Source organism: Campylobacter taeniopygiae, assembly GCF_005406225.1.
Lineage (GTDB): Bacteria > Campylobacterota > Campylobacteria > Campylobacterales > Campylobacteraceae > Campylobacter_D > Campylobacter_D taeniopygiae.
Map to the genome: position 1 here is coordinate 1 of NZ_NXLY01000001.1, position 57,671 is coordinate 57,671.

Below are 57,671 nucleotides of genomic sequence, written 5' to 3' on the forward strand. Positions count from 1 at the left end.
CCACTCTATTGGAGGTATAAGATGATTAAAATTATATTCTTTATCAATTTCTATGTTTTCTTCGACTAAACTTTCAAAGTCAATGTCTTCATTGTGATAGTTTCCCTCTGGAGAGACAAGAAAGAAAGCAATAATATCACTATTGTCTATTTTTATCGCTTTATTATCCCAAATTGCAACATTAGTATAATATTCACGTTATTATTTGTAATTATCGTTTCATTATCGATTTTAAAATCTATGCTATTTATATTAATAAATTGATTTAAAAAAGCCATTTCTTTTGTAAGAATTTGCGTTTTACTTTGTATTATAATGCTTGAATATGTTTTTATGCATTGATTCCAATTTTGCGGAATGTTAAAATTTTCCTTCCTGTCTTCTTTATTATTCCAGCTATGAAAAGCCAATAAAGTATAATGATTTAACAAATCGGGAAATTTTAGCTTTGTGATATTATTTATTCTGTAAATTTTTTCATCATATACGGAGTTGTTAATATGAATTAACTTTAAATTACCTTCAATTAATTTCATATCTACCGGAGTGCAAATTTTAAATTTAGGATTATCGTTTTTACAGTCTATAAATTTCGATAGTTGAAAATAATCAATATTTTTTATAATATTTATTCCAAGATTTCTCATGATGAATCCAAATGAATGCCCGCCGCCATCATATCTTTTTCCAAATTCTTCTAAATTTTTAATATTATAATAATTTTGAATATCTATAATGTTAAAACCATACTTAATTTGCAAATTTTTTATGTAGATTGTTGATTAAAATATGAATATTTCGATTTTTTACACAGTATTCCGGAAAGATAATAATTAAAACTCTTTTTTTTAGAGCAAAAAGCTCTTTGTAAAACCAACTTAATTGTCTATAAATTAATTTCAGACTTAATTTTTCTGGAGTTAAACCATGATTGTGGATTTCATTAACATTGGATTCCGTAATTATTAAATTTGCACTATTGACAATTTCTTTATGTCTAATTATTTCGTAAAGATTTTGAATAGCTGTACAGCCTCCAATAACGAAATTATAAAATTTTAAATCTTTTTTGTGATTGTTAATTTCATTAATACCTTCTCTTAAGCCTCCTTGCAGACCATTTATCATTACAGAATTGCTTCCGCCAAGCAAAACTACATTTTCCATAGAAATTCCTTGAATTTTTTGTTATAATTTTAAAAAACTTATTTTATCAAAAAAACAAAATTACAAATTTAAACTTTATAAAAAATTTTTAACCAAATAACCAACGTTGAATTAATAAATAAATTAGTTCTACACTAGAAAAATTTATAGCTTAGTTAAAAACAATTAATTTAATAACTTACTCCAGAGCTAAGTTCCCATATAGGCAGAAAAATACCAAGGGCTAGCAATAAAACAAGTATTGCCACAAATAAAGTCATTAAAGGTTCAAGTAAAACTAAAAATCTATCCATAAGATTTTGCATTTTGTTTTCATAATATTTTGAAATTTCCTCAGTTAAAAATTCAAGTTTAGAACTTTTCATCGCAATATTTAACATAGAAAGCACCAAAGGATCAAATGTACCTATTTTCTTAAAAGCATGAGTAATTTCAAGTCCAGAATCCATAAAAGATAAAAGTTTTTTATATTTTAAAATAATTAGCTTATTTTCAAGTCCCAAAATCGCTAAATTAAAAGCCTTAGAAAGTGAAATTCCATTTTTTAAAAGTAAAGAAAAAACCATAAAAAAATAATAATTTTGACTATAAATAATGAAATTTGAAAATAAAGGTATTTTTAAAAAGATAAAATCGCAAATATAAGCAAAAAAATAAGATTTTTTATACATAAAATAAACAAAGATAAAAACAAACACCGATAAAAAGGTAAATATCGCGATATAATTTTGTAAAAAATCATAAATTTGAAGCATGATGGTAGTTATGAAAGGCAAGTTAATATTTAAATTTTCAAATAAATCTTTAAAATTAGGTATCACATAAAGCATCAAAAAAATAAAAGCCACGCAAACACTAACAAAAACAAACAAAGGATATCTCATAGCTTTTTTAAATCTCTTTTTATTTTCTAAGCTTTTTTCTCTAAGCGTAGCAATTTGCAAAAAATTTTCACTCAATTTTCCAGTGTTTTGTGCTGCTTTTATTAGGGCTAATTCTGCATAATTTAACCCAAAATTAGCGTTTTCAAAAGCAAGATTTAAATTTTGCCCTAAAAGCAAATTATCAAGAACTTTGCTTATACCTTTAAAAGAATGAATTTTTACAAGCTCTTTAAAGGCTTCTTGTATGCTTAATCCAGCTTCGCAAAGCAAGGCTAATTCTTTAAAAAAGAGTATGAAATATTCACTATTTATTTTTTTTAAATGGCTATTTTGTTTTTCTTTAATGCTGATAATTTTCCAATTTTTATCCAAAGCTTTAGCTTGTGCAGTGTTTAAATTTTCAGCTCTGATGAGTTTTTTATACTTTTTTTGCGCCTTAATGATTTCAAGCTCATAAAGTTTCATTTAAAACCCTTAAAAGCTCATCTATACTCGTAATACCTTCTCTTGCTTTTTGCAAACCCTGCTCAAACATGCTTTGAAAGCCTTTATTTTTCGCAAGTGCCAAAATTTCACTCTTGCTTTTGTTTTCTCTAATAGCTTGAGAAATTTCATCATCCACCCTTAAACACTCACCAACCAATTCTCTACCTATAAATCCACTTTGATGACAATACTCACAACCCCTAGCCTCAAAAAAATTTCCTTGAAATTGCTTGTATTTAGTGCTTTTTTGTTTGCATCTTGGACAAAGCTTTCTGACTAAACGTTGTGCGATAATTAAACTAAGTGCAGAAGCGATTAAATAAGGTTTTGCTTTCATATCTAAAAGTCTATCTATCGTAGAAAGCGCATCGTTTGTATGCAAAGTGCTTAAAAGCAAATGTCCGGTTAAAGAAGCTTTTAAAGCTATATCGAGGCTTTCTTCATCTCTAATCTCGCCTATCATAATAATATCGGGATCTTGCCTTAAAATCGCCCTTAAAGCATTATTAAATTCAAATCCTGCTTTAGGATTGAGTAAAATTTGCTGAATTAAAGGCATTTTATATTCTATAGGATCTTCTGCCGTGATGATTTTCTTTTCTATACTCTTTAATGCATTTAAACAAGCGTATAAAGTAGTACTTTTACCACTTCCTGTTGGACCTGTAAGTAAAATCATCCCATGAGGAGATTTTAAAGCTTTTTTTAAAATCTCAATATTTTTCTTTCCTAAATTTAACTTTTCAAGCTCTAAAATTTCTTTATTGTGCTTTAAAATCCTTATAACCACACTCTCACCGTTTGATAAAGGCAAAGATGAAATTCTAAAATCGTATTTTTCTTCTTTAAATTTAAACTCAAAACTACCATCTTGAGCTTTTCTTGATTCTGCTACATTCAAATGGGCTAAAAATTTAATATGAAAAATCAAAGCTTCATAAATATCTTTTTCAAGATCAACAAATTTCTTTAAAATACCATCCACCCTAAATCTTATCAAAGCATCATTAATCCTAGATTCTATATGAATGTCACTCGTATTTATTTTAAGCGCTTCTTCAAGGATAAAATAAAAAATTTGACTGATACAAGTTTGGTTTTCTTTTACGCCCTCTTGCCATTCAAGTTTAAGTTTGATACTTAATTTTTTTAACTCATCTTTAATACGAAGAATGTTTAAAAATTTTAAAATTTTAAACTCATCAGCAAGTGCAATTTCTATTTTTTCAATATTTGTAAAAATTTTTATTTGTTCTAAAAGCTCCAAAGAACAAGGTTTTGCACTGACTACATATAAAATATTCTCATTTTTTATCGGCAAAACTTGAAATTTTAAAAGCATATTAAAAGGAAAATTTTCACAAAATTTTTCATCAAATTCATTTAACTCAATAAATTTCATATTTAAAAAAGAGGCTAATTTCTTTAAAAAATCTTCACTTTGTATGTTAAAATTTTGATAAATTTGATCAAGATTTATTTTTTGATTTAAATAATCCTCAAATAAATTTTGATCAATCATTCTTTAACTCTTTATCAAATTCAATAAATCCATAAGAATCCAAATAAGCATCTAAAGCTTTTTTAGCTTCATCTTTATGACCTAAGGCTATTTTAGCCTTAGCAAATATCAACCAAGAATCCTCAGCTTTTTTATCTATGTCATTAGCTTTTAACGCCCAAAAAATAGATTTGTTATAATCTTTCATCTTATAATACTCACGAGATAAAATTAAAGCCTTTTCATAGCTAGGATTTTTATAAAAATTATTTTTTAATTTAGCAATATTAAATACTTTAGAATCAATTTGTATCTTAGAGATGGTATGATTATTTTCTTGTATGAGTTTTTCTCTTATTATTTTATTTTTTTCCTGCAAGATCTTAGCTTTTATGATGTTTTGTTCCAACTCTTTTTTATAATTTAAAGCTTCTAAAGATATTGATTTTTGTTTATAATGATTTTGCACAATGAAAAAAATAATGCCAATTAGCAAACCGATAAAAAGAAGATAAAATAAATTTTTAAAAAATTTTTTCAGCAAATATTTTTTATAGGCACTTTCAAGATCACGCACTCTTTCTTGCAAATTCATTTTAAAAATCCATTCTCTAAAGCACAAAGTTTTAGTACATAATCTTGACTTTTTGTGTTTTTAAAATAAAGATTGAGTTCGCAAAAACTTTTAAGCATTTTATCAACATATCTTAAATTTCCTTTGTAAAATTTCATTATTATTTTCATTGCTTTATGGGAAAAATCAATATTGAATTTTAATTGAATATATTGATGAAGCTCTTTAATATTAAGCTTTTCAAGCCAAAAAATTGTCTCGAAGCGACTTTTAAAATAATCTTTTTCAAAAAGATCTATTTTTTTATGAGAACTCAATATAAAACTCATTTGATCACTATAAATTCGAATAAGTTCTAATATTTTTTCCTCATACATACCCACTTCATCGAGTATCAAAACATCCTTTTTTCTTTTTTTAACGATGTCTTTAAATTCTTTCTCATCTGAAAAAATTTCATCGATATAATCAATGTCATGATATTTTGCTAATCTTTGCAGTAAAACACTTTTGCCACTCCCACTTAAACCACAAATTAAAATCAAGGTTTTATGTTTTAAACTCTCATTTATCTTTGAAAAAATTTCTCTCCTTAAATCCACAATTTTATTCATAATGTTTAAATCCTAACTCCCTAAGACTTGGAAAATTAGCATTATCAACTATGGTAGGTGTTATGATAAAAACAATTTCTGTTACATCCGATATCTCCTCATCAGATTTAAATAAAGCTCCTATTAAGGGGATATTGGATAAAAAATTAACAGAATGCTTATTTTCACCATTATTTCTTGAAATAAGCCCACCCAAAATAAGAGTTTGATTGTTTTCAACCTGAACAACGCTTGATAGCTTTTTTTGGATTGTATCTGGAGCGATAGTGCGTGGCTCTTTTTGTCTTTTCTTATCTTCTGGATATTTAAAATCACTTAAACTTGGGTTGATTCTAAGCATTATTTTACCATCATCAGAAATTTCTGGCAAAATATTAAGCAAAATTCCTATAAAAATAGAATAATTACTATAACTTTCACTCACCGTTGTTCCATTTTCTGTTCCTTTGGAACTTTCTTTAACTTGATAATTAATCGTATCCCCAACTGAAATAATAGCTTGTTGATTATTTAAAGCCATGAGTTTAGGATTGGAAAGTACATAAGTTTTTCCATTTTGAGAAAGAAAGTTGATAATAGAATCAAAATTTAAATTTGCCCTAAAACCTAAATTTTTCACAAAACTTTGTCCATTTTGAAAATGAATAAAAGAATTTTCACCACTTTTTGTTTTGGAATTAAAATCCAAATTAAAATTTTGCCAATTAATGCCGCTAGAATGGCTTTTACTTAGATTTACAGCGATAATACTAACATCAATAATCACTTGCTTTTTTAAACGATTTTCAAGTTTTTGCAAATATTCTCTAACGCGTTCTAATTGAGAATGAGTGCCTGCAACTATTATAATTCCAGCATTTGAATTGACTATGGGTGCTTTTATTTCATAGCTTTCATGAGAAGAATTAAGCAACATAGTGATTTCTTTTTCTATATTTTGCCAAAAATCAAATTTTTCCATGCTTTTAATCATATTATCTTCATTATCTTCAGATGAAGTTTTAAATTCGCTTTGCCTTGGTTTTGCATCCACTGAAGCTTTAGTGATACTTTGACCTTCTCTAACTGAAGTGATATAACTTATTTTAAAAATCTTTGTTTTTAAGGCTGAAATTTTCAAAACCTTGCCGTTAAATTCATAAAATAAATCATGCTCTTTGATAAAAAGATTAAAAATCTCATCTAAACTCATTTGATGTATATTAATATCATTTTGAATGGTTTTTAATTTTTCTTTAGCGATCTTATCTTTTACGATAATACTAAATGAACAATAATTTGCAAGTTCTCTAAGACTTTCTTCCAAACTTGTATTTTCATGGATATTGATATCAAATAAACGTTTTTGGCAATCTAAAGCATAAAGAATTTGAGTAAAAAATAAGATCTTAATAAATATTAATCTTAGCATTGGTTTTAAAATTGATTTTAAAATTTAAATTATCGTATTGTAATACTATATCTTTTTTATTGACTTCAACAATCAAAGCACCGTCAATTCTATCACCTTTTTTATACCAATGATTATTGATTTTTACCTGATCTAGCATGATAGCTGCTATATTAAGTTTTTTGATTTTCTCAAGGGTAGGATTTAAGAAAGGATTTTGAAGATTTTCAAGATCTACATCGCATTTAGAATTTAAAGATCTGAAATATTCTTCAAAATCATCTTGTGCCATTAAAAAAGTAAAAAACAAACAAATGGCACAAAAAAATCTTTGCATTGCAAATTTTAGTTTTCTAACTCGTTACTAAAATCAGCCATAGCAATACGTTTTAATTGTCTATAACGACGTTGCGCATCTTTTTTGTTTCTTTCAAACAATTCTTTTGCATGATCTGGGTTTGATTTTTTCAAAGCATTGTAACGAACTTCATTCATTAAAAAGCTTTCATAAAGATCCCATTCAGGCTCTTTACCAGCTAAGGTTAATGGATTTTTTCCTTGCTCTTCTAAACGAGGATCAAAAGTATAAAGTGGCCAATAACCGCATTTTGTAGCAAGCTCACTTTGCTCCCCAGAATAACCAAGACCACCTTTGATACCATGTGCTATACAAGGAGAATAACAAATAACCAAAGAAGGACCATCATAAGCTTCAGCTGCAACCAGTGCTTTAACCAAATGACTATAATTTGCAGCAGAATTAACTTGAGCTACATAAATATAACCATAAGTCATTGCAATTTGACCTAAATCTTTTTTCTGAATAGGCTTACCTGCAGCAGCAAATTGTGCTACAGCACCAGTACGAGATGATTTAGAGCTTTGACCTCCAGTATTAGAATAAACTTCAGTATCAAGTACTAAGATATTTACATTCTCACCACTTGCTAAAACATGATCAAGGCCACCATATCCAATATCATAAGCCCAACCGTCACCACCAAAGATCCAATGAGATTTTTTGCTTAAATATTGTTTTAAATCTAGAATTTCTTGAACTGCTTTAATATCTTTATTTTGCTCTAAAATTGGAACTAATTTATTTCTAATTTCAACTGAAGCAGTACTATCATTTTTATTTGCAATCCAATCTTTAAAAAGCGCTGCTAAAGCATTAGGCACTTGTTGCATATTTTCATTCATAATGGCTTCAATGCGGTGTCTTGTATTTTCAGTAGCAACCTTCATCCCTAAACCAAATTCTGCATTGTCTTCAAATAAAGAGTTACCCCAAGCAGGACCATGTCCATTTTTAACACTTTTTCTATAAGGAGTAGAAGGAGCTGAAGCACCATAAATTGAGCTACAACCTGTTGCATTAGCAATAATCATTCTTTCCCCGAATAATCTTGTGATCAAGGTAATATAAGGAGTTTCACCACAACCTGGGCATGCACCATGGAATTCAAACAATGGCTGTGCAAATTGTGCGCCTTTTGTGCTTTCTTTATTTAAAATTTCATCTTTGTAAGTGATTTCTTTAAATAAATAATCAGCATTTTCTTGCTCTCCAAAATCCATTTCTTCTTGAAGTGGAACCATAACTAATGATTTTTCTTTAGTTGGGCACTCATGAACACAAAGCTCACAACCTGTACAATCAAGAGGAGAAACTTGAATTTTAAAGCTTAGTTTTTCACCTTTAGTTCCTTTAGCCTCTAAAGCGTGTTCTTTCACTCCCCGTGGAGCTTTCGCCATTTCTTCATCATTAATTAAGAATGGTCTAATAACCGCATGTGGGCATACAGAAGCACATTGATTACATTGGATACAATTTGCCTCAATCCATCTTGGAACCATAACACCTACACCACGTTTTTCATACTCGGTAGTACCGTGTTCAAAACTTCCATCTTCGTGACCTAAAAACGCTGAAACCGGTAAATCGTCACCTTTAGCGGCATTCATAGGTTTAACGATTTTTTCAACAAATTCAGTACCTTTGTAAGCATTAGTTTGTTCTTTTTCTTTGATTTCTAGATTTTTCCAGCTAGGATCTACTTCTACTTTTACAAGTCCATCTGCACCTACATCAATAGCTTTGTAATTCATTTCTACAATAGCATCGCCTTTTTTACTATAAGATTTATAAGCAAATTCTTTCATATATTTTTGCGCATCTTCATAAGGAATGATTTTTGCAAGTTTAAAGAATGCTGATTGCATAATAGTATTTGTACGATTACCAAGTCCTATATCACGTGCTAATTTTGTTGCATTGATGATGTAGAAATTAATTTCTTTCTCCGCTAAAGTCTTTTTAACAGAATCAGGAATTTGTCTGATGGTTTCTTCAGCACTCCAAATACTATTTAAAAGGAAAGTTCCACCTTTTCTAATTCCTGCTAATACATCATAAAGTTCGAGATAGGCTGCTACTGAACAGGCTATGAAGTGAGGTGTTGATACAAGATAGGTTGAGCGAATTGGTTTTTTAGAGAAACGCAAATGACTTCTTGTATAACCCCCTGATTTTTTAGAATCATACGCAAAATAAGCTTGTGCATAAAAATCAGTTTTATCCCCGATAATTTTAATAGAGTTTTTATTAGCACCTACTGTTCCATCGGCACCTAAACCATAGAATAAACATTCTATTGTACTTTCGTCTCCAAGAGAAATTTTTTCACCGGTTGGTAAAGATGTATGAGTTACATCATCGACAATACCTACTGTGAAACCATTTTTAGGGTTATCAAGTTTTAAATTTTCAAATACAGCGATCATTTGTGCAGGATCGACATCTTTAGAAGAAAGTCCGTATCTTCCACCTACAATAATTGGTGCATTTTCTCTTCCATAGAAAGCTGATTTTACATCAAGATAAAGTGGTTCTCCTAAGCTACCTGGCTCTTTAGTTCTATCAAGCACTGCGATTTTTTTAACTGATTTTGGCATTACATCAAAGAAATATTTTAAGCTAAATGGTCTATAAAGATAAACTTTGAAAACACCAACTTTTTCACCTTTCGCATTTAAATAATCCACAACTTCTTCAAGAGCTTGAGTTACAGAACCCATAGCAATAATAATGCGATCTGGCTCTTTGTGTCCATAATAAGTAAATGGTTTATATTCTCTACCAGTAATTTTTGAAATTTCTTGCATGTATTCATTAACAACATCTGGCAAAGCATCATAAAAACGATTTGCTAATTCTCTAGTTTGGAAATATATGTCATCATTTTGCGCTGTTCCGCGTGTTTTTGGATGCTCTGGATTTAAAGCACCATTTCTAAATTCAAGTAGAGCTTTTCTATCTAACAATCTATCAAAATGTTCATAATCCATCACTTCGACTTTTTGAATTTCATGACTTGTTCTAAAACCATCAAAGAAATGTAAAAATGGAACTCTACCTTTAATCGCAGCTAAATGCGCTACTCCGGCTAAATCCATAGTTTCTTGAACAGAATGAGAACAAAGCATCGCAAAACCAATTTGTCTTGCTGCATAAATATCTTGATGATCCCCAAAAATCGATAAAGCTTGAGATGCTAAAGAACGTGCTGCAACGTGTATAACACAAGGTAAAAGTTGTCCTGCAATTTTATACATATTTGGAATTTTCAATAATAAACCTTGAGATGCAGTATAAGTTGTTGTCAAAGCACCTGCTTGTAACGATCCGTGAACACTACCTGCCGCACCTGCTTCACTTTGCATTTCTACAATTTTTACAGGCACTCCAAATAAATTTTTCTTTCCTGCAGCAGCCCATATATCGGTATAGTCTGCCATAGGGGAACTTGGAGTGATAGGGTAAATACCAGCTACCTCTGTAAAAGCATACGCTGCGTAAGCAGCAGCTTCATTTCCATCCATAGTTTTCATTACTTTACTCATTAAGACCTTCCTTAATCAATATTTTTTATCAGCAAGACTATACTACGAATTCTCTTAAAAGGTGTTTAACAAAAACTTCAAATTTGTTTAATATTTAGTATATGGCAAATTGCTTCGTACGCATTTGGAAAAATTTGAGAATATCTCTTTAATTCATTCTCATCGCCATAACCACAACTTAAAGCGATAGGAGTGATATTAGCCGCTAAAGATGCTTGTACATCCAAAATAGTATCGCCAATCATATAAGCATTTTCTTGAGTTTTGTTTAATTTGTCCAATGCTAAAAGTATAGGTTCTGCATCTGGCTTTGGATTTTTAACATCATCAAGAGTAATTAAAGTTTTAAAAAATTTTTTAATTCCTAAAGATTCAAGCAAAATAGGAGTAAAAGTTCCACCCTTAGTTGTCACTATACCCAAATCAGCAAAATCATAAGCAAGATGTAAAGCTTGATCAGCTTTTGGAAGTAAAGTTGTTTGTTCTAAATAAATTTTAGAATAACATTCACGATAAATTTTAGCAAATTCATCGATCAAATTAAAACAATGAGGATAGAGCATCGCAAACATATTTTTTAACGGATGGCCTATAAGATCTTTAATTTTTTCATCTTCTTTTACATCCAAATTAAGAAATCTTAAGGCATCCTTGAATGAATTTAAGATGGCATTTGTAGAATCTATCAAAGTGCCATCTAAATCAAATAAAATAGTATATTTCATTGTTTTTGCTTGAGTATAAATTTAGCCTCTACTCTTCTATTATCAGCTCTTCCTTCTTTAGTTGCATTACTAGATCTTGGGTGCTCTTCACCATATCCTATGGTCTTAATACGATTTTTATCAACTCCATATTTTTCAAGCTCTTTAGCAACACTTTGCGCACGTTTTTGTGAAAGTTTTTTATTGTAAGCTTTTGAACCTATATTATCAGTATGTCCTTCGAGTATAGTATTATAATTTTTATTTTCATCTAGGATTTTAGCAATTTTCTTAATTTTTTGGCTAAAAACTGGATTGATATTAGTTTTATTAAACCCAAAATGTCCCTCTAAGGAAATTACTTTTTGTTTGCCACTTTCATCAAGTACATATGTTTCTGCTTGTGTATTTTCTTCAATTTGTCTAGTTTTGGATTCATTTTTTACACTTTGTTTTTTTTCTCCACCAAAACCAAAACTAATACCTAAGGTTGTAACCCAATTATGATTAGCATCATTAAAATTAATTTGATCCCTTGTTTCAAGTCTTAAAGCTAAAGAATCACTTAAACTAAATTTAATTCCTGCTCCATATTGTCCAAATCCGCCGCTTTTATTATCATAGGCAGCATTAGAAAAATTCTCATAACCACCTCCAGCTAGACCATAAAAATAAAATCTTTTATTTAAATCAAATCCTTTGATCGCATTTAAATAAGTTCTAGATATATCTGTAGTTTCATGAGTATTAGCATATTTTACATTAGAATAATACTCAAAACCTAATTCCACTTGATCTAGCCAAAAATTATCAAAATGATAGCCAAGTCGAATTCCAGGGGCATAACGATTTTTCATATCCAAATTACCTTCAAAATAATTATAATTGAAAGTTGGAGTCACTTCAAATTTAATATTTTGATCGGCACCAAATAAAGTACTTACTAAACCTAAACCCAATAATAACCTTTTCATAAAAAATCCTTCAATTGATAATAAATTTTAAATGTAAAGATTATAACATAAAAATAGAAAAAGAGAGAAATAATTAAAGTATAAAAATAAGCAGCGAGAAAATTCTCGCTGTAAAGATTAACGTTTAGAAAATTGTGGGCTTCTTCTTGCTTTGCGACGACCGTATTTTTTACGTTCTACAGTTCTGCTATCTCTTGTTAGAAGTCCTTTTGGTTTTAATAAGGCTCTAAAATCTGCATCCATAGCCGCTAAAGCTCTTGCAATACCATGTCTTAAAGCTTCAGCTTGTGCACTATAACCACCACCTAGAGTAGTCGCTTTAATATCCATAGAAGTTTCTTGCTTAGTCGCAAGTAAAGGTTGAACCACTTTAAGCTTAATAGCTTCATGTCCGCCAAGCCAAGTATTTAAATCAACACCATTAACGCTGATTTTACCACTACCTGGTTTTACCCAAACTTTTGCAATAGCGGTTTTTCTTTTACCTGTTGCATATGTTGTTGCCATATTATTTTCCTTCTTTAGCAATTTGTGCTGTATGTGGATGCTCACTGCCAGCATATATTTTTAGTTTTTTAAGCATTGCTCTACCCAAATTTGTTTTAGGAAGCATACCTCTAACTGCTAATTTATATAATTTAGCAGGATTTTTTTGAAGTAAATCTCCAAATTTTTCACTTTTTACACTTCCAAAATATCCAGAATGTCTATGATAAAGCTTATCTTCAGCCTTATTAGCACCTGTAAATATAGCTTTTGATGCATTGATAATGATTACATAATCTCCACAATCAACATTAGGTGTAAAACAAGGTTTATTTTTACCTCTTAAAATTGTCGCTACTTCGGTTAAAAGACGACCAAATCTTTTTCCTTCTGCGTCTAAAACAATCCATTCTCGCTTTACTTCGTTTGGCTTTGTTATCTTTGTCATATTTTTTACCTTTGCCAAAAATTTAAAATGTGATTGTATAAAAAATAATCTTAATATTTACTTAATTTAAGTTTAAATAAAGAAATAATAAAATTATGCTAAATGTTTATTTTTTATACAATTTAAACCTTATATAAAAAAATAATTTTAATAAACCCGCAATATTATTGCAAAATAAGATATAAATTTAATTCACCTCAATAAAAAACTAGGAAATTAATTCTTTAATTTCCTATTAAATATCTTATAAATCAATATTGTTTATTGTTTTGTTTTCGTTTTATACCACTTTGATGGATTATACTTTAAAGGACATTCTAAAAACGCATTTTTACATTCTTTTAAATTTGCAAGCTCCCAATTATCCAAACATTGATCAAAACAAATAGCTTTTCGAAAAGTTTCTTCCATAGAAATTACTTTGCTTACATTCCAAGTACTTATATCATGATTAAAATAAATTGCCTCTTTAAAACAAGAATTAAAATTTGTTACCTTACTTACATCCCAGGTTTCTATCCCGCTGTAATCTTTACGATAAGAACGCTCAAAAACTTTAGATAAGTCTTTTAGTTTGCTTACATCCAAAAGCCCTAAATTAATCTCATCAATCTTGACAAGCATTTTAAGTAAATTTTTATCATCTATTTTGACCTTTTGATTATTTTTAATCTTTTCTGCAATATCGATGAATTTTAAAAGTAAAATAAAATAATCTTTTTTACTCTCATACATTTCTACAAGATCTACGTATTGAACTAAATACTGAGTAAAATCCAAATTCACAAAGCGTTTATCATAATCATTATCTGGGCTTTTTATATTTTTGTGTCTGCCTAAAAATATCATATATTCTAGCAAAGTTTTATTTAAATAAAGATCGCTCGTATAGTGATCCAATCTTATTAACTCAACTAATGCAAATATCGAAGGTATAGGTTTTTTTCATACATGGAATTTTCTACAGTTAAAAAGGTTTCTTCAAATTTAAAATAATTTTTCGTTAAAATATTTTTTGCAATATCCACATGAGCAAAAAATAAATGCTTAAAATCTGCACCATTTTGTATATACAATTTCAGTATATCACATCTTTCTTCTTCACGTTTTTCCAATATATCAAAATCTATTTCTTTACCCATAAAATAAAAATCAAAACGCATAGATTCTGCCCAATATATACCCAAAAATCGTGCGCTTTTGACAAGTTCTTTGTAATTCGCTCCATAACTTATTAAAAGCTTCCCAATATCTGCACGACCATTTGATAATGCCCATTTAAGACAATCTTCAACTTCTTTAGATTCTAAGAGAAAATTTGTATTTTCAGCAAGTTTAACGATATTTTCTATAATTTCAAAAGGTACAATACAAATACATTCACAACTACAACGTATATAAAGATCATGAATACTATGGTACGATAAATGCATTATCTCATTATATATTTTAGCAAGCTCCATATCGTTCATTTTTTTCTGTGCGTTTGTATTTTGAAAAACTTTTAATGCTTTGCATAATCATAATCTTTCTTTTTGCGTACTAAAAGATTTAAAATATTCCTTATGATCTTTATCTCTATTATCTTCTATAAGATTTAAAATCGCTAATATTCCGGTATCTGCATTGATCGCTTCATTGAATTCTTTCAACCAAATCGGAGGATTTTTTTCCAAAGGACATCCTTTGAAAATATTTTTATTTTTTCTTAAGATTTCGGTTGAGATTTTCCAAGCATCAAGATTTTGGTTAAATTCCTTACAGTTACAAAACATATTATCCATATCTCTAACCTTACCCATATTCCATGAGCTTATATCGCAATTAAAATTATTACATCCAGAAAACATTCTATCAAAATCTTGACCTTTTCCTACATCCCATTTGCTTAAATCAACATTCATATTTTCACAATGATAAAAACAATCAGAGAAATTTTTAATATGCGAAACATCCCAAGATTCTATCCCGTCAAATCTTTCTCTGTACATAAAAGCACTTTCAAGTGAGTTAAGATATATTAAATTAATACAATCTAGGGCTACTTTAGCGATAAGATAATCTTCTTTATCTTGCGCATATTCTACTAAAAATATAAGTTCTATATTATTCATTGGACAATAAAGTTGATTTTGTATAGCTGGTTTTTTACCAAAAAGTACTTTGGAAAAATTGGAACTTTTAAGCGCCTCTTCTGCATTTTTACCATTTAGTATAGACTTTAATAACTCTTTTAACCTTGCAATACTACAAGTATTTACAGCTTTTTGCAGCAGCTATATCTGACTCGAGAGTTTCCCTTATTCTAATCAATGCAATTCGATAAAAAGATTTTGGAGCCTTATATTTATCATCAAAAAATTCTTTATAAAATAAATTTAAAAACTTTTCACAAGCTTGTATAGCATCTTTAGTGATTGCAATATTTGGATTTTCATTTATCAAACGCACCGCTTCAAGTGCTCTAGCATTTTTTATAGCCTCCAAAAGCCTTTTATCGCTTATTTTGCTAAATTTTCCAAAGCTTTATCTAAATCTTTAGCCCCTAAAAGCGATCGAAGAATTTTGCAAATCTCACTTAAATCTTCAAAGCAAAGTACATTTGCAATAAACCACTCATCAAATTCTTCCTCAGTAGCATCATGATAAGATATTCCTGTTTCTTCTTCAAAAGCTACTTCGTATTCTTCTGGATCGATATGATCATACGCATCACTTAAAAAACCCTCTAAATGAGAATTAATAGCCTGTAAAACTTCTTTGCTAGGTTTTGTTTTTAAGAATTCTTTAAAATTCTCAAGATTGTCTAAAATTTCAACATCAAATTCCATAATATCTCCTTTTTATTATTTTTTTATCTTTCTTCTTTCTTCATACATTTTAATTTGTTCTGGTCTCTCTAAACTCGTATCAATATTGTATTCTTTAACCAATTGTTCCCAAGTCTTAGCACCTGCTTTTTTTAAGATTGTTTTATTTTTATTTATCCCAAAAGAAATAGCTCTATCTAATGGAGTATCAGGTTCAAAATAATTGATTTTATCATCTTTAGTTTTATTGATAGTGCAATTAGCAGCATTGACATCAGCTCCATATTTGATCAAAATTTCCAAACAAGTTCCAACAGGTTTTTTCTTAGATCTTGCAGCTATATGTAAAAGGGTTTTTCCTGCATCGATATAACTGTGTTCATGTTCTGTTTCAATCCTTCTCATATTTACATCAGCACCAAATTGTAAAGCCACTTCTAAAGAATTTACAGACTCAGGATCGCCAAGCAATATCCAAGAATGCAAAGGGGTGGCACCTTCTTCATCATAAACTTCAAATTTACATCCTTTTTTAAAAAAATAATCAATCATTTTTTTATTTTTTCCACCCACTCCAATATAATCAGTAAGGGCATTATTTCCTAAACACTCATCATCAGCTTTAAGTCCTAAACTCTCAAAATACTCCATCATTTCAAAACTTTGACTCTTATCATAAGCAATCCCTGCCCAAGCTAAAGTAGAACTAGGGCTAAAAAAAGGTATAGGATGATCACACCAATATGTCTTACAACATTTCTCTAAAAATACTTCAGGCACGGGATAATCTTTTAAAAACTCTTTCACCTCTTTAAGTTTATTATCTTTAATAAGATCAAAAAACTCCCAACCTATCTCCGTTGCCGTTTTTTCATCCATAGCTTGAATTTCTTCTAAAGTTTTCATTTGTTTTTCCTTTTTTGCATTTTTAAAATGTTACTTTCTATTTCTTAAAAAAAGATGTAACTTTATCCAAAAATGATAATTGCTTGTTTTCTTGTAATGTAAATACATTATCAATCCAAACAACATCGCAATCTTGATGTGCGCTACTAAAAGACACTTCAAATTCTTTATAATTTTCATCATAAAAAAAATGTTTAAAAGCATTATTTTGCTCTATAAATTCGAAAATCTTTTTATTTCTTATTTCATGATCTTGATAACTAAGCTCCAAATCTTCCAATTCCTCCACTTCTTCTAAGCCCGCAAATTTTACAAATTCGCCTTCGTTGTCGAGGCTAGAATAAGATTGAGATTTGAATTTAGATTCGCTAGTTTTACGAAATTTGATAACCATATTCAAACTACCCGCTATATATTCATCTTCAAGGAAAGTTCTAAATACTTTCTCAAAACGAAAGCTAATATAACCTCTTTTTGATTCATCATGAATACTTATATCTATCTCAAATTCTGTATATTCCTTATCTTCTTCTTTTAAAAATTGCATAGGGGTTAAATAAATTTTCTTAAATTCTTCATAAAATTTTAAAGCATTTAATCCATCAAAAGGTTTTAAATTATCATACAAATTTTTAGCCAATTTTGCACTTTCTAAAGAAATAAAATTTTCAGATTCAAATTCATTTTTATTAATCTTTAATTTTTCTATTTGAAGCTCTTCTTGTATATAAGACGTTTTTAAACCGCAAAATGTATAAGGACTAGAATAAGATTTAAATTCCTGTGTGCAAAATGGAAAATATTTTCTTATGACTTTATCGATATATTTAAAATCATATTCTAAGCTAGAATTAGTATATATCTTTTTATCTTTGCAAAACATAATATAAAGCACATCATCCTTTTCATGAACAAAAAGACTACTGCAAAAATTTGTATAAAAATCAATATAAGATGGAAATTTTTCATCAAAATAACATTTAAATTCTTCATATTCTTTTTCATCATATTTTTCTTCATATTCTTCTCCATCGTATTCATATTTTTCGCTTAGCTCTCTAACCATATAACCAACAACGATTTTTTTCAAATCACTTCTTAAATATTTTGAAAAATAATCCTCGCAAAAAGAAAAAATATGACCTATATATCTGTCGATTTCTATAAATTCATCTTTATATTTTAGAGTATAACGACCCTGATAAAAACAAGAATTTAAAGCCATTGCCCCATCTATTTCAACATATAAATTGGCCATAAATGGAAGGGCATTTTTATTAAATTTTTTCTCTTTTATAAATTTCAATATTCCAATTTCTTCAACACTAGCACCAATCAATAAAGCTGTTTTTAAATTTTTGTTTTGCTCATTTTCTATAACAAAAACTTGTAGCTCTGTGTCTGTATTTTTGAGACAAAAATTAAAATTTATCTTAAATCTTAATATTCTAAAAACTTTACTTAGATAATAAAAAATTTCATTACTATCACGGATAAAAACGATATTAAATATTTCTTCTTTCTTTAAAAATTCATCTAAACTTTGATAAAAATTCGTATTTGCATGAAATTGAGGACTTTTTATTATCTTAACATCTAAAATATTATCAAATTCAGATTCTTGCACCATATTTAAATAATCTAAAATCATAATGAGAGCAAATTCTGCTTCATTTTGTGAAAATCCTTCAAATAATTCTACCGCTTGCTCTTCTATTTCTTGCTCATTACAATCTATTTGAGTATGAGCAAGCAAACGGATCTCCGATTTTGGTTTTCGGTTTTCTTTTTTGCTATTGATAAATCGCATGCTATTGTTATATTTTGTTTCTACTTTGTCATAAATAAAAATTTCATTATTTTCATATTCCCAATTCTTAAAATCATAATTTTGTAAAAATTCTTCTTTTTGTGATGAATTTAAGTCTTTTATTTGAGTTAGAATTTCTAAAATTTGTTCTAACATTACAAAGCGTGGATGGCTTTGTAAAAAATCTTCCAAATCATCTATTTTTCTTAAATCATTTAAACAAATAAGGCCGCCTTTTCTTGTGGTGCATTTTTGTCCTTTATGAACGTGCAAATATTCATTAAAGAATTTAACATTTAATTTATGCAATAAAGCAAAAAGATCCTTTGCTTCTTTTAATTGCTTTAAATGTTTTTCTGTAATAACCACACCACATTTTAATAAAGTTTTAAAAGAATCTTGATTCAATTTAAAGGCAATGCGTTTGTCTTCAACTTCCAATGTGTAATATCTTTCATCTTCTTTTGTTTTGAAAACAGGCATAAAAGTAAGGATATTGATCTTTTTAAAAGTATTTTTACTCACACTTTTTCCCATTACAAATTCAAAAATTTGATCATGGATTAAATTATACATAGTGTCATCATCTAAAATACTATTCGCCAATGAACTCTCGCCGCACAATCTTTCAAATATATCAGAAAAGATTTTATTTATAATCTTTTGGTGGAAACTTTCAATATTTTTACTTTCATCTAAATTCAAAATTTCTCTTATATTTTTTTGTTCTTCAAGACTTAAAGGAATGAATTTAATATCATCGTTTTCATCTTTGGAATCTGGATTTTGATTATCTTCATTGTCTAAATTTATATCTTCATTATCTTTAAGCGGATCTGAATCGCTTTCTTCTTGAAAACGTTCGCTTAAAAAAGTTTCTATTGTATCAAAATTAAATTGCTCTCCAAATTGCTTAACTTGTTCCTTAAAAATATCGATTTTTTGGTTTAGTTCTTCTTCGCTTAAATTTAAATCATATACATCATAGGCTATAAGTTTTCTTCCATTTTTATTATCTGTTATAAAAACTTCTATATATTCTTCTTTGTCCCAATCTTCATATAAATCTTCAATATCATCAAGCATTAAAATACGATTTTTACCTCGTGTTACCCGACAGCCTTGCAAAGCCAAATTAACTTTATTTAAAATTTTATAATTAGGCAAAGAGGAGCAAAAATCTTCAATTAATTGATTATTAAATACTAAAGCTTTCTTTTTTTCATTGTATTTCTCACAAAGCTCTCTTTGTAAAAAATAATAAATATGTGATACTGTTGCAATCCTTTCAGAATCTCCAGCATATACAAATGCGCCAGCTTTTAAAAGATCAAAAAAATACTCTTTAATGTTTTTTGTAATGGGATTTTTAGATTTTATGAAATTTGTTTTAATGTTTAATTCTTGCATTAAAGGTTTTACTTTAAACACTGTCAAATTAGCATCATCTATCTTGCAAATATCAAAATGCTTTAAAACATCCTCTTGCAAAGCTTCATCGATATAGTCTTGCACTCTTTTAAAATCTTTTGAAGAAAGTTTGATAAATTCCTCTTGAGTAAGACTTAAAGCACCTATTAAAGCATTGTGTTTATAATTTTCTAGATAATTTCTTAAAGATTTTTCCTTAGGATCCATTTCTTCATTTTGTTCAAATTCATCTTGATAATAATTCATCATCTCATCCATTTGTCTTGCAAGCTTAAACATGTCCTTTAAGTCAATGCTATGTAAATGAGTGGGCCCATGAAATTCTTTGAAATTATCAACATCACTGTAATTTTCATTTTCTTCATTATCTTGTTCATCATGTATTTTATTTTCTTCTTCGAAAATTATTTTGTAATTTTCCAAAGCAAACTCGATTGTACCTTTAGCAAAAAGTGATGACTCTGCCATAATGATATTCTTTTTATTTTCATAAAGCCAAGTAATTTCAACGGAATTGATTGTTAGTGTATTTTCTCCTTCTTTATGCACATTAAATACACTTTTTTCACTCATAAGTTCCAAAAAATCTTCAAATAGATTATCCCCTTCTATCTCGAAATAAAGCTTACCATTTTTTTCATGCATAGTATAAAAATCCATATTCATCCTTTTATATTAAACCATTAAGCCATTGATACAAAGCTTTTTATTTTATCATCTTTTTATAATATTTTGACAAGTTTAAAATTATTTTTCTGTTTATATTTCAATAGTGCTTAACTTATTAAATAATATAGTAAGAAAATGATTGATTTTTAAATAATATTTTTAAACTCTTAGAAAAATGCGGCTTTAGAATACTTTTAATTTTTCAATCAATTTTAAAATATGGATATTTTAGTTTTTAGCAAACTCTTTAATTAAGATTTTATCTTTTAAACAATAAACAACAAAAGCTCTTGAATTTTTTTTCAAGATTTCATCCACGGCAAGTTTATATTCAAAAATTTGCTCTTTGTGTTTATCCTCCATTGCAAGGCTTGTTTTATAATCTATAATTATCGCTTCCTTATCATCTAAAGCAAGCAAATCTAGTCGCTTGATTTCTCCTTGAAAACTCAATGTTTGTTCTTTGAAAAGTTTTTTATTTTCAAGGAGGTTTTGAAATTCTTTACTATTGAGTAAATTTTTAATTCTTATAAGCAATGTTTCAAATTCTTCATCATCCAAAAAATACCTAAATTTACTCTTAGTGTTTTGATAAGCTAATTCGATATTTTCTCCATATGGCAGTTTTAAATTTTGCATAAAAAAATGAAAAGCGTTTCCAAAATAAATTTCTTTAGAATCTAATTTTTCATCATGATCAATTTCTTGCAAACCAACCTTTTCAAATTCTTTCAAATCAGGAGGCAAAATTTCCTCTTTTTGCTCATATAAATTTTGAAATTCTAATGTTCCAATTTCTTGCTCATTGATTTCAAGCATTGAATTTAAATAACTAGGATAACTCCCATGCTTAAATTCACTATTTCTTTTAATAACAATCAAAGAATCTCTAGCTCTGGTAAAAGCCACATAAAGCTTATTCATATCGTCTTCATAATCAGCCTTGGTTATATTGTCTATAAAAGCTTGATAATTATGCTCTTTAGTTAATTTGCGTATATTATCTCTTATATGAAGTTGCCAACCTTGATTGATATCATATTCTAGCATGATATTATCGCTATTTGTATTATTTTTTGAAAGACTGTCTATCAAAATAACGTGCTTAAATTCCAAACCTTTGGATTTATGCACAGTCATAATGCTTATCCCCATATTTTGTTCATTGATAATTTTTAAAGGACAAGGTTCAAATAAAAGTTTTAAAAAATCCTCTTTTTCTCTAGCATATTCTATAAATTGGATTAAAGCAATATCACTAAGATCAAGTCTTAAATTTTTAATCAAATAAAGTAAATTTTCTATAGCACTTCTTGCTAAATCAAGATTTAATCTCAAAGGTTCAAATCCTAAAAATTCTTTTAAAAAATGCAAATAAAACTCATCTCCAAAAATACAATATTTTGCATATTCTAAAACAACCCTCACACTAGCTTTATTTTCAAGCAAAATATTGCTTTGTGTAAATGCTTGAATTTTGTGTTCTTGTAAAAATTCTAAAATCATATCTGCATCATTATTTTTCCAACATAAAATACAAATATCATCTAAAGAAATATTTCTATCTTTTAAAAAATAAATTTGCTCTAGCAAAGTTTCAAATACTTTTTCTTTTATTTCTTGAAACTGATCTTTGGCTTTAGTTTCTTTTGTTTCAACAATGCGTACAAAGCCTCCTTTTTTATCCTCCAAAGAAAGCTGTGGCGTATAATTTTTTATTTTATTTTTAAACACTTCATTGACAAAATAAACCAAATTTTCTTTAGAACGATAATTGACTTTAAGTTGATCTTTTTTGATTTGCTTAAAATCAAGCTGTAATAAATCAAAAAGCTCTTTCTTGCCTTTTCTAAAACGATAAATACTTTGTTTTTTATCTCCAACATAAAAAAAAGTTCTATTTTTTTTCACGCCCTCGCCTGAAACTAATTCAGCGATTAAAGGATATAAAATCTTATATTGTATAACGCTTGTATCTTGAAACTCATCGATAAGCAAATGAGAAATATATCCATCCAAGCGAAAATAAATCATATCCTTAAAATCACTTGTGATTAAATCAAAAACTCTTCGACTAATATCACTAAAACTTAAAACATTTTTTTCTTTTTGTATAGAATTTTTTGCCTTACTATAATAATTTAAAAGATTCATTAAATTAGCAATTTTATATTGCTCAAGCTCAATAGCATAGCCATTTAAAGCATTGATAAATTCTTCTCTTTTTAATTTAAAATTTGTATCCTCATCATTTAATTTTTGCAAATATTCCGTTTCATCAAATTTTGACATAAAACTTGTTTTGATAAATTCATTTAAATCCAAAGTTTCATTTTTAAAATTTTGTATTAAATTTGTATATCTTTTAACATGGGTTAAACTTAAACAATACGTTCTTAAATCATTGTAAGCTTTGTTTATTTTTGCTTTTGATGGATTTGGAATTTTTACACAATCTTTATGGTAAGCGTTTTCATAAAATCTTTCTAATTCATTATAAAAATCTTGATTTTCTTCTATATTGACCAAATAATAAGCTAAATCTTTTAATTCTTCTCTATTTAAAAGCCTTAAAAAAACAGCCTTGATATCGAGTTTTTCTTCGCTAATATTAAAATCGCTACTAAGTCCCAAATTTAAAGCAAAAGCTCTAACAATCTTGCTAAAAAAAGCATCAAAGGTGCTGATTTTTAACTCTTGTCTTAAAAATTCTTTTCTTTTAGCGTCTCTTAAAGCTATAAGTTCTTTTTTTTCCACATCTAAAAGTCGGCATAATTCTTGAGATTCACTCTGTTTTTCTTCACTTTCTAAATTTAAAAAAGTATCAATGATTCTTTTTTGCATTTCATTAGCAGCTTTTTTAGTAAAGGTTAAAGCTAAAATTTCATTTATTTTTGCGTTTTTTAAAATAAGTGCTATAAAACGAACACTTAAAGCAAAGGTTTTACCACTACCAGCACTTGCTTCTAAAGCTAAAAAAGGCTCAAAAGTCATTTCACTTCCTTTTTATAAATCAACCTATAAGGGCAATATTCATCCTTTTTGTTTTCAAACTCCATTTCTTCTTTACTTTCATCTAGTAAATTTTTTAAACTTTCCTTCAAATCAATCAAACTTTTAGCTTTTTCTTTTGTAAATTTCATACGTTTTAAATCATAAAAAAAAGCTTGAGCATTCTCATCATAAAGAGCTTGATAAAAAGCCAACTGATAAGAATCTGTAGGAATTTTTCCACTTTTATAATCGATAATAAAATTTTCACCCGCACAATGATCAATTCTATCAATAACTCCTATTAATTTTATAAATTCTTGTTTAAAATTTAAAACTTTAGAAATAGACAATTCTAGTTTATCAACCTTATATCCTTCATCAAAATGCTTTTGTTCATTTTTGTAAAAATTTTCAAATCGTATTTTTAAAATTTCGAGTTCCAAATCGCCGATGCCATATTTTGAACTTTCCCTTTGTAATAATTTATTAAAAATACCACAATCAAAATAATTTTTTGAATTTTCTTTATAGTAAATTTCTAAAATCTTATGGATAAAATTACCCTCATTTTTAAAATTGCTTTCATAACTTAAGGCTCTAGCTTCCTTTAAATTTAAAATATAACGATAATAATAAGTTCTTTTTTGATTTAGGAGTAAGTTAAAGCGAGTAAAAGATAAAGGTTTTTCAAATGGATCATGCTTTAAAACAGGAGCCTTAATAGGCTCTAAATTTAATCTTGCACTCTGATAATCAAGCTTTAATGCATCTAAATAAGTTTTAGAATTTGGTTTTTCATAAAAATATTTTATATCAAGATCATCTAAAAAACGTGATTTTCTCTGCTCTTCATTTTCAACATAAGAAATGCTTACTTTTTTAGCGTTTTTGATTAAATTTTCATAATAAAATCTTTGCAAATTCTCTCTTCGTTCATAGCTGATTAACCCTGCTTTTTTGCGAATTTCATTATTTAAAAAAAGCTCATTAATACTTCTTTTAGGAATCACATCTTCATTAAAATCAACAATTACAACTCCATCAAAATGAAGTCCTCTGCTTTCTAAAAGCCCCATAACAGTAATTTTTCCACCGCCAACATAACTTAAATTTAAATTTGAAATGTGTATAAAAAAAAGCTGGAGTAATTCTTTAAATTTCAAAGACTGATTTTTTAACAAATCCTTGATAAAATACAATTCTTTTTGGATAATGCTGACAAGTTCTTGTTTTTCATTTTCTAAAAATTGAATTATTAAATTTTCAAACTGCTCAAAATTAAATTGTTGATCAAATTGACTCTTAAAATTTTCAAAATCAAGATTTAAATAATGCAAAAAAGTATTATGATAATCAAAAATTGTATCTTCATTTAAAAAATAATCTTCTTGCTTTTGATAATAAAATGATTCAGAATTTGCAGAATCATAAAGTATTTTTAGTTTTTGATAAAATAAACTCTCTTTGATATTAATACCACTAGCGAAATTAAACATATTGTTTTTATCAAACAATCTTAAAAGATCACAAAAACTTTCATCTGGTGTTATAATAACTATATTTTCAGGCTTTAATCCTTCCCTTAAAAAATGAGAAACTTCATCCATTGCAAAGGCACATTGCAAACTTCTAATTTCAAAGGATTTGACTTTAACTTGTGAGTTTTGAGTATAAATTTTCTCTTTTTTAAGAATTTTTCCTTCATTTAAACTTACTTCATAATAAAATTCTATTTCAAGATCTATTTCTTTTAAAAAATCAAATTTGGAAAAATACTCATAATTAAACCGACTTACCCTAAAACATAAAATCACTTCTTTATAATCAGCAATTTGCAAAAACAAATCTTCTTCAAATTTACTTAAAAAACCCTCTAAATTATAAATAATAACATCATATTCATCTATAAAATCAAAATTAATCGAATAATCTTTCACCAAAGATAAATCATCATGAAGATGATTCTTTTTAAGCAAGGCAAGATAATGATCAAATACTTCTTTTAAAATTTCTAAATGTTCATTATAACTTGCATAATAATCATTATTTTTAAGATCATCAATACTTTTTTTCTCTAAGCTTAATTCTTTGAAAAAAGAGAATAAATATTCATTATTTTTTAAAAAAGTAAAAAAATCAGCACTAATTCCTAATTCTTTCTCTAAATTTTTACTTTTTAAACACGCTTCTTGCATTAAAAGCAAACTCTCATAAGAACTCGCCTTATGAGAATTAACTAAACATACTCTCTCTAGAAAATCTTGTATGCTTATAGCATTATCAAGCAAAGCATTTAAAGCTTTGCTTTGATCGTAATATTCTTTGATCTTCCTTGTAGAACCAAATATTCTAAGCTTCATTTAGCATATAATTCATAGCTAAAAAAGCCTATTGTTTGAGGATTTGCAATCAGCTTAAATTTTAATTGCCATCTACCTTCTTCGATTTTAGAAGGAAAGGTGATACTTAAAATTCCTTGTTTTATTTGTCCTTGTAATTTTTGATCATCTTTTTTTGTATGAGGTCTAGTAAGTAAAATTTCATACTTTAAATTTTGAATATCTGCTTTTCCTAAAGATTCTATTTTGAAATTAGCTACATAAGAATTAGAATCAATATTATAAACAGGAATTTTCCTAGCACCTAGCAATTGTAAATTTTTATTTTCAAAATCAACCTTAAAAAGTTTATTAAAATTTTCTTGCTGCTTTTGAATTTCATTATAGTTATTTTCTACATTTTGATAAGAATCAAAATAAAAATCATCTTCATATACAGGATAATCGCTTGAAATGACAACGGTTGCAACAGAAGCCCCTATAATCAATAAAAAAGCAATCAATAAACCATAAGGCCAAAAAGTTTTTTTCTTATCCATTTCTTTTCCTCTTCATTCTTCTTTGTGTATAATAAAGTAATGCAAAACAAACAAAACCGTAGATTAAAATTCTTAAAATATTTATTGTATCACGATTTGTATTACCTATAGAAGAATTTAATGTAATCCCTCTAGCTTGGGTTATGCGATCGACTATATCAGCATAGCCATTTAAAATAGCAGCATTATAAATATCGCCTTTTTGTGTTGCTAAAATTGGCAAAATCGAACCTGTTCCTGGATAAGGACTTAATATAGCTTCTTTATCAATCAAATTAAGAACACCCTTAGAACCAACTATATCAACTCTATGCGATTTTTTAGATAAAATGAGAAGAATGTAAGACTTTGGCAGTGTTTTTTGCATATTAAACAAAGTTTCAAAATCCATATTATCGCCTATAGCTACTCCTGCAAAAATTTGACTCTTTTCTTCAAGTTCTTTGCCTATTAAATTAATTTCTTGAACAACTTTTGGACTCAATACGCCTTCATTAAAAACCACATAATCAAGAGCAAAAACCCTCAAAGGAAAAAATAAAAAGATAGCTAAAAATAAGCTATCTCGTAATATTTTTTTCATCCTATGTGCAAGTGATTAGCAGTTAATACCGACCAAGCAGTAATTACCGCAGTAGTGATAAGTCCAATAACAATTAAATACTCTAATGCTTTACTCATTGTGCATCCTTTATAATTCTATGATCTTGCTCTTTTGAACCTAACATTTTTACACTTTGAATATCTTTAAGACTATAAGGTTTTTGCATCACTTCTCGTTGAGCTTTAATTCCAAAAATAGTTAGCACTACTAAAATAGCAATCAATAACACAGTTGCAATAAGCATTCCTGTAATACCTGAAAAAGAAAATACGCATCTATTTGTGTTTTCCATTATTTACCCCTTGAAAGAGAAATTACATACTCGCCAACAGCTTCTTTTTGCACGTTATTTAAAGTAGAAAATGCTGGCATAGTTCCTATAAAACCTTTTTTACCTCTATTTAAAACATCGACTACAAATTCTGCTGAACCATATTTTGTAAGATCAGGAAACATTCCACCCTCTCCTCCTTTTCCATCAGCTCCATGACAAGCAGCACAAGTTTCATAAACTTCTTTTCCTCTAGCTACTAACTTTTCATTTTTAGTTTTTTTAATCGCTGAGATTTCTTGTGCAACATAAGCAGCAACTGCTGGAATGTCTTCTTTTGCTATGCCTAAAACAGATGCATCTGGCATTTCTCCGCCTTCATAATTCATCCCTTTAGAACCATGTACAATTGTATTAATAATTCCTTCTTCGCTACCCCAAATATTTAAATTTTGAGCTTTACCATTGATTCCATCAGCAGTAATGCCATGACAAGCAGAACATTGAACTAAAAAAATATTTTCGCCCATATCTTTTTTATCATCAGCAGATAAATTTTTAAATTTTTTCTCAAATTTAGAATTATAGGCTTGCACTTCTTCATTGTATTGACCTATACTTGAAAAAGATTTCAAAGGATATCCCCACAAGAAATACCAAATTGCCCAAACAATAGTAAGACAAAAGACAATAGCCCAGCCTAAAGGAATAGGATTTTTATACTCTCCTATTCCATCCCATTCATGTTCACTAAGCTCAGCTTCACCTTTTTTTTCTTTCATTTTTCTAAACATTCTGCTTACAATTATAAGCGTGATTAGAACAATAAGAACAGCTCCAATCAAAGACAATAAATTAGTATTATCTTTTAAATTTAACCATTGCATCAAGCACTCCTTTTATTTTCTAAAACACTATCATTGATACTATCATCTAAAACAAGGTTTGCATATTTTTCATAATTTCTTTCGCCATTTTTCTCCGCTCTATAAAGATGATACAAATATGAATACAAAACCAATGACAAAAAAACAACAAGCAGGAAAAATCCATAAGCTTGGAAAATTCTCCACTCGTGTTGATTAATTTCACTCAAATTAAGAGTAGTTAATTTTTTAATTACATCTAATAAAATTAATAAATGTTCCATCATCTTACTTTAAACTATTTAAATAAGCGATCAAAGCAACAATTTCTTTAATTTCGCCTTTGGCAAAAGCTTTTTTCACTTCTTCATTTTTCATCTCATCAACTATAGTTTGCGCTTCCGCTTTTACTTCTTCTTGAGCATCTTTCCAAGAACCAAGTTTTACGCCGCCTGGTACATCATAAGGTACATTGAAAACTTTTTTTACAGTTAAAGCTTCAGCATAAGCTGTTTCTATATCAGCATCATTTTTAAACATATGCTTATAAGCTGGCATAATAGAATGTGGAACTACCGAAGTAGGCTCCCACATATGATTTTCATGCCAATCAGTTGTTCTGTAACTTCCTACACGCATTAAATCAGGACCTGTTCTTTTTGAACCCCATAAAAATGGTCTATCATAAGCAAATTCGCCACTAACTGAATACATTCCATAACGATCAGTTTCAGATTTAAATGGACGTATAAGCTGAGAATGGCAAGCATTGCAACTTTCTTTTATATAAATTTGACGCCCTGCAAGCTGTAAAACAGTATAAGGTTTTTTTCCTTCAATAGGTCTTGCATTTTCAGTAAAATTAGGCAAAACTTCAACAATACCAGCATAAGCAATTACAACAAAAACAGCCACAGCAAAAAAGAATGGATTTTTTTCTAACCAACTAAACATTTTTCCTCCTTTTTACACTGCCATAGGTGAAGCACTTTTTGGCTCTTTATCTAGCACTCTTCCACAAGCAATTGTTTTATAAATATTGTAAGTAAATATAAAGAAACCAATAAGGTACAATAAACCACCAATAGCTCTAATCCAATAATAAGGTATTATAGCCACAACTGTATCGATAAATGAATAAAGAAGATTACCGTATTTATCAACTGCACGCCACATCATACCTTGTGTGATACCTGCAATCCACATTGAACTGAAATAAAGCACTACGCCTGTAGTTTGGATCCAAAATTGAATTTCCATTAAAGATTTGCTATAAAGTTCTCTTTTAAACAATCTAGGTGTCATATGATAAAGTGCGGCCATAGTCATAAAGCCTACCCAACCTAAAGTTCCATCATGAACATGTCCTGGAATCCAATCAGTAAAATGTGCTAAAGCATTAACAGATTTTATAGAAAGAATAGGTCCTTCCAATGTCGAGAACATATAAAAAGTTGATGCTAAAATCATAAATTTAATCAATGGACTTTCTCTAAGCTGACTCCACTCACCTTTCATTGTAAGCATGATATTGATCGCTGATCCCCAAGAAGGTAAAATAAGCACTATTGAAAATACAGAACCCATAGTTTGCATCCAATCAGGAACAGTTGAATAAATCAAATGGTGTCCACCTGCCCAAAGATATACAAACATCAAGCCCCAAAACGCAAATAAAGAAAGTTTATAAGAAAAAATTGGCTGACCGCTTTCTTTTGGTAAAAAGTAATAAATTTGAGCAATAATACCAACAGTGAAAACAAAAGCAACCGCATTGTGTCCATACCACCATTGAACTAAAGCATCATTAGTTCCCGCATACATTGATACACTATGCCACCATTTTCCCATACCGGCAACAAAATAAGTTGGAACTTCCATATTGTTGAAAAGATAAAGCATAGCAATACCTAAAAAAGTTGCTATATAATACCAAAGAGAGATATAAAGAGTTTTTTCACGTCTGATTCCAATAAGACCAAAAATACTCATACCCCACAATACCCAAACAATAACAACCAAAATATCTAAAGGCCATTCAAGCTCTGCATATTCTTTAGAAGTTGTAATTCCTAAAAATAAAGAAATAACAGCAACAATCATCGTAAACATATAAAGCCAAAAATGAAGCTTTCCTACCGCCATTAAAAATTTTGATTCAGCCATGCTTACCTTAAGAACACGTTGTCCTATATAGTACCAAGTGGCCCAAATTCCAGAAAGCATAAAACCAAAAATAACCCCTGAGGTGTGAAGAGGTCTTAATCTTGAAAAGGTTGCATACTCTCCTGCCAAATAATTCAAATCAGGATATGCCATTTGAAAAGCTATCAAAGTTCCTATGGCCATACCAATAATACCAAACAATACAGTTGCAAACATAAAACATTTAGCAACTGTATAGTCGTAACTTAATGCATTACCTGGATGCATAGTTTTTTCTCCTTAAAATTTTATTCATTGATAACATTATAAACTATTAATTATACATTTTTTCTTAAAAAAAATAATTTTGTTTTATTTATTACATCTTAAAATTAAGAATTTATCGATATTTTCAGCATTTTGTTTTAAAAAAATAAAATAAAATTTACTAATCAAATTAAAAAATATAAATAAAATTATTTTATAAAAGTAATAAAACCTATATAACTAATATGCAATCCATAGATAATAATAATAATATAAGCCATATAATTAAAAATCATTTTTAAAAATTCATTTAAAATTTGAGATAATCTAGCAAAAAATAACATAGCAGGAAGTGTTGAGATGCCAAAAATAAGCATAATAAGCATACTTTCTAAAATATTTTCTCTTTTAAGAGCATCTGTTAAAAAAAAATAAACCAAACCACAAGGAACAAAGCCATTTGCAAATCCTAACATCAATGCAGATTTAACGCCTTTAAACTTCATCGATTTTTGCATTACAAATTTAAACAAAGAGTGAATTATTATATTATTTTCAAAAAAAGCTAAAAGACTACCTCTAAAAATTAAAGCACAGCCTAAAATAACCATAAAAATACCGATGATAAAAAATGAAAAACTTTGAATTTTAGCATTAATCGCTAAAATATTTCCAAAAATCCCACAAAGTATTCCTAAAAAAATATAAGCTAAAATTCTTGATAGTTGATACAAAAAAGTTAGTAAAAATAAATGTTTGTGTGAAGAATTCAACCTCATAAAGGCTAAGGTAAAACCTCCGCACATAGCATAGCAGTGTCCAAAGCTTGATAAAAAAGCAACACTGAAAATAACAAAAAAATCAATATTTAGCAAAATCACATCAAATCGATAAATTCTTTAAAAATATATTTACTCTCATGAGGACCAGAAGAACTTTCTGGATGATGCTGTACCGATATAATAGGATAATCTTTATATTTAACACCCTCTACATTATCTCCAAAAAGATTTCGATGGGTAATATAAGCAACTTCACAAAGCTCTTCAGGAACATTATAATTATGATTTTGTGCTGTAATTTCAACGCTTTTATTATTTAAATTAATAACAGGATGATTTGCGCCATGCTGACCAAATTTCATTTTATAAGTTTCATAACCAAAAGCATTGCTTAAAAGCTGGTGTCCTAGGCAAATTCCTAATATAGGAATTTTTGCTTTAGCCATTTTTTCAATTTCTGCAATTTCTTGTTTTAAAATTTTTGGCTCTCCAGGACCATTAGAAAGAAATATTCCTTGAATTTCACCTTTTTTATAAAGATCTATAAGTTCTTGCGCTTTAACATTATAAGGATAAACCTCTACTTCCAAACCTGCTTCAACAAGTTCATTTAAGATATTGATCTTAACTCCATAGTCGATAACAGCAACTTTTTTTGCACTTCTTTTAGCTTCATTATAACTTTGAGTTGTATGATTCCAAACACCTTGTTTATGGACATAAGATTGTTTTGTGCTGACTTCTTTAACAAAATTAACTTCATCGATTTTTGCTGATTTTTCTAAAGCACTTTTTAGTTCTTCTTTGTTTGAAATTTCAGTCGATACAACAGCTCTTAAATTTCCAAAATCTCGAATTGTTTTCACTAAAAATCTTGTATCAAGATCATATATTCCTATTTTTCCATGTCTTTTTAAATATTCATCCAAACTTTGTTTAGCACGGAAATTAGAAAAAGTAGAACTTAATTCTCGTATTAAAATACCACTAGCAAAAACTTCTTTGCTTTCATTATCATAATCATTAGTTCCCACTATACCGATCTCTGGCATAGAAAAAACGATAAATTGTCCCGCATAAGAAGGATCTGAAATGATCTCTTGATATCCAGTTAAAGAAGTATTGAAAACTAACTCCCCAAAAAAAGTTCCATTTTTACCAAAAGCTTTAGCTGTTAAAAAAATATCATTTTCTAAATAAACATAAGCTTTCATAATTTAAAACATTCCTCTTTTTCTAAGTTCTTCTTGATAAAGTTTTTCAAAGATTAATTCATATTCTTCGCTACCTGGAATTGGCTTGGTCTTATAATTGCTTATTTTCTCATACACTTCATCTTCTAGATTTTCATAAATTTTAAGATAATTATCAATGCTAGAAAAAATTAAATTTTTTACTCTATTTTCACTCACGATAAAATTAATAAAATCATTTTCTATGAGCTCTTCTAAAATCCTATGTGCCAAACGATTATGGCGATCTTCTAAATTTAAAATAACATCAAATTGAGGTGCAAGTTTTTTCTTCACAAGCCAAAACATATTTTTTCTATCAACTTGCATAAGCTCCATTTCATCTTCTTGTTCTTCTAAAAGTTCTTTAGTTTTTTCATCTAGTTTTCTTTCACTTAAGACATCATTTTCTAAAATCTTTGCAACACAAGGATTAAGTTCTTCCATACTGCTTTTAATTTCAACAAAAGAAGAATTGGCTAAATCTAATACTATTTTATTTGTGATGTAAGGTATATGTGGTAATTTTATACGCATTTTCAAACCTTTAAATTATAATTTAAAATAATAATATATTTATGTTAAAAAACAAATTTAATGAGTCTTATTATTATCTAAATTTTTTAACAACAAGGTTAATTCACTTGCTTTTTTAGGATCCATTTTAGAAAGAACTCCTGAAATTTTACGAGAATCAAGCGAAAACATGATTTTGCTAGCATCTTCAGCATCCATTTGACTTAACACATCAGCTATAGCCGTATCTTTCATCTGAGAATAAATTTCTTTGACTCTACCTTCTGTTTTTTTATTGATGGAATTTAGAATTTTTTGCTGCTCTTCTAAAAGTTTAGCATTTTGATCTTTTAAGGATTGAATTTGTGCTAAAGTAGCATTCACTTCTGCTTCTTTTTTTACTAAAGCATCCATTCTTTCTTTTTGTAAAGCTTCAAAAGAAGCCTTATAAGCCTCTAAAGATTGCCTAGCTTCATCAAATTCTTTTGTTTGTAATTCTAGTTGTGCCTTTTTAGATTCAAAATATTCTTCACAATTTTGATCAGCTCCAAAAAGTGCAGTCAAGCAAAAAATTAAAAAAATACATTTTTTAGTCATTTTTATCCTTTTTAAAAAAGCGGCTGATTGCAATTTCATCGAGAAATTTTTCTTCAATTTTAGCAAGTTCTTTTTTCTTCTGTTTGATTTCTTCAGCCTCTAAGACCTTCATTTTTTCATAATCTAAATGAGCTTTTTTATATAAAAACTGATAATGCATCATTTCTTTTTTAGAAAGCTCTACTCTTTCTTTAGCTCTAGATATTGCTTCTCTGCTAATTTGTCTCATTGATAAATTAGATCTTAATTCATTTACAGAACCTGATTTTGGCAAAACGCTTAAATTTTCACATTCTTTTCTTGAAAGCTCTAAAAGTCTTTCATTTTCAAGCTGTCTTTGTTTGGCTTGATTTAAATTAGATTCGGCTTTATCAAGTTGCTGTTTTTTTACCTTGACAACAGAATTATATTTGCTTTTCATAAAACAATCGTATCTTCTCTTTCTGGACTTGTAGAAATAAATTTCACTTTAACCCCGCAAAGCTCTTCTAATCTAGCGATATATTTTTTGGCATTTTCTGGCAATAAATCATAATCCCTGATTCCAAAAACCTTATCCCAACCATCCATTTCTTCATAAATAGGTTTAGCATTTTCTAAATCACTTGGCATATAATCAATTTCCATTCCATTATACTCATAAGCACGGCAAATTTTTACTTTTTCAAAACCATCCAAAACATCAAGTTTCATTAAAGATAAAACATCTAAACCATTTAATCTTGCCGTATATCTTACTGCTACAGCATCAAACCATCCACAGCGTCTTTTACGTCCAGTGCTTACGCCGATTTCTTTTCCAATACGTGCAATTTTTTCTCCATCTTCACCTTTATCTTCAGTAGGAAAAGCCCCATTGCCCACTCTAGTTGTATAGGCTTTTACTATGCCTATAATATTTCCTATTTCTTTAGGGTTTAAACCAAGTCCGATTAAAGCACCACCTGAAATTGTACTTGAGCTTGTCACATAAGGATAAGTTCCATGATCAATATCAAGCATGGAGCCTTGAGCTCCTTCTAAAAGGACTTTTTTATCCTCATCCAAAGCTTTCCAAAGCATTCTAGTTGTATCTGTAATATAAGGGGTTAAAATTTCACTAAATCTCTTGAGATCATTTAATAAATCATCACTATCAGGAATTTCAACACCCAAAAATTCTAAATAACTTTTATTTAATTCAAAATCTTTCATTAAAGCATTATGAAGTCTTTGGGGATCTAAAAGCTCTCCGACTCTATGTCCTGTGCGATTGATTTTATCTGCATAAGAAGGGCCTATTCCCTTTCCTGTTGTTCCTATAGCATCCTTGCCTTTGAGTTTTTCTTTTGCAATATCTATCAAAGAATGATGCTTTAAATTAAGATGTGCTCTATCGCTAATATATAATCTGCCCTTTAAATTTTCAAATTGTGCCATTTCTGCAATTAAAACTTCAGGAGAAACGACAACACCATTACCTATAATATTGATGCACTTTGTATTTAAAACACCGCTTGGCATTAAATGAAGTGCATATCTTACACCTTGAACCCAAATGGTATGCCCTGCATTATGTCCACCTGCACTCCTGCAAACAAAATCATAATTTTCACATAATTTATCAACTATCTTACCTTTGCCTTCATCGCCCCATTGGATACCAACAACAATATCTGCTTTACTCATGACCTATTCCTTCAATCTTTAAACGGCGAGAAGATGAGAGAATCGAACTCCCCAAAGAATAGCCAGCTACCCTTTCATCTGATTTGAAGTCAGTGGCGATCACCAGATACGCTAATCTTCCAAAAAACTTTTAATTATAGCGACTTTTATTGAAAAATAAAATAAAATTAAGATTAAGGAATTTCATTAAGCATTTTCTCATAAGCCATTTTTGAACCAGAGCTTACCTTAGTCAATAAACTCCCAAAAATAATAACCAAAGAAGCTGTTAAAAAACCAGGTATCATTTCATATAAATTAGAATCAACGCAATTTTTCCATAATACCACTACTAAAGCACCTGAAATCATACCAGCAATAGCGCCAAATTTTGTCATTCTTTTCCAAAAAAGTGAAAAAATAATAACCGCACCAAAACTACTACCAAAACCAGCCCAAGCATAAGAAACTATACTTAAAACGCTTGAATTTTTATCCATAGAAATAAAAAAAGCAACCAAGGCTACAATTAAAACACCTATTTTTCCTAAATTTAAAACCACCCTGCTGGATGCATTTTTCTTAAAAATTTTTTTATAAAAATCTTCAGCTATAGTCGAACTCGATACTAAAAGTTGCGAACTTGCTGTACTCATAATAGCAGCTAAAATCGCAGAAAGTAAAATTCCTGCAATCCAAGGATTGAATAAAAGTTGAGACATGAGTATAAAAATTTTCTCAGGATCTTGCAAGCTAAGTTGGAATTTATAGATATAAGCAATACCTAAAATCCCTATCAAACAAGCACTAAATAAACACAAACTCATCCAAACAATTCCTATAAAGGTAGCAATAGGAATATCCTTAACCGATCTAATTGACATAAAACGCACTAAAATATGAGGTTGTCCAAAATATCCAAGCCCCCAAGCAAGAGCAGAAATAATACTTACAAAACTCACATGATTTATAGATAAAGCCTCAGGTTTAATTTCTTTTACAATAGAAAATGCCTTAGAAATGCCTCCTAAATGATAAAGCATAACCGATGGCACAACAATTAGCGCTCCAAGCATCAAAAGTCCTTGAATCATATCCGTCCAACAAACTGCTTTATATCCTCCTAAAAAAGTATAAATAACAATAATCAATGTTCCAGCAATTAAAGCATAATCATAACGAATTTGAAAAACACCTTCAAAGAGTTTTGCTCCACTCACAAGGCCTGAAGAAATATAAAAAGTAAAAAAAACTAAAATAACAATAGCGCAAATCACACGCAAAATATGTTTATTATCATCAAAACGAGTTTCTAAATAATCAGGAATCGTCAAGGAATTTGCAACAATGCCTGTATAAATTCTTAATCTTTTTGCTATAAAAATCCAATTTAAAGTCGCACCGATAATCAATCCTATCACAATATAAAAATTGATCAAACCACCGATATATAAAGCTCCTGGTAAGCCCATCAAAAGCCAACCACTCATATCAGAAGCACCTGCACTTAAAGCAGAAAGAGTAGGCCCTAAAGATCTTCCTCCTAAGAAATAATCTTCAGAACTTTTATTTTGTTTATAAAAATAAAAACCTATAAAAAGCATTAAAAAAGTATAAACTGAAAACATTGTTATAATGGCCATATTTATATGAACAACTTCCATTTTTTTCCTTAAAAATATTAAACTTAATTTTTACACTAATTTAAACAAAGATAAATTTCTTTTCTGAAGCCAAAACACACTGGGCAACAATATTTGCCTCTATGCCTTCATTTCTTAACTCATCAAGACATTGCAAAGCTTGATTTTCATCTATAGCAATCAAAAGTCCTCCTGAAGTTTGAGGATCGCAAAGCAATAAATTTTCTTCATTTAAATCAGAATCCATCTCTTGAATAAATTCTAAATTTTTATACGCTCCAGCCGGAATTAATCCCATATTATAATATTTCAAAGTTCCATCTAGGTAAGGAATTTTTTCCTTAAAAACTTCAAAACTAATTTGATCATTTAACATTTCTCTTAAATGTCCTAAAAAGCCAAATCCTGTAATATCGGTCATAGCATGGACTTTAAATTTTAAAGCAATTTGACTAGCCTTAAAATTTAAAGACATCATACTTTTAACCATAGAATTTAAATGTTTTTCTTCTAAAAAATCCGCCTTTAAAGCTGTGCTTAAAATTCCAACTCCTAAAGGCTTAGTTAAAATGATTTTATCACCTAATTTTGCACGATTATTAGCAACAAAACGATCAGGATGAACTTTTCCAGTAACACTGAGTCCAAAAAATAATTCTGAACTTTCAATTGTATGCCCACCAACAATCAAACCCTTGCATTCATTTACTTTATCATTGGCACCCTCTAACATCTCCTTTAGTATCTCTAAAGAATGATTTTTGGTATCAAATCCCACTATATTTAAAGCATTTATTACTTCAGCTCCCATAGCAAATACATCACTAAGGGCATTAGCTGCAGCAATAGCACCAAAATGATAAGCACTATCGATTACAGGAGTGATAAAATCAAGAGTTTGAACAAGAGCTAAATCATCACTGATTTTATAAACACTCGCATCTTCATTATTTCCGATATCGCTAAGCAAAGCTGGAGATTTTTGCATAAAATTTAAAATTGTTTTAAGGCCACCCGGGCTTAGTTTTGCTGCTCAACCTGCCGCTTTTACAAAATGGGTTAAATTTTGTTTTCTATACTCCAAATTTTATCCTATAAAGTAATGATTTTTGCTTTTCCGAAAAGTTCATTAACGATCTCATAAGCATTTCCGATAGAACCGATTTTTAATTCTTTAGTTTTTCTAAAAAATTCCAAACAAGCTCCACAACTTATAATCTCAACTCCTAAATTTTCTAATTCTTTCATAGCTTTATGCGCTTTATGATTTTCATCAGTATTTACCAAAACACTTTCATTTACACAAATAATTTTATCAGGAATATTTTTAATATTTTTTAAAGTATCTAAAAAACCAACAAATAAATTCTCTCCTAATTCTCCACAACCCACTTTATCGGTTTTTAAAAATAAAACACTGTATTCGTTAGGATTGGCTTGATTTAAATCAATTTCTTTTTTTTCAACACAAATGATAATTTCATCTTGATGTTCTTTAAAAGTCGGATTTAAATTTAAAGAGTTTAAAAATTTTAAAACATTATTTTTAGAGATAGTAGAATTTAAAATAATTTCTAAGCTCTCTCCATTATTTAGATTTTCAAGAGCTTTTTTTGTTTCAACGACAGGTTTAGGACAATCAAGATCTTTACAATCAATTCTCATTATTTTTCCTTAATAAAATTATACTTATTGCTAAGTATAATTTTATTTAGATAATCTTGTAAGTACTCTTAAATTTTTAAAATTTCTTTTTATTTACATCTTCTAAAATAGCACTAGCAATATGATTAACCTTGCTTGTAATTTGATTGGTTGCATTGGCAATTTCAGCGTTTTCTTTTGTAGCAGCTTCAAGTTGCATAATAGTATCATTAATTTGAGTGATTCCAAGGGTTTGCTCTTTTACGGACTCTGCAACTTCATTGATATTTTGCACTAATATATTAATATTTGCTTCAATTTCACTCAACGATTTTCCAGTTCTTTCAGCAAGCTGTCTTACTTCATCAGCTACAACAGCAAATCCGCGTCCATGTTCTCCTGCACGTGCAGCTTCTATAGCTGCATTAAGCGCTAAAAGATTAGTTTGCTCTGCGATGTCTTTAATAACACTCGCTATATTTCTAATATCATTAACTTGACTTGTGACCTCTAAAGTTCTACCATTAATATTTTGCATAGAATGGCTTATTTGCTCTATAGTAGTAGCACTTTGTTCAAGTGATTGCGCTTGAGTATCTGAACTCTCTGTTAATTTTTGCATTGAAGCTTTTAATTCTTCAGATTGAGAGGCCAATTCTTTAGAAAATTGAGAAGAAGTTATAAGCATTTTTCTAATTTCTTCACCTAAGATATTTGTTGTAAGCTCAACTTGTCCTTGGGCATTATCAACCGAAATGCTAAAATCAAGCGCCTTATAGCTGTCAAAGACTTTATTGATTTTATTCATATCAGAACCAATTTTATTTTGCAATACATCAAGCATTCTATTTAAAACATTTTTAAGCTCTATAAGTTGAGGGTTGATAGGAACTTTGGAAATTCTTGTTCTAAAATTTCCTCCTTCGATTTCTTTTACTGTTTGCACTGACTCATCAACCGCTTCTTGATCTTGCTTTAATGAAACACGAGTTTTTTCAATATTTTCATTTATCATTCTTCCCATAGAACCGAGTTCATCATTAGCGTAAATTTCTATAGGCTTAAGCTCTATCTTTTCATAATTTAAAAATTTAAAGAATGATTCTAGAGATTTTAAAATAATTGGAAGTCTTATTCCAACAATTCTTCTAACGCAGTAATAAACCACAGCTAAAACTACCAGAACAAAAGCTACAGAAGCTCCAATAATAAGCATTTGAAGTTTTCTTAAAGGTGCAAAAATAGACTCTTTTGGCGCTGTTACCATGATACTCCAAGTAGAATCTCCAGCCTTAAAACTGCTCAAACTTGCGTAAGAATCATCATTCGTTGAAGCAACGTAATTAAAAATTCCATTTTTTCCTTCAGATAAAGCCCTATAAACTTCTTCTGTTTGCTCTCCTCTGTTATTAACCTTCATAAGATTTTGAAGGATTAAATTTTTATTAGGATGTACAGCTATATAACCTTGAGAATTTAATAAAACATTTAATTGTCCATTGAAAAGAAATGATTTTTTATCGAGTAAATAATTTGCGATATTTTCAAAATCCAAAACTAAACCTACAACGCCCACAAGTTTATTTTTTTTGCCAAAAATTGGCATAGCTAAATTCATACCATTAAATGCTTTACCGCTTAAATTCATTTTTATAGCTTGACCGATATAAATTTGATCTTCTCCGTATTTAGCATTTTTTATAATATCTTGCACCACGGAAAAATTTACAATATCATCTACAGATTGTAAAACTTCAATTCCACCACGTTTTTTAATATCTTCATCTGTATATAAAATAACAAAATTACCATTTTTGGTATTAAAAAATTTACTCTCATCTTTAAAGTATGCTGGTGGATCTAACAAATAAAGATAAGTATAACTTGCATAAGCACTATTATCAAAAAGATTGATAAGAACGTTTGTGATACTATCAATATCCCAATCATCTTTATCAGTTGATTTAAACATATCTGTTAATGTATAAGCTTCACTTTTATTTAAAGCTATCATTTCATTAAAGATACCTTGAGTATGAGTGGCATACTCTTTAGAAGTTGCAGAAATAATACTTTCGGTGTTTTTAGCGATATTTTGACTCACTTGATCTGTAATTAAAAAAATTAAAAATACCAAACCCAATATTACAACAATTGCAACCGATAAAATAAGTTTTGAAGCAATATTTAAAGACTTAAACATTTGATTTATAACCTCTTAATACATTTAAAAATAATCAAAATTATATTATTTTTTATAACAAAATAAGCTTAAAAGAAAAAAATTAATTTTTTTTATGTTTTAAAAATAATTCCTTAAAACGTTTATTAGCGTATTCTTCTATATCTTTTTGCAAAATAGCAAAATTCTCCATCAATTCTATAGCCCTAGGAGTTAATTTTGTCCCTGATTCTTTTGATCTTCCTTGTCTTGTGCTTACTAAAATTTCTTGAGAATTTTTTTGCAAAACCTGTAAGTGCATCCATGCTTTTTTGTAATTTATCCCCATTAATTTAGAAGCATGCAATAAACTTCCCGTTTGCCCTATTAGCTCCAAAAGTTCAGTTTTTCCTTTACCAAAAAGCAAGTCCCCGTCTGAATTTTCAATCCAAGTTTTAGTTCTAATAACAAATTGCTTCCCTTTTTTCTCCTTAAAACAACCAAGTTTGCAATATTTCACATCAATTTTATATGCTTTTAAAGCCGAACGCATACTTTTTAAACCGCAACTTTTTTGGGCGATCTCTCTAGCTTCTTCACAAAAAATTCTTCTTTTATGATCAAGCTTAGGTTCTAATTCTTTTAAAACTTCAATTTTTCCTTTTTCAAAATCCAAATGCCCAAATTGACCCAATTCACAATTATCAATTCTGATATTATTTTCATTAGCAAGCTTACCTATTTCTTCAATATTTTTTGAAAATTTTTTCGCTATTTTAAAAGCTGTTCCGCAATCTAATTTTTCATTGCTATTTAGCATTTCTTTCATATAAGAGAGTATTTTTTTATCATCCATGAATTCGAAAATCTCCGCTATAAATATTGATCTTATCTTCCCTTGCAAAACCACAAAGACTTAAGTCAAACTTTCTTGCTATCATCACACCCAAGCAAGTAGGAGCCGTTCTTGAAACCAAAATTGGCACTCTATGCATAATCGTTTTAGCAACCATTTCAGAACTTAAACGACCGCTTACCATTAAAAAACACTGATCAAGTTTAACTCCGGCTAATCTTGCCTTTCCTAAAGCCTTATCTATAGTATTATGTTGAGCAATATCTTCTCCGATAAAAAACGTTTTTTCATCAAAAAAAAGCTTAGCTGTATGCACACACCCTGTTTTTTCATATAAATCACATTGAGTATAAAATTGACTCATTTGTTTTAGGATATAATCCTTGCTAAATCGAGCTTTAGAAGATATTTTCATGGCTTCAATATTTTCTATATCAATATTAGCCGTGTGTGCTCTCCCACAACCACTGATCACAACTCCTTGAGCATTGAGTTTAGCAAGATTTTCTTGATCGATATTTGCTTCAATATGCACACTCATGCCATCATCTTTACTTTCAATTTTTTGGATATCTTCCACTCTAGCGATGATATTTTCACTCATCAAATACCCAACCGCTAAGGCTTGTTCATCAACCGGAGTTGCCATTAAAGCACCGATTCTTTCACCGTTGATAAAAATTTCAAGTTTAATCTCACGTACTAAAGTATCATCGCAAGTAAAAGCTTCATCGCCTTTGTATTTTAAAATTTGAGTTGTAAATAAAGGTTCCATCAGGTATCTCTTGAAAAAATAAACTGCAAATATTATATCAAAAAAGTAAATATTTTCTAATAATTAAGCTTAAATTTATGGGGGGGGGTATAATGCATTTTTTATTTTTATATTATTAAAATAAGGAGTCGTTTATGGCAAAAAAGAGTAAAATTTTACTCAGTATAGGTGTAGCTACTTTGCTTTATTCTAGTGGTTTCTCGAAGGAAATAACCATTAACTCATCAAATGATTTTAAAAATTGTTTCACGTTTGATAAAAATAGCAACAGTGTTTATTTACAAGATTCTTACAAAAATCAGGATTTAACTTTTAAATTTAACAAAGATCTTGGTTTGCCAGATGATTGGCCGGAACAAAAAGATGAAACCCCTAATCTTAATATCGATCTAGGAGATCATACCCTATCCTTTACACAAGATAATTCCAACAAACCCACTTATGTGACTAATTTCAATCTAAGTGCTAAAGATATCAAAACACAAAATATTATCCTACAAGCTTTCAAACCTTCGACCATCAATGGAAATTTAGAGATGGAAGGAAAAAGAAAAGTAACAGGAGAAGAAGGTGGCTCAATGATCTTGCTTTTTAATGATGACGGATCAGGTGATATAGCTTATAATGGCGGCTTAAATATCAATGGAAATCTTACAGCTAACTCAACAGTGTTTGCAACTTATGGTAATTTTGTCAAAGTAAAAGGTAATGCCAATATTTCAGATTCGGATTTTAAACTTGTAAAACGTTCTTATACCGATTTGGAAGCACACGATGTTGTAGTAATTCAAGCTAAAAATTTTAATAAAGATATTTTAGAAAAAAGCAATTTCGCAAGTGCATGGCTTTTAAAATTTATAAATGATTATGTTCCAAATGCAAATTTTATATCACAAGATTCTTTAGAATCTGGATATGTTATAGATGTTTCAGATAGTGACAATTTTGATCCTTTGGTGAATTATAAATTAAGCATTAAAGATTGTAGTGGAAATCAATGTTTAGTTATCAATGGGGGTGCAACCGATGCTGCTAAAGATAAACTCACTCAATTAAAAGTAGATGTAGCTATGATTAATACATTGCTAAAAGAAACATTCAATGATGATGAATCACAAAAAGAAGAATGGGAAAAGGCTAAAGCTGAACTAACAAAACAAAAACAAGAAATTCAAAAACTCATCAGCGAAGCACAAAGCAATGGTGGCAAAATAGACGATAGCAAGTATCTTGATCTTGTAGCACCTAATCTAAATTCTAATGATAAAGCTTCTATTTTAGCCCTTCGATCTATCACAGATCAATTAGGAAGTATAGGTGCTGACTTAGCAAGCAGAGAAGGTGTAAAACTCGCTCTTAATATCAAAAAAGATACTGATGACACAGGCAAATCTGTCTCTAACTTAAACTCAAGTTCAAGTTCTGTAAATACAACTATGAATGTAGCTAATGACGTTTCAATAGGTCAAAGAGTAGCTATACTAAATAACCCTTTTGGAAACTATGCGTCTAAAATGAGTGGGCTTAAATTTGCTGCTTTAGAAAGCGATATGAGACCAAGTTATGTAAATGATTATACTCAAAGTGTTTGGGCTAATGCTTTTGGTGGTGCAAATATCATCGATGGAGATAGTGGTGCAATGTATGGTGCAACCATAGGTTTAGACAAACAAGCAAATGATCACGTTTTATTAGGTGCATATTTTACCTATGCAAATGCTAAGATTAAAGACAATACTTTAGAACAAAAAAGTGATAATTTTCAATTAGGACTTTATTCAAGTATCAACATAGCTCCGCAATGGGAAATTAATCTAAAAGCTTACGCTCAAATTTCTCCAACAGATCAAGATCATGTACAAGTAGATGGTGCTTATAATTCAAGTTATATGAGTAAATTCTTAGGTCTTAGTGCCAATGCTGGTCGTGTGTTTGATTTTAGTGATAACACTTTCTTTGTTAAGCCATTTGCTGGAGTAAATTATTACTTAAGTTACACCCCATCTCATAGAGAAAATGGTGCTATTGCTAAGGATATTGATTCTATGAGAAATAATTCTGCAAGTCTTGAAATAGGAGCAGAATTTAGAAAATATATCAATGAAAAATCCTATATTTTTGCCACTCCGAAAATTGAACAATTTATTATCAATAGTGGAGATGACTACATAGCCAATTTATCTATAAACAATGCTTTTTTCACTAGCGTTGAAGCAAACAATAAGAAAAAAACTTATGGGCAAGTCATTGTGGGTGGAAATATAGATTTTACCGAACAATTAAGCATGAATGTTGGCTTAGGTGCTAAGCAAATTTTAGCTGGTAAAGTTGATAATAAAAATGAAACTTATTTAAGTGGTCAAATAGGACTAAAATATAAGTTTTAATTTTATAAATGAATATAAAATTTCTTTTATAGGGCTTAATAAGCCCTATAAAATAAGCTCCAACTGATTAATTATTTAACATTTTTATTATATAAAACCTATCTTGGTTATCAAATTAATAAGTAAAATTATAAAACATTGCATAATAAAAAATCGAATTATCTAATTTTTACAAAATTAGAACAAAAATTTATTATTATCTCTTGCAAATTAAAAAGATAACAGGTAAAAAAATTAAAAATGTATAATTATAAACAAAGATATTTTATCAAAGTTTTTAATAAATAATTTAGCCAAATACTTAATTAAGAGCTTAAGCTATATACTTCCCTATAAACGAATTCTGCATCAAAAATCGACAAGATAACCGATTTAATCTTAAGACTTTGAAAGAAAATAATTTTACAAGGTATAAACAATAAGCTTTTAAAACTCATAAAGTAATAAAATTTGATCAGTTTGAGAATATAATTTAATAAAAACCATAAGTGTGAAAAAAGATATCAAAGAGCTAAAAAATATCTTAATTGTTTTAAAAACAAAACCAAGAATGTTAGAAAAAGAACAAAAATAATATAAATACAGAAAATTATGGTTACAAAAGAAAAACACTTACTCTCTAATCAACCACGCTAACTAAGATACTTTTTTATAAAAAAAGAGTGTTATCCGAGTATAAAAGCAGAACAAAGATCACCGTCTTTTATTAAAAATTAAACATATATATCTAGAAACTGATCTTTTTTGCTAGTATCTGCATTTATGGAGTTGCTATTGTCTTTATCTTTTAATTTTGCTTCCTCTTCCTTTTCAGCTTTAGCTTCTACTTTTGCTTTTTTTTCTTGAAATTTCAAAGCTGAAGTTATGCTAATTCTTTTACTTTCGAAATTTGTATCTACTATTCCTCTACAAGCTGTATCAAGTAGCATTAGCAAGTTCCTAGATAATGACAATAGCCTTTTTGGAAAGCAAGTTGATAGATCTCTTTACTACTGCATTTACTAAAATCCATTCCATACTGATAAACTAGAACACAACCTTCGTAATGTGGTTGAACTATAGGCTGTTGAGATACAGTAATTTTATATGCTGAAGCAACACTAGATAATGAAGCAATTAATGCTAAACCTAAGATAATTTTTTTCATTTTAGGCCCTTTCTATGGTTAAAATTTTGATATATAAATAATTATAAAAAACAAAAAATTAATTTAATATTAAACAAGAAAAAAATCAAAAATTTAATCAAAGGTTGAGAAAAATTTACTCATATTGCTGAAACTTTTTCTAAAGATGGATACACTTTTAAATTTTTATAAACCTTTTTTAAGTCTTCCTTAATATTTTTGCAAATTGATTATTTCATCACACCTTTTTATAAGCTTATCTTGATAAGAAATGCAGAAATCGAGAGTCAAGAAAAATTCAGCAATTTATCTTGACTCAAAAATAATTTTAAAAATACTTTTTAATAAAAATTAAAAACAAATACTGATTATTTAAATTATCCATTAGATTTTCTTTTTATCTTCAAGCTCTTTATACCAATAATGATGTAAAATATAAACCTCTTCTTCTTCTTTATAACCAGTGATCATAGAATGAATACTTCCTTTGATTGCAAAAACAGCCATATAAATATGCACTCCAAAAAATACCACACATACAATGCCTAAAATATTATGCACTATAGCAGAAATCCTTAAAAGTTCTATTTGAGTTAAACCTAAAAAATTTTGAATCACAACAGAGTCAAAATCTACAAAATACATAAACAAACCCGTGACAATCATCAAAAAGCCTCCAAATACAGCAATATAATACCAAGTTTTTTGACCAAAATTAAACTTACCTGCAGGAATTGGCTTTTTAACTTTGCTTAAATAACCCCCAACAATCATAAGCCATTTAATATCATAGCTTGCAGGAAGCATTCTTCTAATCCAGCATAAAAACATAGGAATAATAGAAATGATAAATAAAATCATCGCTAAAGCATGTAAATTTTTACAAATTCTAACAAAATTTCCGCCCCCAAAAGTAGATCCAAACATCATAATTAAACCCGTAGGGATTAAAATAATCCAAGAAAGAGCCGCAATAAAATGAAAAATTCTTTCAAATAAGCTAAAAGTGTAAATTTTCTTTCCATTATGAGAAAATTGCTTTGGCCCAATCACCATATAATGCAAAGCAAAAGCACTCAAAGCAGCGATAATAGCGATTAGAGCAATCGTTGCAATATATTCTCCTTGCAAACTCGTCCAAAATTGACCAAAAGTATGATAATTTGGAATATTACTGATTCGATGATGATCCCATATTTGCGTATCTTGTCCCATTCTTTCTTCGCCATAAGCTAATAAATTTACAAAACAAGAAAAAAGCAAGATAAACATTTTTTTCATAAACGTTCCTTTCCTATATAGGCGATCTTCCATTCTATACTTTCTTTAGGTGAAACAATGCCATAGTTTCTATTACTAAGTCTATTTTGATAAATTTCTTCGATTTTTGAACTTTCGCCCACCAATAAAGCCTTAGTTGAACACATAGCCGCACACACCGGTACTTTACCTTCTGCGATACGATTTTGTCCATAAAGCTCTCTTTCTTTTTGTGAATTTGTTTCTTCAGGACCACCTGCACACATTGTACATTTATCCATAATGCCTTTATTGCCAAAAACACTATCTTTTGGAAACTGTGGAGCACCAAAAGGACAAGCATACAAGCAATAACCACAACCTATGCAAATTTCTTTATCATGCAAAACAATACCATCGGCACGTATATAAAAACAATCCACAGGACAAACAATAGAGCAAGGCGCATCATCACAATGCATACATGAAATAGAAGTTGAAACTTCTTTTCCTTGTACGCCTTCATTAAGAGTAATCACGCGGCGACGACGGATATTAATAGGAAGTTCATGAGCCTCATCGCAAGCGACCGCACAACCATTACAATCAATACAACGTTCATTATCGCAAAAGAATTTTAAACGATCTTTTTCTAAATTTATAAAATTTTCTTTACTCATTTTCCATCCTTAGAAATGCGACAAAGTCCGCCTTTGGTTTCTGGAATTTGACACATAACATCATAACCATAATTTGTAATTGTATTGGCACTCTCTCCACTCACATAAGGCTTAGTTCCTTCGGGGAAATTATGAGTTAAATCCACCCCTTGCATCACTCCAGTAAAGTGAAAAGGCAAGAAAATCATTTCTTTTGCAATACCTGGATTAAATTTCACTCTAACATGAATTTTTGTTCCCTCTGGAGAATGGATCCAAATCATATCCCCTTTTTGGATATTTTTTTCTTTTGCAAGCTCTGGATTGATCTCACAAAACATTTCAGGCGTTAAACGTGAAAGATACATAGAAGCTCTATTTTCCATACCCGCACCATTTAGATTAACAAGCCTTGCTGTGATGAGATTGAGTGGAAATTCCTTAGAATAATCCTTAGCCTTTTGCATAGAAATAAATTTTGTATCCACGCGATAAAGTGCTTTTTGATCTTCAAAAGTAGGATATTTTTGTACCAAATCATTCCTTGGAGAATGAAGAGGTTCACGGTGAAGTGGAATTTTATCTTTAAAAGTCCAAACAATAGCTCTAGCTTTAGCATTACCATAAGGAACTATGCCTTTTTCCATACATTTATTTGCAATAATATTACTATCATCATAAGACCAAGTTGCACCCATTTTTTCTTTTTCTTCAGCACTTAAAGTAATTCCTAAAATTTTTTCAATATTTTCTTTAGTGATTTGTGGATATCCTGTATCAATAGGTGAATTTAAAGGCGCATTTTTAGCTAATAAACTTTCACCTTCATATTCAAGCCCAAAATTATTTCTAAAGCCCATACCACCTTTTGCTACTTCAACATCCACATTATAAAGCACAGGAGTTCCTGGATGTTTATCACTCCAGCAAGGCCAAGGAAGTCCGTAATATTCACCATCAACCTCATCTTTTCCCTCTAAAGTGACTTCGTTAAATTTATCCCAATTTAAAGTATGTTTTTTAAGTCTTTCAGGACTCCAACCATTTAAACCTATACTTCTAACCGCTCTAGCAATTTCTTTTGTAGCATTTTCAGGCCAAACAATCTCACCTTTTTCATCTCGCAAAGTTTTAGTGAAATCTTCATAAAAGCCAAGCTTTTTAGCAAGTTCAAATAAAATTTCTTGATCTTCCATGCTCTCATAAAGTGGATCAACAACCTTAAATCTCCATTGCGCACTACGATTAGTCGCGGTTACGCTTCCACTGGTTTCAAATTGAGTTGCAGCCGGTAAAAGATAAATTCCATCTTTTCTTTCTGCGATAATACCTGCTTCATTTACAAAAGGATCTGCTAAAACCAAAAGTTCTAAAGCCTCTAAACCTTCTTTAACTTTAGCTTGCTGTGCGGTTGAAGTGATACCATTTCCTAAAACAACTAAAGCTTTTAAAGGCGTTCCTGCATTATCAACCCTATCATTTCCATCTTTGCCATTTAAAGCTGCTGCCCACCATCTAGCAAGAGAAAGTCCGGTTTTATGCATCCAATCTTTGCTGACAAAATTTCCTAAAAGCCATTCATAATCCACACCCCAAATTTTAGCGTAATACCTCCAAGTCGCTTCATTTAAAGGATAATAACCTGGTAAATTTTCACTCAAACAAGCCATATCCGATGCGCCTTGAACGTTATCATGACCACGTAAGATATTAACCCCGCCGCCAAATTTACCTATATTTCCAAGCACCATCTGTAAAATAGGAGCTAAACGCGTATTTGAAGTTCCTACAGAATGTTGAGTTAAACCCATAGCCCATACTAAAGTAGTCGGTTTATTTTTAGCCACTTCATGAGTGATCTCTACTAAAAGCTCTTTAGAAATTCCTGTGACATTTTCAACTTCTTCTGCTGTCCATTTTGCGGCCTCTTCACGAATTTTATCGATTCCAAAAACTCTTTCATCGATATATTTTGTATCCTCTAAGCCCTCATCAAAAATAATTTTTAGCATTCCATACATAAAAGCTATATCAGTTCCTGGACGAATTCTTGCATAAATATCCGCCTTTGCCGCACTTTTTGTAAATCTAGGATCCACAACAATAAGCTTAGCACCCTTTTCTTTAGCTTTTAAGAAATGCCTAAAACCTACTGGATGATTTACTGCAGGATTTGCACCGATGATAATAATACACTTACTTTTTTGTATATCTCCAAGATGGTTTGTCATAGCGCCATAACCAAATGTATTCGCCACACCGGCGACTGTTGCACTATGTCAAATTCGAGCTTGATGATCTACGTTATTGGTTCCAAAAAATGCTGCAAATTTCCTTATATAATAAGCTTGTTCATTATTGAGTTTGGCAGATCCCAAAAACATCACGCTTTCTGGATTTTCTTTACGATAAGTGGCAAGTTTTTCTCCGATCTCGCTTAAAGCTTGTTCATAAGAAATGCGTTTCCACTCTCCATTTTCTTTTTTCATAGGGTATTTTAAACGCACATGAGAACGCACCATATCGATCATATCAGATCCTTTGCAGCAGTGCCCACCTAAACTTATTGGATGATCTTGAGCGATTTCTTGACGTACCCAAACTCCATTTTGCACTTCAGCAATGATGCCGCAACCCACAGAACAAGCTGTGCAGATTGTCTTAATTTTTTTGCTTCCCTCAAACGCTTCTTTTAATTCAGTCTTGCTTGCCTCTCTAAGATTTTCACTTCTTGCAAGCAAAGGGGTAGCTAAACTTGAAAGAGCCGCCATTTTTAAAAAATTACGACGATTAAGTTTTATATCAACACTTGACATTATTCAGCCTTTGTATAATAATTTTCCCAATTTGCACTTCTTTGAAAAAGCACTTCTTTTTTCTTACTTTTGCCTTTTACTACATCTTTATTTTCTTCTTTAGCAAAAGCTAAACCGGCACTAGGCAATAAACTAGCACTTCCTAAAGCCAAAGCGGATTTTTTAAGAAATTCTCTACGATTTTGCATTCATCCTCCTTTTTTTATTAGCCTCTCTTCTTAGAATTTCAGATCTTGAAAGATCGTTTTGAACTTTTTTAGAAGTGGTTTTTAAAACTTTACCAAGATCAAAACACGATCTTTCAAATTCTATAAAAGTTGCAAGTATCTTAGCTATTTCTTTATACAAATACGCTTTTTTATGCTCTAAAATTAGCGTGATAAATTCATCAATATTTTGATGAATTAGTTTTTGAAATAACTCCTTAGCTAAATCATCTTCTTTTAATTTTAAAAACTCACTCATTAATAAAAAACAAAATCCTACATTATCTTCACTTTCTTTAAATTTCATTTCATTGCGTCTTAAAATACTTTTTGAAAGAATTTCTCTCACACAAAGTAAGGCTTTTGAATTTTCAAAACCTTCTTCAAGATATGAAAATGTCATAGGAATAGCACTCTTTAAAGATAAAAAAAGCTCTTCATATTCTTTAAAAAATAACTCCAAGTTTTTTTGCGAATTTTGTAATAACAAATCAAAACTATCTAACAAATCTTCATCAAACAAATTTTCTTTCATTACTTCCAAACAACGATATAAAGAATCTAAATGTTGTTTAGAATAAGAAAAAACAAAAAGATCGCCAAAAAATTGATAATAAAGACTTCTTGCTAATCTCAATTGCTCTAAATTCATAATCAATTCCTAAAAATTTAGATTTGTAAAAATCAAATCAGACTTTATTATGCAAATATGACTTAATATAGTCTTTAAATCCTAAAATTTCAATAGGTTCTATCTTATTATGATTTGAGTTAAAAAAAACTGAATTTTACTCATTTTAAACACAATCAATCATTAAAAATAAGCAAAATTCATCATTTATAAAATATAGAATTTAAAAATTAATAATGTAAAAAATATCAGTATATTTTTAAGATGAAAAATATTTTATGCAAGATAGAAATAATAAATTAATTCCTTTTTGCATAATCCTCATAAGTAAATTCTCTTATAGTTTTTAAATTCTTATTTTTATCTAAAAACATTAAATTAGGCAATCTTATACCATTAAAAGTTGTATTTTTAACAATAGAATAATGAATTTGATCCAAAAACACAACCTTATCACCCCTTTTTAACTCTTTTTTAAAAGCATACTCTCCCATTACATCACCCGCTAAACAAGTATTGCCTGTTAGCAAATACGCTGTTTCATCTTTTTCCAAAGAAGAAATGTTTTCTCCTTCTCTTGTGCTTAAAATTCTAGCGTCTTGAACTTCACTTGTATAAGGCATGATAATAGTATCTGGCATATGTGCTTCACTTGAAGTATCTAAAATAGCGATTTTCTTTTCATTTTCTACAAGATCAACCACACTGGATACAAGCACACCCGTTTGCCAACCCACAGCTTCCCCTGGTTCCAAATACACTTGAACGCCGTATTTATCGCTAAATTTCTTACAAAGATCAATAAGTTTTTGGATATCATAGCCTTTTTTTGTGATATGATGACCTCCACCAAAATTAACCCATTTCATCTTCTTAATCCATGAAGAAAAATTATTTTCAAATACCTTTAAAACTTGCTCTAAAGCTTGTGCGCTTTCTTCACAAAGAGCATGAAAGTGTAAACCCTCAATACCTTCTAAATTAGCATCCATTAAATCCTTAGCACGAATTCCAAGCCTAGAATATCTTCCGCAAGGATTATAAAGCTCTTTTGGAGCTAAAGAAAATTCAAGGTTGCAGCGAAGTCCAAGGGAATTTTTAGCGCATATATTTTTATATTTTTCAAACTGATATAAAGAATTAAAAACGATGTGATGCGATAAAGAAGAAATTGTTTTGATTTCATCATCTTTAAAAGCTGGAGAATAAGTATGAATTTCTTTATCCATGTATTCTTTAGCAAATTGTGCTTCCCAAAGTCCGCTACAAGTACAACCTTGCAAATATTCTCCGACAATCCTCATCGCTCCTGAAAAAGCAAAGCCTTTAAGGGCTAGTAAAATTTTTGCCCCACTTTCTTCACTGACGTAAGCTAAAAGTTCGCAATTTTTACGTAATTTATCTTCTTCTAAAATATAAGCTGGGGTTTGAATTTTTCCATACATAAACACTTCCTTATAATTTGCGAAATGATACCAAAAACAAGCCAAATTTTAAATAATTTACTGAGCTTTTAAAAATAATGATTATAATACGATTTTATCATTTAAGGAATTTATAATGAATAGAAGACAATTTTTAAAATTTAATGCTTTAAGTTTAGCAAGTATTGGTATAGCTTATGGTTCCCCTATGCATCAAATGCATCACAATAATACCCCTAATGCCATCAACACTTCTTTTATCAATTTTGCACCTAATGATCTTAAACTTCTTAGCAAGGATCAGTTTCCAAGTGGAAAAAAACTAAAAAAATTAACTTTGCTTAAAAATGAAAGTAAAGAAAAAAATTTTTTCCGCGCTACTATAGAGATTAAAGAAAGCCAAATAGAACTCATCAAAGGCAAAAAAACCAAATGCTACACTTACAATGGTTTAATCCCTGGCCCAAAAATAGAAGTTTATGAAGGCGACACGGTTGAAATTTTAGTCAAAAATCAACTCAAAGAACCTACAACTATACATTGGCATGGCGTTCCTGTTCCTCCTGATCAAGACGGTAGCCCACATGATCCTATTTTAGCAGGAAAGGAAAAAATTTATCGTTTCACATTGCCTTTAAATTCTGCAGGCACATACTGGTATCATCCACATCCTCATTACATCACCTCTAAACAAGTTTATATGGGGCTTGCTGGAATTTTTGTGATCAAGGCTAGAAAAGATGCTTTATCTCATTTTGATGAAAAAGATTTAGTTTTTAGTGATTTAAGACTCGATGAAAACGCGCAAATTCCTGAAAATACTTTAACAGATTGGCTTAATGGAAGAGAGGGTGAATTTGTCTTGATCAATGGACAATATCAACCTAAAATTTCTTTACAAGGTGAAAGAATTCGTCTTTATAATCTTTGTTCAGCAAGATATTTAAACTTAAAAATTCAAAACGCTAAATTTATCTTAGTAGGAACTGATGGTGGGCTTATAGAAAAACCTATAATCAAAGAAGAATTATTTTTAGCTCCTGCTTCAAGAGTGGAAGTTTTCATACAAACGGATAAAAAAGGGGAGTTAAAACTAGAAAGCATTTATTATGATAGAGATAAAATGATGGTTAAGGAAAAGAAAGAAAATTTATTCTTAGCCCATCTTAATATAGAAAAAAATCCTAAAAATCTGCCTTCTACTTTGAGAAAATTTGAAACCTTAAAAGATCCGCAAGATTTCAAAGAAATCATAATGAGCGAAGATCATCACAAAATGCACGGCATGATGAAAAAAAGCAAAGAAGAACAAAAAGCTGCTTTAGCTTCTATGTTTTTAATCAATAAAAAAACCTACGATCTAAACCGCATAGACTTGATTTCAAAGGTTGGAGTTGTTGAGGATTGGATCGTTATCAATGACTCGCACATGGATCATCCTTTTCATATACATGGAACACAATTTGAACTTATTTCATCCAAACTAAATGGCACTATAAAAAAAGCTGAATTTAGAGCCTTAAGAGATACAATCAACGTGCGTCCAAAAGAAGAATTAAGACTAAGAATGAAACAAGATTTTGTTGGACTTAGAATGTATCATTGTCATATTTTAGAACATGAAGATTTAGGCATGATGGGGAATTTGGAAGTAAGGGAAAATAATGGTAAAAATTGAATTTTTAGGACCCATTAATAAAGCTAGTTTAGAATTAGAAGTTAAAAATTTAAAAGAATTAAAAAAGTTCTTAAAACAAGATGAAAGTTTGAAAAAATGGCTTGATCTTTGTGCGGTAGCCTTAAATGATGAAATCATTTTTGATGAAAATACAACTTTTAAAGATGGAGATAAAATCGCACTTTTACCTCCTGTTGGCGGTGGTTGATGGAATACTTTTCACTCCATAAAGGCCCTTTAAATATCCCTGAAATTTATACAAAATGGTATGAATTTAGCATCAAACAAAATTGTGGGGCTTTAATCACTTTTTGCGGCATAGTCAGAGATGATGATAAGGTGGAAGGTTTGAGTTTTGATATTTACGAGCCTTTGCTCATTTCTTGGTTTAAAAATTGGCAAGAAAGACTTCAAAAAGAGCCTGTTTATCTTTTATTTGCGCATTCTATTGGCGATGTAAAAGTTGGAGAAAGTTCATATTTTGCAGGTGTTTTAAGCAAACAAAGAAAATTAGGCTTAAAACTTATAAGTGACTTTGTAGAAGATTTTAAAGCTAATGCACCCATTTGGAAATACGATCTTAAACATGGTGAAAGAATTTATGCCCTAGATAGATCAAGTAAGCTTTTAGGGGCTGGAATTTTATCATGATCAAACAAATTTTTAAAGCAACAGCTTTAAGTGATAAAAAACCAAAAAGCGATAAACAAAACTTGAAAATCTTTCCTTTATGGAAAGATTTTCATCGTGTTTTCGGTGCTCCTGATGAAATTTATAGTGTTTATTATGATTATAAAGATTTGGAATTTAAATTGGTAAAGGATAATTAATGTTAATTTCTTATGAAGAAAGTTTAAAAATTTTACATTCTCATATAAAAAGTTATGAAAGAATAGAAAAAATAGCACTCACTCAATGTTTAGGACGTATCTTAGCGTGCGATATCAAAGCACTTAAAAATCAGCCTGAAATGGAAACTTCGGCTATGGATGGCTATGCGATTAAATTTGAAGATCAAGATAAGGCTTTAAAAATTTTAGGCGCAACTCCTGCGGGCACCATGCCACAATTTGAAGTAACAAATGGAACTTGTGTCAAAACTTTTACAGGCTCTTTGATGAGTTTAGGAAGCGACACGCTTGTTCCAGTTGAAAACGTCCGCATGGAAAAAGATCAAATTTTTATAGAAAAAAGCGTTAAAAAAGGTTTTGCGGTTAGAAAAATTGGAGAAAATTATAAAAAAGATGAAATTTTACTCAAAAAAGGTACAAAATTAAATTATAGTGAAATTGCACTTTTAGCAGAATTAGGCTTTTTTCACATCAGCGTTTTTGTAAAACCAATCATTGGGGTTTTAAGCAGCGGTAGTGAAATCAAAGATCTAGGAGAAACCTTGGACAATCCTGCTCAAATTCGCTCCTCTAATCACATTGCTATCGCTAATTTAGCTAAAAATTTAGCTTGTGATACAAGGGTTTTTCCACTTTTAAAAGATGATGAAAAAGCGACGCTAAAAACTTTAGAAAGTGCTTTAGAATCCTGCGATATTTTAATCACGACAGGCGGAGTTTCTATGGGAGATTTTGATTTTTTGAAAAGCGCTGTTAAAGAGTATGAAATCATCATTGATAAAGTAGATATCAAACCAGGACGCCACATCAAAATCGCTAAAGCAAATCATAAATTCATCATCGCCTTACCTGGTTTTCCATACTCTGCTATGGTGATGTTTAATCTTTATGCTAGAGAGATTTTAAACGCTTGGTTGTGTCAAGAAAAAGATTATATCACTAAAGCTTTCTTGCAAGGAAGTTATAAGAAAAAAACGCCTTATTTGGAATTCGTTGCTTGCAATGTAGAATTTAAGGAAGGACGTATTTTAGTCAATTTAGAAGGAAAAAAAGAAGGCTCTAGTGCGATCATTAACAACCTTAATCACAAGGCTGCATTAATGATCGTTCCTAAAGAATGTGAAATTTTAGAAAATGAGAGTTTGGTTGATATAGTTTTTATGCCTTAGGCATAATTTTTATCTTCAACCGACTCCAAGCAATGATAAAAAGGATGATATAGATACAATTTAAATTAATACGAAAATAAGTAAATTTTTCTAGATCAAAAAACATTATAAAACTTTTTAAATAAACTTTTATAAAATCATTTAAGCCAAAAAATTTCATAAGATCTTCTAATTGAGAAATTACCAGCACATTATCTATTGGGTAAAAATGATAAGCAAAGAAAAAAATATAAACTACAAAAAAGATTTTCATGCTGCTTATTTTGACTAGTTCTTTAAAAAAGAAAAATGCTGATGTAATTACAAATAAAGTACGACAAAGAAAAAACCCATAAAAAGATGTAAAATAATCAAATAGCGGAATAAACGTGATACAATCAAAAACTACCCACAAAGTAAAAAACAATAACATTTTATACGATCGTATTTTTTTACAAAGTAATAAAATAGATATAAAAGAAAATATACAAAAAAGACATTCTAAAACAATTGCAATTGCTTTAGGGGAAAAAATTGACTCGAAATTAAAAACTTCTATTTCTGAGAAAAAAATATAATGGAAAATAAAATTATAAACAATCAGAAAATTTGATATTAAAGCAAAAATCATTATAATTTTAATAAGCTTTAATCCTTGAGTGGTTGTTGTGTAATTTTCTTCTTTTACCCCTTCATCAAAGCTTTCAAAATTTAACCAAGCTAAAGCATGATAAATAAAATTTATAAGAGAAAATATAACTCCCACACAAAGCAAAATCGAAGCAACTGCTAAGATAAAAATACTTTTAAAATCTATATTGCTACTCATAGGAGAAAGACTCATAATGCTACTCATAGGAGTAAAACC

The 57,671-nt window shown here is 29.4% G+C and carries 57 protein-coding genes and 1 tRNA gene (1 of these 58 running past the window's edge); 6 read left to right on the plus strand and 52 right to left on the minus strand.

Annotated features, from left to right (window positions below; all coding sequences use genetic code 11):
- Nucleotides 1-152 precede the first annotated feature (152 nt).
- From CQA75_RS00005 to fdhD, 43 genes are all read right to left on the minus strand, one after another.
- Nucleotides 153-647 (minus strand): hypothetical protein, encoded by a 495-nt coding sequence (locus CQA75_RS00005; RefSeq protein ID WP_171000051.1) that lies wholly within the window; start codon nucleotides 645-647, stop codon nucleotides 153-155.
- A gap of 103 nt (nucleotides 648-750) precedes the next feature.
- Nucleotides 751-1,167 carry a glycosyltransferase gene (locus CQA75_RS09060; protein ID WP_171000049.1) on the minus strand — a complete coding sequence of 139 codons (417 nt, stop codon included), beginning with the start codon at nucleotides 1,165-1,167 and terminating at the stop codon, nucleotides 751-753.
- Nucleotides 1,168-1,337: 170 nt separating this feature from the next.
- Nucleotides 1,338-2,516 carry a type II secretion system F family protein gene (locus CQA75_RS00015; protein ID WP_137623027.1) on the minus strand — a complete coding sequence of 393 codons (1,179 nt, stop codon included), beginning with the start codon at nucleotides 2,514-2,516 and terminating at the stop codon, nucleotides 1,338-1,340.
- A complete protein-coding gene (locus CQA75_RS00020) occupies nucleotides 2,503-4,059 on the minus strand; it encodes a GspE/PulE family protein (protein WP_137623028.1) in 1,557 nt (518 codons plus the stop codon). The genes CQA75_RS00015 and CQA75_RS00020 overlap by 14 nt, the downstream gene beginning before the upstream one ends.
- A complete protein-coding gene (locus CQA75_RS00025) occupies nucleotides 4,052-4,633 on the minus strand; it encodes a CDC27 family protein (protein WP_137623029.1) in 582 nt (193 codons plus the stop codon). Before CQA75_RS00025 ends, CQA75_RS00020 begins: the two co-directional genes overlap by 8 nt.
- Nucleotides 4,630-5,226, minus strand: coding sequence for an ATP-binding protein (locus CQA75_RS00030; protein ID WP_137623030.1), 597 nt, complete (start codon nucleotides 5,224-5,226; stop codon nucleotides 4,630-4,632). The genes CQA75_RS00025 and CQA75_RS00030 overlap by 4 nt, the downstream gene beginning before the upstream one ends.
- A complete protein-coding gene (gene mshL, locus CQA75_RS00035; protein WP_137623031.1) occupies nucleotides 5,219-6,637 on the minus strand; it encodes a pilus (MSHA type) biogenesis protein MshL in 1,419 nt (472 codons plus the stop codon). Before mshL ends, CQA75_RS00030 begins: the two co-directional genes overlap by 8 nt.
- Nucleotides 6,615-6,953, minus strand: coding sequence for a transformation system protein (locus tag CQA75_RS00040; RefSeq protein ID WP_407920013.1), 339 nt, complete (start codon nucleotides 6,951-6,953; stop codon nucleotides 6,615-6,617). Before CQA75_RS00040 ends, mshL begins: the two co-directional genes overlap by 23 nt.
- A gap of 8 nt (nucleotides 6,954-6,961) precedes the next feature.
- The gene (nifJ, locus tag CQA75_RS00045) at nucleotides 6,962-10,522 is read right to left on the minus strand and encodes a pyruvate:ferredoxin (flavodoxin) oxidoreductase (RefSeq protein ID WP_137623032.1); all 3,561 of its coding nucleotides are present in this window, start codon (nucleotides 10,520-10,522) and stop codon (nucleotides 6,962-6,964) included.
- Nucleotides 10,523-10,599: 77 nt separating this feature from the next.
- Entirely contained in the window at nucleotides 10,600-11,247 is a 648-nt protein-coding gene (locus CQA75_RS00050; protein ID WP_137623033.1) for an HAD family hydrolase, read from the minus strand.
- Nucleotides 11,244-12,200: an OmpA family protein gene (locus CQA75_RS00055; RefSeq protein WP_137623034.1), complete on the minus strand. Its 957-nt coding sequence runs from the start codon at nucleotides 12,198-12,200 to the stop codon at nucleotides 11,244-11,246. The genes CQA75_RS00050 and CQA75_RS00055 overlap by 4 nt, the downstream gene beginning before the upstream one ends.
- Before the next feature lie 117 nt (nucleotides 12,201-12,317).
- Nucleotides 12,318-12,707: a 30S ribosomal protein S9 gene (gene rpsI / locus CQA75_RS00060; protein ID WP_137620190.1), complete on the minus strand. Its 390-nt coding sequence runs from the start codon at nucleotides 12,705-12,707 to the stop codon at nucleotides 12,318-12,320.
- Between the two features lies 1 nt (nucleotide 12,708).
- A complete protein-coding gene (gene rplM, locus CQA75_RS00065; RefSeq protein ID WP_137623035.1) occupies nucleotides 12,709-13,134 on the minus strand; it encodes a 50S ribosomal protein L13 in 426 nt (141 codons plus the stop codon).
- Between the two features lie 261 nt (nucleotides 13,135-13,395).
- On the minus strand, nucleotides 13,396-14,034 hold the full coding sequence (locus CQA75_RS00070; protein ID WP_137623036.1) for a BspA family leucine-rich repeat surface protein: 639 nt from the start codon (nucleotides 14,032-14,034) through the stop codon (nucleotides 13,396-13,398).
- Nucleotides 14,035-14,048: 14 nt separating this feature from the next.
- Nucleotides 14,049-14,606, minus strand: a complete 558-nt coding sequence (locus CQA75_RS09065) for a hypothetical protein (protein WP_171000052.1) — start codon at nucleotides 14,604-14,606, stop codon at nucleotides 14,049-14,051.
- Between the two features lie 48 nt (nucleotides 14,607-14,654).
- A complete protein-coding gene (locus CQA75_RS09070) occupies nucleotides 14,655-15,248 on the minus strand; it encodes a BspA family leucine-rich repeat surface protein (protein ID WP_171000053.1) in 594 nt (197 codons plus the stop codon).
- Nucleotides 15,249-15,381: 133 nt separating this feature from the next.
- Complete coding sequence (locus tag CQA75_RS09075) at nucleotides 15,382-15,621, minus strand: hypothetical protein (protein WP_171000054.1); 240 nt, start codon at nucleotides 15,619-15,621, stop codon at nucleotides 15,382-15,384.
- A 14-nt stretch (nucleotides 15,622-15,635) separates the two neighbouring features.
- Nucleotides 15,636-15,965 carry a hypothetical protein gene (locus CQA75_RS09080; RefSeq protein ID WP_171000055.1) on the minus strand — a complete coding sequence of 110 codons (330 nt, stop codon included), beginning with the start codon at nucleotides 15,963-15,965 and terminating at the stop codon, nucleotides 15,636-15,638.
- 15 nt (nucleotides 15,966-15,980) lie between these two features.
- Nucleotides 15,981-16,850: an ankyrin repeat domain-containing protein gene (locus CQA75_RS00080; protein WP_137623037.1), complete on the minus strand. Its 870-nt coding sequence runs from the start codon at nucleotides 16,848-16,850 to the stop codon at nucleotides 15,981-15,983.
- Between the two features lie 37 nt (nucleotides 16,851-16,887).
- Nucleotides 16,888-20,751 (minus strand): hypothetical protein, encoded by a 3,864-nt coding sequence (locus CQA75_RS00085; RefSeq protein WP_137623038.1) that lies wholly within the window; start codon nucleotides 20,749-20,751, stop codon nucleotides 16,888-16,890.
- Between the two features lie 237 nt (nucleotides 20,752-20,988).
- Nucleotides 20,989-23,754 carry a RecB-like helicase gene (locus CQA75_RS00090; protein WP_137623039.1) on the minus strand — a complete coding sequence of 922 codons (2,766 nt, stop codon included), beginning with the start codon at nucleotides 23,752-23,754 and terminating at the stop codon, nucleotides 20,989-20,991.
- Nucleotides 23,751-26,114 (minus strand): PD-(D/E)XK nuclease family protein, encoded by a 2,364-nt coding sequence (locus CQA75_RS00095; protein WP_137623040.1) that lies wholly within the window; start codon nucleotides 26,112-26,114, stop codon nucleotides 23,751-23,753. The genes CQA75_RS00090 and CQA75_RS00095 overlap by 4 nt, the downstream gene beginning before the upstream one ends.
- Nucleotides 26,111-26,632, minus strand: coding sequence for a FixH family protein (locus CQA75_RS00100; RefSeq protein ID WP_137623041.1), 522 nt, complete (start codon nucleotides 26,630-26,632; stop codon nucleotides 26,111-26,113). The genes CQA75_RS00095 and CQA75_RS00100 overlap by 4 nt, the downstream gene beginning before the upstream one ends.
- On the minus strand, nucleotides 26,625-27,215 hold the full coding sequence (locus CQA75_RS00105; protein ID WP_137623042.1) for a hypothetical protein: 591 nt from the start codon (nucleotides 27,213-27,215) through the stop codon (nucleotides 26,625-26,627). Before CQA75_RS00105 ends, CQA75_RS00100 begins: the two co-directional genes overlap by 8 nt.
- Nucleotides 27,212-27,313: a hypothetical protein gene (locus CQA75_RS00110; RefSeq protein WP_137623043.1), complete on the minus strand. Its 102-nt coding sequence runs from the start codon at nucleotides 27,311-27,313 to the stop codon at nucleotides 27,212-27,214. Before CQA75_RS00110 ends, CQA75_RS00105 begins: the two co-directional genes overlap by 4 nt.
- Entirely contained in the window at nucleotides 27,310-27,531 is a 222-nt protein-coding gene (locus CQA75_RS00115; protein ID WP_137623044.1) for a DUF4006 family protein, read from the minus strand. The genes CQA75_RS00110 and CQA75_RS00115 overlap by 4 nt, the downstream gene beginning before the upstream one ends.
- Nucleotides 27,528-28,394, minus strand: a complete 867-nt coding sequence (ccoP, locus tag CQA75_RS00120) for a cytochrome-c oxidase, cbb3-type subunit III (protein ID WP_137623045.1) — start codon at nucleotides 28,392-28,394, stop codon at nucleotides 27,528-27,530. Before ccoP ends, CQA75_RS00115 begins: the two co-directional genes overlap by 4 nt.
- Nucleotides 28,394-28,657, minus strand: a complete 264-nt coding sequence (locus tag CQA75_RS00125) for a cytochrome c oxidase, cbb3-type, CcoQ subunit (RefSeq protein WP_137623046.1) — start codon at nucleotides 28,655-28,657, stop codon at nucleotides 28,394-28,396. Before CQA75_RS00125 ends, ccoP begins: the two co-directional genes overlap by 1 nt.
- A 4-nt stretch (nucleotides 28,658-28,661) precedes the next feature.
- Nucleotides 28,662-29,327 carry a cytochrome-c oxidase, cbb3-type subunit II gene (gene ccoO / locus CQA75_RS00130; protein ID WP_137623047.1) on the minus strand — a complete coding sequence of 222 codons (666 nt, stop codon included), beginning with the start codon at nucleotides 29,325-29,327 and terminating at the stop codon, nucleotides 28,662-28,664.
- 12 nt (nucleotides 29,328-29,339) lie between these two features.
- A complete protein-coding gene (gene ccoN, locus CQA75_RS00135; protein WP_137623048.1) occupies nucleotides 29,340-30,806 on the minus strand; it encodes a cytochrome-c oxidase, cbb3-type subunit I in 1,467 nt (488 codons plus the stop codon).
- Between the two features lie 188 nt (nucleotides 30,807-30,994).
- The gene (locus CQA75_RS00140; protein ID WP_246023714.1) at nucleotides 30,995-31,666 is read right to left on the minus strand and encodes a sulfite exporter TauE/SafE family protein; all 672 of its coding nucleotides are present in this window, start codon (nucleotides 31,664-31,666) and stop codon (nucleotides 30,995-30,997) included.
- Nucleotides 31,663-32,781 (minus strand): glutamine-hydrolyzing carbamoyl-phosphate synthase small subunit, encoded by a 1,119-nt coding sequence (carA, locus tag CQA75_RS00145; protein WP_137623049.1) that lies wholly within the window; start codon nucleotides 32,779-32,781, stop codon nucleotides 31,663-31,665. The genes CQA75_RS00140 and carA overlap by 4 nt, the downstream gene beginning before the upstream one ends.
- Before the next feature lie 3 nt (nucleotides 32,782-32,784).
- The gene (locus CQA75_RS00150) at nucleotides 32,785-33,336 is read right to left on the minus strand and encodes a DUF507 family protein (RefSeq protein WP_137623050.1); all 552 of its coding nucleotides are present in this window, start codon (nucleotides 33,334-33,336) and stop codon (nucleotides 32,785-32,787) included.
- A gap of 57 nt (nucleotides 33,337-33,393) precedes the next feature.
- Nucleotides 33,394-33,912, minus strand: coding sequence for a MotE family protein (locus tag CQA75_RS00155; RefSeq protein WP_137623051.1), 519 nt, complete (start codon nucleotides 33,910-33,912; stop codon nucleotides 33,394-33,396).
- Nucleotides 33,905-34,333 (minus strand): flagellar export protein FliJ, encoded by a 429-nt coding sequence (locus CQA75_RS00160; RefSeq protein ID WP_137623052.1) that lies wholly within the window; start codon nucleotides 34,331-34,333, stop codon nucleotides 33,905-33,907. Before CQA75_RS00160 ends, CQA75_RS00155 begins: the two co-directional genes overlap by 8 nt.
- Nucleotides 34,330-35,580, minus strand: coding sequence for an adenylosuccinate synthase (locus tag CQA75_RS00165; protein WP_137623053.1), 1,251 nt, complete (start codon nucleotides 35,578-35,580; stop codon nucleotides 34,330-34,332). The genes CQA75_RS00160 and CQA75_RS00165 overlap by 4 nt, the downstream gene beginning before the upstream one ends.
- Before the next feature lie 26 nt (nucleotides 35,581-35,606).
- Nucleotides 35,607-35,701, minus strand: a tRNA-Sec gene (locus CQA75_RS00170).
- A 52-nt stretch (nucleotides 35,702-35,753) separates the two neighbouring features.
- Nucleotides 35,754-37,223, minus strand: a complete 1,470-nt coding sequence (gene putP / locus CQA75_RS00175) for a sodium/proline symporter PutP (protein WP_171000056.1) — start codon at nucleotides 37,221-37,223, stop codon at nucleotides 35,754-35,756.
- 40 nt (nucleotides 37,224-37,263) lie between these two features.
- Nucleotides 37,264-38,286, minus strand: a complete 1,023-nt coding sequence (gene selD, locus CQA75_RS00180) for a selenide, water dikinase SelD (RefSeq protein WP_137623055.1) — start codon at nucleotides 38,284-38,286, stop codon at nucleotides 37,264-37,266.
- Between the two features lie 8 nt (nucleotides 38,287-38,294).
- Entirely contained in the window at nucleotides 38,295-38,867 is a 573-nt protein-coding gene (yedF, locus tag CQA75_RS00185; protein WP_137623056.1) for a sulfurtransferase-like selenium metabolism protein YedF, read from the minus strand.
- A 76-nt stretch (nucleotides 38,868-38,943) separates the two neighbouring features.
- Nucleotides 38,944-41,049, minus strand: coding sequence for an aspartate chemotaxis receptor CcaA (gene ccaA / locus CQA75_RS09590; protein ID WP_137623057.1), 2,106 nt, complete (start codon nucleotides 41,047-41,049; stop codon nucleotides 38,944-38,946).
- A gap of 82 nt (nucleotides 41,050-41,131) precedes the next feature.
- Nucleotides 41,132-41,863, minus strand: coding sequence for a winged helix-turn-helix domain-containing protein (locus tag CQA75_RS00195; protein WP_137623058.1), 732 nt, complete (start codon nucleotides 41,861-41,863; stop codon nucleotides 41,132-41,134).
- Nucleotides 41,856-42,638 carry a formate dehydrogenase accessory sulfurtransferase FdhD gene (gene fdhD / locus CQA75_RS00200; protein ID WP_137623059.1) on the minus strand — a complete coding sequence of 261 codons (783 nt, stop codon included), beginning with the start codon at nucleotides 42,636-42,638 and terminating at the stop codon, nucleotides 41,856-41,858. The genes CQA75_RS00195 and fdhD overlap by 8 nt, the downstream gene beginning before the upstream one ends.
- Before the next feature lie 134 nt (nucleotides 42,639-42,772).
- Between fdhD and CQA75_RS00205 the strand changes: the two genes are divergently transcribed.
- Complete coding sequence (locus CQA75_RS00205; RefSeq protein WP_137623060.1) at nucleotides 42,773-45,025, plus strand: autotransporter outer membrane beta-barrel domain-containing protein; 2,253 nt, start codon at nucleotides 42,773-42,775, stop codon at nucleotides 45,023-45,025.
- Nucleotides 45,026-45,738: 713 nt separating this feature from the next.
- Here the strand turns inward: CQA75_RS00205 and CQA75_RS00210 are convergent.
- From CQA75_RS00210 to nspC, 8 genes are all read right to left on the minus strand, one after another.
- Nucleotides 45,739-45,954 carry a hypothetical protein gene (locus CQA75_RS00210; protein ID WP_137623061.1) on the minus strand — a complete coding sequence of 72 codons (216 nt, stop codon included), beginning with the start codon at nucleotides 45,952-45,954 and terminating at the stop codon, nucleotides 45,739-45,741.
- The gene (locus tag CQA75_RS00215; protein ID WP_137623062.1) at nucleotides 45,954-46,172 is read right to left on the minus strand and encodes a hypothetical protein; all 219 of its coding nucleotides are present in this window, start codon (nucleotides 46,170-46,172) and stop codon (nucleotides 45,954-45,956) included. The genes CQA75_RS00210 and CQA75_RS00215 overlap by 1 nt, the downstream gene beginning before the upstream one ends.
- A gap of 363 nt (nucleotides 46,173-46,535) precedes the next feature.
- The gene (locus tag CQA75_RS00220; protein WP_137621606.1) at nucleotides 46,536-47,432 is read right to left on the minus strand and encodes a formate dehydrogenase subunit gamma; all 897 of its coding nucleotides are present in this window, start codon (nucleotides 47,430-47,432) and stop codon (nucleotides 46,536-46,538) included.
- On the minus strand, nucleotides 47,429-48,070 hold the full coding sequence (fdh3B, locus tag CQA75_RS00225; protein ID WP_137623063.1) for a formate dehydrogenase FDH3 subunit beta: 642 nt from the start codon (nucleotides 48,068-48,070) through the stop codon (nucleotides 47,429-47,431). The genes CQA75_RS00220 and fdh3B overlap by 4 nt, the downstream gene beginning before the upstream one ends.
- Complete coding sequence (locus tag CQA75_RS00230) at nucleotides 48,067-50,865, minus strand: formate dehydrogenase subunit alpha (RefSeq protein ID WP_137623064.1); 2,799 nt, start codon at nucleotides 50,863-50,865, stop codon at nucleotides 48,067-48,069. The genes fdh3B and CQA75_RS00230 overlap by 4 nt, the downstream gene beginning before the upstream one ends.
- A complete protein-coding gene (locus tag CQA75_RS00235) occupies nucleotides 50,865-51,053 on the minus strand; it encodes a twin-arginine translocation signal domain-containing protein (protein WP_137623065.1) in 189 nt (62 codons plus the stop codon). Before CQA75_RS00235 ends, CQA75_RS00230 begins: the two co-directional genes overlap by 1 nt.
- Nucleotides 51,040-51,723: a molecular chaperone TorD family protein gene (locus CQA75_RS00240; protein WP_137623066.1), complete on the minus strand. Its 684-nt coding sequence runs from the start codon at nucleotides 51,721-51,723 to the stop codon at nucleotides 51,040-51,042. Before CQA75_RS00240 ends, CQA75_RS00235 begins: the two co-directional genes overlap by 14 nt.
- Nucleotides 51,724-52,001: 278 nt before the next feature.
- Nucleotides 52,002-53,147 carry a carboxynorspermidine decarboxylase gene (gene nspC / locus CQA75_RS00245; RefSeq protein WP_137623067.1) on the minus strand — a complete coding sequence of 382 codons (1,146 nt, stop codon included), beginning with the start codon at nucleotides 53,145-53,147 and terminating at the stop codon, nucleotides 52,002-52,004.
- A 115-nt stretch (nucleotides 53,148-53,262) separates the two neighbouring features.
- Between nspC and CQA75_RS00250 the strand changes: the two genes are divergently transcribed.
- Genes CQA75_RS00250 through CQA75_RS00270 form a run of 5 tightly spaced genes read left to right on the plus strand, consistent with a single transcriptional unit; the run spans nucleotide 53,263 to nucleotide 56,824 of the window.
- Nucleotides 53,263-54,804 carry a multicopper oxidase family protein gene (locus CQA75_RS00250; RefSeq protein ID WP_137623068.1) on the plus strand — a complete coding sequence of 514 codons (1,542 nt, stop codon included), beginning with the start codon at nucleotides 53,263-53,265 and terminating at the stop codon, nucleotides 54,802-54,804.
- Complete coding sequence (locus CQA75_RS00255; RefSeq protein WP_137623069.1) at nucleotides 54,791-55,012, plus strand: MoaD/ThiS family protein; 222 nt, start codon at nucleotides 54,791-54,793, stop codon at nucleotides 55,010-55,012. The genes CQA75_RS00250 and CQA75_RS00255 overlap by 14 nt, the downstream gene beginning before the upstream one ends.
- Nucleotides 55,012-55,455, plus strand: a complete 444-nt coding sequence (locus CQA75_RS00260; protein ID WP_137623070.1) for a molybdopterin synthase catalytic subunit — start codon at nucleotides 55,012-55,014, stop codon at nucleotides 55,453-55,455. Before CQA75_RS00255 ends, CQA75_RS00260 begins: the two co-directional genes overlap by 1 nt.
- Nucleotides 55,452-55,634, plus strand: a complete 183-nt coding sequence (locus CQA75_RS00265; RefSeq protein WP_137623071.1) for a hypothetical protein — start codon at nucleotides 55,452-55,454, stop codon at nucleotides 55,632-55,634. Before CQA75_RS00260 ends, CQA75_RS00265 begins: the two co-directional genes overlap by 4 nt.
- Complete coding sequence (locus tag CQA75_RS00270) at nucleotides 55,634-56,824, plus strand: molybdopterin molybdotransferase MoeA (RefSeq protein ID WP_137623072.1); 1,191 nt, start codon at nucleotides 55,634-55,636, stop codon at nucleotides 56,822-56,824. The genes CQA75_RS00265 and CQA75_RS00270 overlap by 1 nt, the downstream gene beginning before the upstream one ends.
- Here the strand turns inward: CQA75_RS00270 and CQA75_RS00275 are convergent.
- A protein-coding gene (locus CQA75_RS00275) for a hypothetical protein (protein WP_137623073.1) crosses the window boundary here: on the minus strand, nucleotides 56,814-57,671 show its 3' portion. Its footprint extends 492 nt past the window's final position; 858 of the gene's 1,350 nt are visible here — the last part of the coding sequence; its start codon lies beyond the right edge, outside the window — the gene reads right to left on this strand; the stop codon is at nucleotides 56,814-56,816. The genes CQA75_RS00270 and CQA75_RS00275 overlap by 11 nt on opposite strands.

Excerpts from the sequence above, each read along its gene's own strand:
- yedF (WP_137623056.1), bottom strand. The coding sequence starts at position 38,867 with ATGAGAATTGATTGTAAAGATCTTGATTGTCCTAAACCTGTCGTTGAA.
- CQA75_RS00155 (WP_137623051.1), bottom strand. The coding sequence starts at position 33,912 with ATGACTAAAAAATGTATTTTTTTAATTTTTTGCTTGACTGCACTTTTT.
- CQA75_RS00165 (WP_137623053.1), bottom strand. The coding sequence starts at position 35,580 with ATGAGTAAAGCAGATATTGTTGTTGGTATCCAATGGGGCGATGAAGGC.
- CQA75_RS00125 (WP_137623046.1), bottom strand. The coding sequence starts at position 28,657 with ATGGAACATTTATTAATTTTATTAGATGTAATTAAAAAATTAACTACT.
- CQA75_RS00150 (WP_137623050.1), bottom strand. The coding sequence starts at position 33,336 with ATGCGTATAAAATTACCACATATACCTTACATCACAAATAAAATAGTA.
- CQA75_RS00210 (WP_137623061.1), bottom strand. The coding sequence starts at position 45,954 with ATGCTACTTGATACAGCTTGTAGAGGAATAGTAGATACAAATTTCGAA.
- CQA75_RS00160 (WP_137623052.1), bottom strand. The coding sequence starts at position 34,333 with ATGAAAAGCAAATATAATTCTGTTGTCAAGGTAAAAAAACAGCAACTT.
- CQA75_RS00015 (WP_137623027.1), bottom strand. The coding sequence starts at position 2,516 with ATGAAACTTTATGAGCTTGAAATCATTAAGGCGCAAAAAAAGTATAAA.
- CQA75_RS00215 (WP_137623062.1), bottom strand. The coding sequence starts at position 46,172 with ATGAAAAAAATTATCTTAGGTTTAGCATTAATTGCTTCATTATCTAGT.
- CQA75_RS00220 (WP_137621606.1), bottom strand. The coding sequence starts at position 47,432 with ATGAAAAAAATGTTTATCTTGCTTTTTTCTTGTTTTGTAAATTTATTA.
- CQA75_RS00050 (WP_137623033.1), bottom strand. The coding sequence starts at position 11,247 with ATGAAATATACTATTTTATTTGATTTAGATGGCACTTTGATAGATTCT.
- putP (WP_171000056.1), bottom strand. The coding sequence starts at position 37,223 with ATGGAAGTTGTTCATATAAATATGGCCATTATAACAATGTTTTCAGTT.
- CQA75_RS00055 (WP_137623034.1), bottom strand. The coding sequence starts at position 12,200 with ATGAAAAGGTTATTATTGGGTTTAGGTTTAGTAAGTACTTTATTTGGT.
- CQA75_RS00265 (WP_137623071.1), top strand. The coding sequence starts at position 55,452 with ATGATCAAACAAATTTTTAAAGCAACAGCTTTAAGTGATAAAAAACCA.
- CQA75_RS00095 (WP_137623040.1), bottom strand. The coding sequence starts at position 26,114 with ATGAAGCTTAGAATATTTGGTTCTACAAGGAAGATCAAAGAATATTAC.
- rplM (WP_137623035.1), bottom strand. The coding sequence starts at position 13,134 with ATGACAAAGATAACAAAGCCAAACGAAGTAAAGCGAGAATGGATTGTT.
- CQA75_RS00100 (WP_137623041.1), bottom strand. The coding sequence starts at position 26,632 with ATGGATAAGAAAAAAACTTTTTGGCCTTATGGTTTATTGATTGCTTTT.
- fdhD (WP_137623059.1), bottom strand. The coding sequence starts at position 42,638 with ATGGAACCTTTATTTACAACTCAAATTTTAAAATACAAAGGCGATGAA.
- CQA75_RS00235 (WP_137623065.1), bottom strand. The coding sequence starts at position 51,053 with ATGCAAAATCGTAGAGAATTTCTTAAAAAATCCGCTTTGGCTTTAGGA.
- CQA75_RS00260 (WP_137623070.1), top strand. The coding sequence starts at position 55,012 with ATGGAATACTTTTCACTCCATAAAGGCCCTTTAAATATCCCTGAAATT.
- mshL (WP_137623031.1), bottom strand. The coding sequence starts at position 6,637 with ATGCTAAGATTAATATTTATTAAGATCTTATTTTTTACTCAAATTCTT.
- ccoN (WP_137623048.1), bottom strand. The coding sequence starts at position 30,806 with ATGCATCCAGGTAATGCATTAAGTTACGACTATACAGTTGCTAAATGT.
- CQA75_RS00080 (WP_137623037.1), bottom strand. The coding sequence starts at position 16,850 with ATGAAAACTTTAGAAGAAATTCAAGCTATGGATGAAAAAACGGCAACG.
- CQA75_RS00005 (WP_171000051.1), bottom strand. The coding sequence starts at position 647 with ATGAGAAATCTTGGAATAAATATTATAAAAAATATTGATTATTTTCAA.
- CQA75_RS09060 (WP_171000049.1), bottom strand. The coding sequence starts at position 1,167 with ATGGAAAATGTAGTTTTGCTTGGCGGAAGCAATTCTGTAATGATAAAT.
- ccoP (WP_137623045.1), bottom strand. The coding sequence starts at position 28,394 with ATGCAATGGTTAAATTTAAAAGATAATACTAATTTATTGTCTTTGATT.
- CQA75_RS00025 (WP_137623029.1), bottom strand. The coding sequence starts at position 4,633 with ATGAATTTGCAAGAAAGAGTGCGTGATCTTGAAAGTGCCTATAAAAAA.
- CQA75_RS00105 (WP_137623042.1), bottom strand. The coding sequence starts at position 27,215 with ATGAAAAAAATATTACGAGATAGCTTATTTTTAGCTATCTTTTTATTT.
- CQA75_RS09070 (WP_171000053.1), bottom strand. The coding sequence starts at position 15,248 with ATGAATAATATAGAACTTATATTTTTAGTAGAATATGCGCAAGATAAA.
- CQA75_RS00250 (WP_137623068.1), top strand. The coding sequence starts at position 53,263 with ATGAATAGAAGACAATTTTTAAAATTTAATGCTTTAAGTTTAGCAAGT.
- CQA75_RS00270 (WP_137623072.1), top strand. The coding sequence starts at position 55,634 with ATGTTAATTTCTTATGAAGAAAGTTTAAAAATTTTACATTCTCATATA.
- CQA75_RS09065 (WP_171000052.1), bottom strand. The coding sequence starts at position 14,606 with ATGAACGATATGGAGCTTGCTAAAATATATAATGAGATAATGCATTTA.
- CQA75_RS00255 (WP_137623069.1), top strand. The coding sequence starts at position 54,791 with ATGGTAAAAATTGAATTTTTAGGACCCATTAATAAAGCTAGTTTAGAA.
- nifJ (WP_137623032.1), bottom strand. The coding sequence starts at position 10,522 with ATGAGTAAAGTAATGAAAACTATGGATGGAAATGAAGCTGCTGCTTAC.
- CQA75_RS00020 (WP_137623028.1), bottom strand. The coding sequence starts at position 4,059 with ATGATTGATCAAAATTTATTTGAGGATTATTTAAATCAAAAAATAAAT.
- CQA75_RS00205 (WP_137623060.1), top strand. The coding sequence starts at position 42,773 with ATGGCAAAAAAGAGTAAAATTTTACTCAGTATAGGTGTAGCTACTTTG.
- CQA75_RS00090 (WP_137623039.1), bottom strand. The coding sequence starts at position 23,754 with ATGACTTTTGAGCCTTTTTTAGCTTTAGAAGCAAGTGCTGGTAGTGGT.
- ccoO (WP_137623047.1), bottom strand. The coding sequence starts at position 29,327 with ATGTTTAGTTGGTTAGAAAAAAATCCATTCTTTTTTGCTGTGGCTGTT.
- ccaA (WP_137623057.1), bottom strand. The coding sequence starts at position 41,049 with ATGTTTAAGTCTTTAAATATTGCTTCAAAACTTATTTTATCGGTTGCA.
- rpsI (WP_137620190.1), bottom strand. The coding sequence starts at position 12,707 with ATGGCAACAACATATGCAACAGGTAAAAGAAAAACCGCTATTGCAAAA.
- carA (WP_137623049.1), bottom strand. The coding sequence starts at position 32,781 with ATGAAAGCTTATGTTTATTTAGAAAATGATATTTTTTTAACAGCTAAA.
- CQA75_RS00240 (WP_137623066.1), bottom strand. The coding sequence starts at position 51,723 with ATGAATTTAGAGCAATTGAGATTAGCAAGAAGTCTTTATTATCAATTT.
- CQA75_RS00110 (WP_137623043.1), bottom strand. The coding sequence starts at position 27,313 with ATGAGTAAAGCATTAGAGTATTTAATTGTTATTGGACTTATCACTACT.
- CQA75_RS00030 (WP_137623030.1), bottom strand. The coding sequence starts at position 5,226 with ATGAATAAAATTGTGGATTTAAGGAGAGAAATTTTTTCAAAGATAAAT.
- CQA75_RS00195 (WP_137623058.1), bottom strand. The coding sequence starts at position 41,863 with ATGGATGATAAAAAAATACTCTCTTATATGAAAGAAATGCTAAATAGC.
- CQA75_RS00085 (WP_137623038.1), bottom strand. The coding sequence starts at position 20,751 with ATGGATTTTTATACTATGCATGAAAAAAATGGTAAGCTTTATTTCGAG.
- fdh3B (WP_137623063.1), bottom strand. The coding sequence starts at position 48,070 with ATGAGTAAAGAAAATTTTATAAATTTAGAAAAAGATCGTTTAAAATTC.
- nspC (WP_137623067.1), bottom strand. The coding sequence starts at position 53,147 with ATGTATGGAAAAATTCAAACCCCAGCTTATATTTTAGAAGAAGATAAA.
- CQA75_RS00040 (WP_407920013.1), bottom strand. The coding sequence starts at position 6,953 with ATGCAAAGATTTTTTTGTGCCATTTGTTTGTTTTTTACTTTTTTAATG.
- CQA75_RS09080 (WP_171000055.1), bottom strand. The coding sequence starts at position 15,965 with ATGGAATTTGATGTTGAAATTTTAGACAATCTTGAGAATTTTAAAGAA.